53 protein-coding genes and 1 tRNA gene (2 of these 54 only partly in view) are annotated in these 56,701 nt (G+C 60.4%); 25 read left to right on the top strand and 29 right to left on the bottom strand.

The window, feature by feature from the left end:
• The 4 genes from DNK50_RS00700 to DNK50_RS00685 form a co-directional block, all read left to right on the top strand.
• A protein-coding gene (locus tag DNK50_RS00700; protein WP_112192585.1) for an aspartate aminotransferase family protein crosses the window boundary here: on the top strand, positions 1-562 show its final stretch. Its footprint begins 704 nt before the window's first position; 562 of the gene's 1,266 nt are visible here — the last part of the coding sequence; its start codon lies beyond the left edge, outside the window; the stop codon is at positions 560-562.
• Positions 563-798: 236 nt separating this feature from the next.
• Positions 799-1,164, top strand: a complete 366-nt coding sequence (locus tag DNK50_RS00695) for a type II toxin-antitoxin system RelE/ParE family toxin (RefSeq protein ID WP_099585693.1) — start codon at positions 799-801, stop codon at positions 1,162-1,164.
• Complete coding sequence (locus DNK50_RS00690) at positions 1,148-1,468, top strand: DNA-binding transcriptional regulator (RefSeq protein ID WP_099585692.1); 321 nt, start codon at positions 1,148-1,150, stop codon at positions 1,466-1,468. The genes DNK50_RS00695 and DNK50_RS00690 overlap by 17 nt, the downstream gene beginning before the upstream one ends.
• Positions 1,469-1,562: 94 nt before the next feature.
• Positions 1,563-1,721, top strand: a complete 159-nt coding sequence (locus DNK50_RS00685; protein ID WP_003194776.1) for a YqaE/Pmp3 family membrane protein — start codon at positions 1,563-1,565, stop codon at positions 1,719-1,721.
• Between the two features lie 5 nt (positions 1,722-1,726).
• Here DNK50_RS00685 and pqqE read toward each other — a convergent pair whose 3' ends face one another.
• The 10 genes from pqqE to DNK50_RS00635 all read right to left on the bottom strand — a co-directional run bounded on the left by pqqE (position 1,727) and on the right by DNK50_RS00635 (position 11,528).
• Entirely contained in the window at positions 1,727-2,857 is a 1,131-nt protein-coding gene (gene pqqE / locus DNK50_RS00680; protein ID WP_099585691.1) for a pyrroloquinoline quinone biosynthesis protein PqqE, read from the bottom strand.
• Positions 2,850-3,125, bottom strand: a complete 276-nt coding sequence (pqqD, locus tag DNK50_RS00675; RefSeq protein ID WP_099585690.1) for a pyrroloquinoline quinone biosynthesis peptide chaperone PqqD — start codon at positions 3,123-3,125, stop codon at positions 2,850-2,852. Before pqqD ends, pqqE begins: the two co-directional genes overlap by 8 nt.
• Complete coding sequence (gene pqqC, locus DNK50_RS00670) at positions 3,122-3,874, bottom strand: pyrroloquinoline-quinone synthase PqqC (protein ID WP_099585689.1); 753 nt, start codon at positions 3,872-3,874, stop codon at positions 3,122-3,124. The genes pqqD and pqqC overlap by 4 nt, the downstream gene beginning before the upstream one ends.
• 11 nt (positions 3,875-3,885) lie before the next feature.
• Positions 3,886-4,797, bottom strand: a complete 912-nt coding sequence (gene pqqB / locus DNK50_RS00665; protein WP_112192584.1) for a pyrroloquinoline quinone biosynthesis protein PqqB — start codon at positions 4,795-4,797, stop codon at positions 3,886-3,888.
• A gap of 71 nt (positions 4,798-4,868) precedes the next feature.
• Positions 4,869-4,943, bottom strand: a complete 75-nt coding sequence (pqqA, locus tag DNK50_RS00660) for a pyrroloquinoline quinone precursor peptide PqqA (protein WP_003194766.1) — start codon at positions 4,941-4,943, stop codon at positions 4,869-4,871.
• A 174-nt stretch (positions 4,944-5,117) separates the two neighbouring features.
• Positions 5,118-7,472 (bottom strand): pyrroloquinoline quinone biosynthesis protein PqqF, encoded by a 2,355-nt coding sequence (gene pqqF, locus DNK50_RS00655; RefSeq protein ID WP_112192583.1) that lies wholly within the window; start codon positions 7,470-7,472, stop codon positions 5,118-5,120.
• A gap of 48 nt (positions 7,473-7,520) precedes the next feature.
• The gene (locus DNK50_RS00650; protein WP_112192582.1) at positions 7,521-8,315 is read right to left on the bottom strand and encodes a carbon-nitrogen hydrolase family protein; all 795 of its coding nucleotides are present in this window, start codon (positions 8,313-8,315) and stop codon (positions 7,521-7,523) included.
• An 11-nt stretch (positions 8,316-8,326) separates the two neighbouring features.
• Entirely contained in the window at positions 8,327-10,030 is a 1,704-nt protein-coding gene (locus tag DNK50_RS00645; protein WP_112192581.1) for an NAD(P)/FAD-dependent oxidoreductase, read from the bottom strand.
• 145 nt (positions 10,031-10,175) lie between these two features.
• Complete coding sequence (locus tag DNK50_RS00640) at positions 10,176-10,622, bottom strand: Lrp/AsnC family transcriptional regulator (protein ID WP_032883895.1); 447 nt, start codon at positions 10,620-10,622, stop codon at positions 10,176-10,178.
• Between the two features lie 36 nt (positions 10,623-10,658).
• The gene (locus tag DNK50_RS00635) at positions 10,659-11,528 is read right to left on the bottom strand and encodes a LysR family transcriptional regulator (RefSeq protein ID WP_112192580.1); all 870 of its coding nucleotides are present in this window, start codon (positions 11,526-11,528) and stop codon (positions 10,659-10,661) included.
• Positions 11,529-11,639: 111 nt separating this feature from the next.
• Between DNK50_RS00635 and DNK50_RS00630 the strand changes: the two genes are divergently transcribed.
• On the top strand, positions 11,640-12,065 hold the full coding sequence (locus DNK50_RS00630; RefSeq protein ID WP_112192579.1) for a VOC family protein: 426 nt from the start codon (positions 11,640-11,642) through the stop codon (positions 12,063-12,065).
• A gap of 45 nt (positions 12,066-12,110) precedes the next feature.
• Here the strand turns inward: DNK50_RS00630 and DNK50_RS00625 are convergent.
• The 5 genes from DNK50_RS00625 to rpsU form a co-directional block, all read right to left on the bottom strand.
• A tRNA-Ile gene (locus tag DNK50_RS00625) sits at positions 12,111-12,187 on the bottom strand.
• A 16-nt stretch (positions 12,188-12,203) separates the two neighbouring features.
• Complete coding sequence (locus DNK50_RS00620) at positions 12,204-15,947, bottom strand: bifunctional diguanylate cyclase/phosphodiesterase (protein ID WP_112192578.1); 3,744 nt, start codon at positions 15,945-15,947, stop codon at positions 12,204-12,206.
• A gap of 123 nt (positions 15,948-16,070) precedes the next feature.
• Positions 16,071-17,921 carry an RNA polymerase sigma factor RpoD gene (gene rpoD / locus DNK50_RS00615; protein WP_099585681.1) on the bottom strand — a complete coding sequence of 617 codons (1,851 nt, stop codon included), beginning with the start codon at positions 17,919-17,921 and terminating at the stop codon, positions 16,071-16,073.
• A 67-nt stretch (positions 17,922-17,988) separates the two neighbouring features.
• Positions 17,989-19,956, bottom strand: a complete 1,968-nt coding sequence (gene dnaG / locus DNK50_RS00610; RefSeq protein WP_112192577.1) for a DNA primase — start codon at positions 19,954-19,956, stop codon at positions 17,989-17,991.
• Between the two features lie 443 nt (positions 19,957-20,399).
• Entirely contained in the window at positions 20,400-20,615 is a 216-nt protein-coding gene (rpsU, locus tag DNK50_RS00605; protein ID WP_002551877.1) for a 30S ribosomal protein S21, read from the bottom strand.
• 202 nt (positions 20,616-20,817) lie between these two features.
• On the opposite strand from rpsU, the gene tsaD reads away from it, so the two are divergent.
• Complete coding sequence (gene tsaD, locus DNK50_RS00600; protein ID WP_099585679.1) at positions 20,818-21,843, top strand: tRNA (adenosine(37)-N6)-threonylcarbamoyltransferase complex transferase subunit TsaD; 1,026 nt, start codon at positions 20,818-20,820, stop codon at positions 21,841-21,843.
• 43 nt (positions 21,844-21,886) lie between these two features.
• On the opposite strand, the gene plsY is transcribed toward tsaD, so the two are convergent.
• Positions 21,887-22,456 (bottom strand): glycerol-3-phosphate 1-O-acyltransferase PlsY, encoded by a 570-nt coding sequence (gene plsY / locus DNK50_RS00595; protein WP_112192576.1) that lies wholly within the window; start codon positions 22,454-22,456, stop codon positions 21,887-21,889.
• Between the two features lie 72 nt (positions 22,457-22,528).
• Between plsY and folB the strand changes: the two genes are divergently transcribed.
• Both folB and folK read left to right on the top strand, forming a co-directional pair.
• Positions 22,529-22,882: a dihydroneopterin aldolase gene (gene folB / locus DNK50_RS00590; RefSeq protein WP_112192575.1), complete on the top strand. Its 354-nt coding sequence runs from the start codon at positions 22,529-22,531 to the stop codon at positions 22,880-22,882.
• Positions 22,873-23,397, top strand: a complete 525-nt coding sequence (gene folK / locus DNK50_RS00585) for a 2-amino-4-hydroxy-6-hydroxymethyldihydropteridine diphosphokinase (protein WP_112192574.1) — start codon at positions 22,873-22,875, stop codon at positions 23,395-23,397. The genes folB and folK overlap by 10 nt, the downstream gene beginning before the upstream one ends.
• Here folK and DNK50_RS00580 read toward each other — a convergent pair.
• From DNK50_RS00580 to DNK50_RS00530, 11 genes are all read right to left on the bottom strand, one after another.
• Complete coding sequence (locus DNK50_RS00580) at positions 23,386-24,621, bottom strand: multifunctional CCA addition/repair protein (RefSeq protein WP_112192573.1); 1,236 nt, start codon at positions 24,619-24,621, stop codon at positions 23,386-23,388. The genes folK and DNK50_RS00580 overlap by 12 nt on opposite strands.
• Before the next feature lie 63 nt (positions 24,622-24,684).
• Positions 24,685-26,250, bottom strand: a complete 1,566-nt coding sequence (locus tag DNK50_RS00575) for a SpoVR family protein (RefSeq protein WP_099585674.1) — start codon at positions 26,248-26,250, stop codon at positions 24,685-24,687.
• The gene (locus DNK50_RS00570; protein WP_112192572.1) at positions 26,247-27,518 is read right to left on the bottom strand and encodes a YeaH/YhbH family protein; all 1,272 of its coding nucleotides are present in this window, start codon (positions 27,516-27,518) and stop codon (positions 26,247-26,249) included. The genes DNK50_RS00575 and DNK50_RS00570 overlap by 4 nt, the downstream gene beginning before the upstream one ends.
• 113 nt (positions 27,519-27,631) lie before the next feature.
• Positions 27,632-29,554 (bottom strand): PrkA family serine protein kinase, encoded by a 1,923-nt coding sequence (locus DNK50_RS00565; protein ID WP_017739508.1) that lies wholly within the window; start codon positions 29,552-29,554, stop codon positions 27,632-27,634.
• Positions 29,555-29,838: 284 nt separating this feature from the next.
• The gene (gene glpE / locus DNK50_RS00560; RefSeq protein ID WP_099585672.1) at positions 29,839-30,168 is read right to left on the bottom strand and encodes a thiosulfate sulfurtransferase GlpE; all 330 of its coding nucleotides are present in this window, start codon (positions 30,166-30,168) and stop codon (positions 29,839-29,841) included.
• A 9-nt stretch (positions 30,169-30,177) separates the two neighbouring features.
• The gene (locus DNK50_RS00555; protein ID WP_112192571.1) at positions 30,178-31,029 is read right to left on the bottom strand and encodes a symmetrical bis(5'-nucleosyl)-tetraphosphatase; all 852 of its coding nucleotides are present in this window, start codon (positions 31,027-31,029) and stop codon (positions 30,178-30,180) included.
• Positions 31,029-31,409 (bottom strand): Co2+/Mg2+ efflux protein ApaG, encoded by a 381-nt coding sequence (apaG, locus tag DNK50_RS00550; RefSeq protein ID WP_112192570.1) that lies wholly within the window; start codon positions 31,407-31,409, stop codon positions 31,029-31,031. The genes DNK50_RS00555 and apaG overlap by 1 nt, the downstream gene beginning before the upstream one ends.
• Positions 31,410-31,512: 103 nt before the next feature.
• Positions 31,513-32,325 carry a 16S rRNA (adenine(1518)-N(6)/adenine(1519)-N(6))-dimethyltransferase RsmA gene (gene rsmA / locus DNK50_RS00545; RefSeq protein WP_099585669.1) on the bottom strand — a complete coding sequence of 271 codons (813 nt, stop codon included), beginning with the start codon at positions 32,323-32,325 and terminating at the stop codon, positions 31,513-31,515.
• Positions 32,322-33,311 carry a 4-hydroxythreonine-4-phosphate dehydrogenase PdxA gene (pdxA, locus tag DNK50_RS00540; RefSeq protein ID WP_112192569.1) on the bottom strand — a complete coding sequence of 330 codons (990 nt, stop codon included), beginning with the start codon at positions 33,309-33,311 and terminating at the stop codon, positions 32,322-32,324. The genes rsmA and pdxA overlap by 4 nt, the downstream gene beginning before the upstream one ends.
• Entirely contained in the window at positions 33,308-34,648 is a 1,341-nt protein-coding gene (locus DNK50_RS00535; RefSeq protein WP_099585667.1) for a peptidylprolyl isomerase, read from the bottom strand. The genes pdxA and DNK50_RS00535 overlap by 4 nt, the downstream gene beginning before the upstream one ends.
• Positions 34,623-37,436, bottom strand: coding sequence for an LPS-assembly protein LptD (locus DNK50_RS00530; RefSeq protein ID WP_112192568.1), 2,814 nt, complete (start codon positions 37,434-37,436; stop codon positions 34,623-34,625). Before DNK50_RS00530 ends, DNK50_RS00535 begins: the two co-directional genes overlap by 26 nt.
• Before the next feature lie 130 nt (positions 37,437-37,566).
• Here DNK50_RS00530 and DNK50_RS00525 point away from each other — a divergent pair, with 130 nt between their 5' ends.
• The 3 genes from DNK50_RS00525 to DNK50_RS00515 are packed head-to-tail and all read left to right on the top strand — an operon-like array spanning position 37,567 to position 40,032.
• Positions 37,567-38,592 carry an aminoglycoside phosphotransferase family protein gene (locus DNK50_RS00525; protein WP_112192567.1) on the top strand — a complete coding sequence of 342 codons (1,026 nt, stop codon included), beginning with the start codon at positions 37,567-37,569 and terminating at the stop codon, positions 38,590-38,592.
• Positions 38,589-39,263 carry an N-acetylmuramate alpha-1-phosphate uridylyltransferase MurU gene (gene murU, locus DNK50_RS00520; RefSeq protein WP_112192566.1) on the top strand — a complete coding sequence of 225 codons (675 nt, stop codon included), beginning with the start codon at positions 38,589-38,591 and terminating at the stop codon, positions 39,261-39,263. Before DNK50_RS00525 ends, murU begins: the two co-directional genes overlap by 4 nt.
• A gap of 1 nt (position 39,264) precedes the next feature.
• Complete coding sequence (locus DNK50_RS00515) at positions 39,265-40,032, top strand: TerB family tellurite resistance protein (protein WP_099585663.1); 768 nt, start codon at positions 39,265-39,267, stop codon at positions 40,030-40,032.
• 70 nt (positions 40,033-40,102) lie between these two features.
• Here the strand turns inward: DNK50_RS00515 and DNK50_RS00510 are convergent, their stop codons facing one another.
• The gene (locus DNK50_RS00510) at positions 40,103-41,077 is read right to left on the bottom strand and encodes an alpha/beta hydrolase family protein (protein ID WP_112192565.1); all 975 of its coding nucleotides are present in this window, start codon (positions 41,075-41,077) and stop codon (positions 40,103-40,105) included.
• A gap of 77 nt (positions 41,078-41,154) precedes the next feature.
• On the opposite strand from DNK50_RS00510, the gene DNK50_RS00505 reads away from it, so the two are divergent.
• From DNK50_RS00505 to DNK50_RS00440, 14 genes are all read left to right on the top strand, one after another.
• Positions 41,155-43,149, top strand: coding sequence for a histidine kinase (locus DNK50_RS00505; RefSeq protein WP_099585661.1), 1,995 nt, complete (start codon positions 41,155-41,157; stop codon positions 43,147-43,149).
• A gap of 18 nt (positions 43,150-43,167) precedes the next feature.
• The gene (locus DNK50_RS00500) at positions 43,168-43,797 is read left to right on the top strand and encodes a response regulator transcription factor (protein ID WP_099585660.1); all 630 of its coding nucleotides are present in this window, start codon (positions 43,168-43,170) and stop codon (positions 43,795-43,797) included.
• A 214-nt stretch (positions 43,798-44,011) separates the two neighbouring features.
• Positions 44,012-45,124 (top strand): ABC transporter ATP-binding protein, encoded by a 1,113-nt coding sequence (locus tag DNK50_RS00495; protein ID WP_099585659.1) that lies wholly within the window; start codon positions 44,012-44,014, stop codon positions 45,122-45,124.
• A gap of 44 nt (positions 45,125-45,168) precedes the next feature.
• A complete protein-coding gene (locus tag DNK50_RS00490) occupies positions 45,169-46,209 on the top strand; it encodes an ABC transporter substrate-binding protein (RefSeq protein ID WP_099585658.1) in 1,041 nt (346 codons plus the stop codon).
• Positions 46,210-46,287: 78 nt separating this feature from the next.
• Positions 46,288-47,514 carry an ABC transporter permease gene (locus DNK50_RS00485; protein WP_099585657.1) on the top strand — a complete coding sequence of 409 codons (1,227 nt, stop codon included), beginning with the start codon at positions 46,288-46,290 and terminating at the stop codon, positions 47,512-47,514.
• Between the two features lie 12 nt (positions 47,515-47,526).
• Positions 47,527-48,351, top strand: a complete 825-nt coding sequence (locus DNK50_RS00480; RefSeq protein WP_017739612.1) for an ABC transporter permease — start codon at positions 47,527-47,529, stop codon at positions 48,349-48,351.
• A gap of 153 nt (positions 48,352-48,504) precedes the next feature.
• Positions 48,505-49,653: an iron-containing alcohol dehydrogenase gene (locus DNK50_RS00475; RefSeq protein ID WP_112192564.1), complete on the top strand. Its 1,149-nt coding sequence runs from the start codon at positions 48,505-48,507 to the stop codon at positions 49,651-49,653.
• Between the two features lie 84 nt (positions 49,654-49,737).
• Complete coding sequence (gene rpe / locus DNK50_RS00470; RefSeq protein WP_032883842.1) at positions 49,738-50,412, top strand: ribulose-phosphate 3-epimerase; 675 nt, start codon at positions 49,738-49,740, stop codon at positions 50,410-50,412.
• On the top strand, positions 50,409-51,227 hold the full coding sequence (locus DNK50_RS00465; protein WP_112192563.1) for a phosphoglycolate phosphatase: 819 nt from the start codon (positions 50,409-50,411) through the stop codon (positions 51,225-51,227). The genes rpe and DNK50_RS00465 overlap by 4 nt, the downstream gene beginning before the upstream one ends.
• 70 nt (positions 51,228-51,297) lie before the next feature.
• Positions 51,298-52,779: an anthranilate synthase component I gene (trpE, locus tag DNK50_RS00460; RefSeq protein ID WP_112192562.1), complete on the top strand. Its 1,482-nt coding sequence runs from the start codon at positions 51,298-51,300 to the stop codon at positions 52,777-52,779.
• A 10-nt stretch (positions 52,780-52,789) separates the two neighbouring features.
• The gene (locus DNK50_RS00455) at positions 52,790-53,383 is read left to right on the top strand and encodes an aminodeoxychorismate/anthranilate synthase component II (RefSeq protein ID WP_099585653.1); all 594 of its coding nucleotides are present in this window, start codon (positions 52,790-52,792) and stop codon (positions 53,381-53,383) included.
• Positions 53,384-53,392: 9 nt separating this feature from the next.
• Positions 53,393-54,442 carry an anthranilate phosphoribosyltransferase gene (gene trpD, locus DNK50_RS00450; RefSeq protein WP_112192561.1) on the top strand — a complete coding sequence of 350 codons (1,050 nt, stop codon included), beginning with the start codon at positions 53,393-53,395 and terminating at the stop codon, positions 54,440-54,442.
• Positions 54,439-55,275, top strand: a complete 837-nt coding sequence (trpC, locus tag DNK50_RS00445) for an indole-3-glycerol phosphate synthase TrpC (RefSeq protein WP_099585651.1) — start codon at positions 54,439-54,441, stop codon at positions 55,273-55,275. Before trpD ends, trpC begins: the two co-directional genes overlap by 4 nt.
• 143 nt (positions 55,276-55,418) lie before the next feature.
• Positions 55,419-56,114 (top strand): lipoate--protein ligase family protein, encoded by a 696-nt coding sequence (locus DNK50_RS00440; RefSeq protein WP_112192560.1) that lies wholly within the window; start codon positions 55,419-55,421, stop codon positions 56,112-56,114.
• On the opposite strand, the gene crp is transcribed toward DNK50_RS00440, so the two are convergent.
• A protein-coding gene (gene crp, locus DNK50_RS00435) for a cAMP-activated global transcriptional regulator CRP (RefSeq protein WP_099585649.1) crosses the window boundary here: on the bottom strand, positions 56,111-56,701 show its 3' portion. The gene runs 54 nt beyond the window's last position; only the last 591 of its 645 coding nucleotides appear in the window; the start codon falls outside the window, past its right edge; its stop codon occupies positions 56,111-56,113. The genes DNK50_RS00440 and crp overlap by 4 nt on opposite strands.

The raw sequence follows: 56,701 nt of genomic DNA, 5'->3' as shown, positions 1-56,701 counted from the left end.
CGACGAAGTGCAGACCGGCCTCGGTCGTTGTGGCACGTTGCTGGCCGAACAACAGTACGGCGTACGGGCCGACATCATCACCCTCGGCAAAGGCCTGGGCGGCGGCGTGCCTCTCGCGGCGCTACTGGCGCGTGGTAGCGCGTGTTGTTTCGAAGTGGGCGAACTGGAAGGTACCCATCACGGCAATGCATTGATGGCTACAGCCGGCGCGGCGGTACTCGACGCGGTGCTGGAACATGGTTTTCTTGAGCACGTGCGTGAATCCGGTCTTTATCTGGGCGAAGGCCTTGCCCGCCTGGCCTACCGCTACGAGCACGGCCAACTGCGCGGACAAGGTCTGATGTGGGGCCTGACGTTGTCGGATGATTCTGCCGATGCCGTGGTAAACGCCGCGCTGCAAGAAGGCCTGATCCTCAATGCCCCGCAACCTGACTGCCTGCGCTTCACCCCGGCGTTGACCGTGAGCAGAAGCAACATCGACGACATGCTCCTGCGCCTGGCCCGCGCCTTCTCCCGCGTGCGCACCGCACAACTGCAATGCCGCAAGGGCATCGCTGTTTAACCCCATTTTCCTGAACCGTCTCGCGGCATACGCGGCGCCTCCAGCCTGATTTTTTTGGCTGGGGGCGTTTTTTTGTGTGTGAAATTTTTGGATTGAAAGCGTTGATTGATCGATTTTGAAAATAGTGGCTTTTTAGCGGGCGTCGGCAAGGACTGCCGATGGGGCGTGACGCTTTTTCGCGTGCTCCATTTCTAATCTGTACCACTGGGTGGTATGTTTTATAGGAAGGGATATCCATGAGGCTCAGGCTGTTTAAAACACGCAATTTCGCTGATGCGGCCAGCAAGGCCTGGATTTGTGATTTGGAGTTGAGTGAGGCATTCGGCGAAATGCTAAGAGGGCAAGCAGACAACCTGGGAGGCGGGGTGTGGAAAAAACGCCTAAACCAGAACAGACATCGGTCTATTGTCTTGGCCAAGGGCAGACATTTTTGGGTTTATCAGCTTCTGTATGCCAAACAGGATCAAAGCAATATCAGCCAGAAGGATTTGGTCGGGTTGCGTGCGATGGCGAAGAAATATGAAGATTTAACTGAATCGGATGTCCAGCAGCTACTGGACTTCAAGGAGTTTGTGGAGATACATCATGACCAGAAAATATGAAAGTGAAGCATTGGAGTCGGTTCATCAATCGGCCAAGGCGTTGTATTCGATTGGTGCGATCAGCAAGACCACCCTTCGAGAGTTCGACGAGATGTGCTTTGCAACTGCCCCCGTGCAAATCCCGGCCGAACAGATCAAACAACTGCGCGAAACCAACCATGTCAGCCAACCCGTATTCGCCCGTTACCTGAACACCAGCGCCTCCACGGTAAAAAAATGGGAGTCGGGTGAGAAACAACCCAGCGGCATGGCGCTCAAGCTTCTGAGCATCGTGCAAAAGCATGGATTGGAAATCCTGGCCTGAGGGTGGCCCAGTGCCAGATTCCACTGAACCCTCACGAGCGCCCAAGGTCGATTAGCTACACGGCTCACACGAGCCGATTTTTTGGAGCTGACCCATGGACATCATTCGTATCATCATCGCCATTCTGCTGCCGCCATTGGGTGTGTTCCTGCAAGTAGGCTTCGGCGGCGCGTTCTGGTTGAACATTCTGCTGACCTTGTGCGGTTACTTCCCAGGCATCATCCACGCGGTGTACATCATCGCTAAGCGCTGAGGCCGTTAGCCTTTGGCGATGAGCCGTGAGTTGCGCTCATTGCGAAAGGCCAGTTGCTCGATGGTCTGGGTGGCGTGTTCGGCTTCTTCCCGTGCCTGAAGGATGATGCCGTGCTGCTCGGACTTGCTGCACACCGGGTCGGCATTGCTCGCATCCCCCGTGAGCATGAAGGCCTGGCAACGGCAGCCGCCGAAGTCCTTTTCCTTTTCATCACATGACTTGCACGGCTCGGGCATCCAGTCGTAGCCGCGAAAGCGGTTGAAGCCAAACGAGTCGTACCAGATGTGTTGCATGCTGTGGTCGCGCACATTCGGAAACTGCACCGGCATCTGTCGGGCGCCGTGGCAGGGCAGGGCGGTGCCGTCTGGCGTCACGGTAAGAAAGATACTGCCCCAGCCATTCATGCAGGCTTTCGGGCGCTCCTCGTAGTAATCCGGCGTCACGAAAATCAGCTTGCACGGGTGGCCTTCGGCTTCGAGCTTGGCGCGGTATTCGTTGGTGATGCGCTCGGCGCGCACCAACTGCTCCTTGGTGGGCAACAACCCCACACGATTGAGCTGCGCCCAGCCGTAGAACTGGCAGGTGGCGAGTTCGACAAAGTCGGCTTCCAGCGCAATGCACAGCTCGATGATGCGGTCGATCTTGTCGATATTGTGCCGATGGGTGACGAAGTTCAGCACCATCGGATAGCCGTGGGCTTTCACTGCCCGAGCCATTTCCAGTTTTTGCGCGAAGGCTTTTTTCGAGCCGGCCAGCAGGTTGTTCACCTGTTCGTCGCTGGCCTGGAAGCTGATCTGGATATGGTCCAGGCCGGCCTTCTTGAAGTCGCTGATTTTCTGCTCGGTGAGGCCGATGCCGGAGGTGATCAGGTTGGTGTAGAACCCCAACTTGCGCGCCTCGGCGATCAACTCCGCCAAGTCCTGGCGCACCAGCGGTTCACCGCCGGAAAAGCCCAACTGCGCGGCACCCATTTCCCGGGCCTCGCGAAACACCTTGATCCACTGTTCGGTGCTCAGCTCCTTGCCCTGCTCGGCGAAATCCAGCGGGTTGGAGCAGTACGGGCACTGCAACGGGCAGCGGTAGGTCAGTTCGGCCAACAGCCACAGCGGCAAACCGACAGCCGGTTTTTCAGGCAAGGGTGATCCAGTGCTCAGCACGGGCGACCTCCATGAATTGCTCAATGTCGTCACCCAGCTCAGGCACGCCGGGGAATTGCTGATCCAGCTCGGCGATGATCGCCGCCACGTCGCGCTCGCCGTCGATCAAACCGCCGATCAATGCGGCGCTGTCATTGAGCTTGATCATGCCCTCTGGGTAGAGCAGCACATGGCCCTTTTGCGCGGGCTCGTACTGGTAGCGATAGCCCTGGCGCCAGGTCGGTATTCTGCTGCGATCAAAGCTCATAAGGTGATCCCTTTATGCCAGACCCGCTGCTCGGTCACGCTGTGATACGGCGGGCGTTTGAGTTCGTAGGCCATGCTCATGGCGTCCAGCATGCTCCACAGGATGTCCAGTTTGAACTGCAGGATTTCCAGCATGCGCTCCTGGCCTTCTCGGGTGGTGTAGTGCTGCAGGGTGATCGCCAGGCCGTGCTCCACATCGCGGCGGGCCTGGCCCAGGCGGGTGCGGAAATATTCGTAACCGGCCGGGTCGATCCACGGGTAATGCTGCGGCCAGCTGTCCAGGCGCGACTGGTGGATCTGCGGCGCGAACAGCTCGGTCAGCGAACTGCTGGCGGCTTCCTGCCAACTGGCGCGGCGCGCGAAGTTGACGTAGGCGTCCACCGCAAAGCGTACGCCGGGCAGTACCAATTCCTGGGAACGCAATTGATCCGGGTCGAGGCCGACCGCCTGGCCCAGGCGCAGCCAAGCTTCGATGCCGCCGTCTTCACCGGGTGCACCATCGTGGTCGAGCAAGCGCTGGATCCATTCGCGACGAATCTCGCGGTCCGGGCAGTTGGCCAGGATCGCGGCGTCCTTCAGCGGAATATTGACTTGGTAGTAGAAGCGGTTGGCGACCCAGCCCTGGATTTGTTCGCGGCTGGCGCGGCCTTCGTACATCGCCACGTGGTACGGGTGATGGATATGGTAGAAGGCACCCTTGGCGCGCAAGGCGGCTTCGAATTCGGCGGTCGTCAACGGTGTGTCAGTCATATCGTCTGCTCCTACAATTCAATGCTCATGCCGTCGTAAGCCACTTCGACATTACGTCGCACCAACTCCGCGCGCTCGGGAGAGTCTTCATCGAGGATCGGATTGGTGTTGTTGATATGGATAAGCACCTTGCGCTGCTCGGGCAACTGCTCCAGCACTTCGAGCATGCCGCCGGGGCCGTTTTGCGCCAGGTGGCCCATCTCGCGCCCAGTTCGGGTGCCGACGCCACGGCGCTGCATTTCATCGTCATCCCACATCGTGCCGTCTACCAGCAGACAGTCGCTGCCGGCCATGATCTCCAGCAGCGGCGCGTCGACCTTGCCCAGGCCCGGGGCGTAGAACAGTTTGCCGCCGGTGCGCAGGTCTTCGACGATCAGGCCGATATTGTCGCCGGGGTGCGGGTCGAAGCGGTGCGGCGAGTACGGCGGCGCAGCGCTGCGCAGCGGCAGTGGAGTGAAGCGCAGGTTGGAGCAGGCCGGGATGGTGAAACTGGCGTCCAGCTCGATGCGGTTCCAGGCCAGGCCGCCGTTCCAGTGGGTGAGCATGGTGAACAGCGGGAAGCCGGTGCTCAGGTCTTCATGGACCATGTCGGTGCACCACACCTGGTGCGGGCAGCCTTCGCGCAGGCTCAACAGGCCCGTGGTGTGGTCGATCTGGCTGTCCATCAGGATGATCGCGCTGATGCCGGTGTCGCGCAGGGCGCGGCCGGGTTGCATCGGCGCAAAGCCTTGCAGCTGTGCGCGGATATCCGGCGAGGCGTTGCACAGTACCCAATTCACGCCATCGTCGGAAATCGCGATGGACGACTGGGTACGTGCGTGGGCCCGCAGGCTGCCATCACGAAAACCTGCGCAGTTCACGCAGTTGCAATTCCACTGCGGAAAACCACCGCCGGCGGCGGAACCTAGAATCTGGACAAACATGATTGCTCCATCACGCAAAGCTCAAAACAAAAACGCCCCGGGCGAACCGAGGCGTTGTATTACCCAGCGGATTAGCGGCTGGCGAAGTACATGGTGACTTCGAAGCCGATGCGCAGATCAGTGTAAGCAGGTTTGGACCAAGTCATATTCATACTCCTACGAAGGGATGGGACGTTTACTACCAAGTAATACATATAGTCCACCTCCAGTCGGAGATGTTCAGATGTGTGCGTAGGAATGTTACTCAATTCTTGGCAAGTTAGCGCTGTCTTGGTGGAAAAAGCCTGTTGCAGAGTTGGCAATGATCGACCTGCCGGCCTTCACACGTTCGAGGTGTGCGGGCCGTTGGCCACATAGCGCCAGCCCCCTTGGGCGTCGTTCAGTTGCTGGGCGGCCAGCTGCACGTCCTCACGGCTGCGGCCTTGGATCAACTGTTGAAGATGGGTGAGATAAGCCGACGGATGGCCGGCCAAGTGTGCGTGCCACAGCAGTTCGGCGGCTTGGGCGACCGGCAACGCTTGAGGTGAAAACTGTTGGGCAAGGGCAATATTGCCCAGGTCTTCGCTGGTGCCGACCAATGCCGGCAGTTGGCCCAGGAAGGTGTTCAAGTGTTCAACGATGCCTTCCAGGGACACGCTGGGAGACTGCACGCCAAATAACAGGCCGGTCTGTCCGTTTATCTGTCGGACACCGCTGAAGACCGCGTAGCCCAACTGCAACTCGACCCGCAGGCGTTGGTAGAACGGCCCTTGGAGCAGGTGTCCCAGCAGTCGCCACGACGCTTCGTCGGCCAGGGACGGGCTCGGTGTCGGGCAAAACAGCAGCAAGGCGGCTTCAGGGGAATCGGTTTTTATCGCATGCCACACGCGTTGACCGCTGAAGGTTTGCTGATGTGGTTCGGGGTGGGCAGGTTGGCCTGGCAGACGAGCGGCGGCGGCCTTGATCAGCGTTTCAGCCGCGGCGGGCAAACCCAGGCCCAGGCCATGCCAGCGTGCGGTGGCCCAGGATGCAGGCTGCTCACGTGTCTCGACATTGCCGTTGGCGCAGCACGAGGGCAGCGCCTTGAGCAACGCCCGGATTGGAATCATTGGCGCTGGGGCAATGACCGCCTCTTGCGGCAGGTTCAGGCTTTGCGCCAAGGCCTCCAGCACGGCTGGCATGGGCTCGTGCAGTCCGGTCATCGTCACCCGCCAGTCAGTGCCGGTGGTTTCGAAGGACACTTCAACGCCCGCCTGACGTGCACTCTCACGCAATGGCTGCAAGATGTTTTCCAGCGCGGCAGCAACTGGCGCGTCGAACCGCCATTGCAGGTACAGCGCGCCTTCGTCGCTGTCATCCGCCAAGGCCTGGCTGAAGGCCAGCGCCGATACCTCGCGGCGACCCCGCGAGCGGTCCTGGGCAAAGGTGCGCAGGCCCCGGTGGGCGCTGGTTTGGCCGCGGATCAGGCCAGCGCGCTCTTCCTTGGCCGGTGGGCGCAGGAACGGGTTGGGCGGGGGAAGTTGCCAAATGTGCTCGGCGGGCGGCAGGTGCAGTGATTCAAGCAGGGCCTTGAGCGCGGCGATGTCTTGTTCACACAGATCTTCGCTGTCGTTTCGGGCCAATGCCAATGCGCCCTGGATCTGTTGTCGGCGGGCGTTCAGCAGCGCGGACTCTTCGCGAAGTGGCGTCCAGTCGCTGCGTGAGAAAAAGCTCAGCCAGTCGTGCAACAGCGCCTCAATCTGTGTCGTCGGTTTATCTGCGGTACCGAGCGTGAAGTCGATATCCAGCACGGCTTGTCCGGCGAAGTGATACAGCACGGACGCCTGCAGTGCACTGGCCAGTTGTTGTGCTTTCAACTCGGCGAGCAGCCCGCCCGGCGCAGAGGCGTTGAGCCAGGTGCAAAGGAAGTCCAGTGCGGCGCGGGGCACGTCACAGGTGATGACGTGGTGCAGGTGGCCGTCTTCGGTGTGCTGATAACGCCGGGCCGCGCCTTGCATCAAGGCGGGTGGCGCAGCCTGTGGATGCTGCGGGCCAGAGATCAGATGCTCGCTGAATTGCTGCGCCATGGTTTCCAGCGTTTGCAACGATTGCGGGCCGGCGAGACTCAAGGTCATCTGCCCGCTCTGATAGAACTGCGCGTGGAATTCCCGCAAGGCTTGCTGAAACGCCTCACGCTCCACCGGCAGGCTGTCGCGGTTGCCTGCGTGAAAGCCACGCAACGGATGATCTGCCGCCAAACGTTCGAGCAGCGTCACCTGCTGTTGAGCCTTGGCGTCCTGGGTCCAGGCGACAAACTCGGCGTGTAGCACTTCGCGCTCGCGCAGTTGATCTTCCAGCGCAAGGCGCGGATGGGTGAGCATGTCTGCCAGCCGCTCCAGCCCATCCGTAAAGGTCGAAACCGGCAGCTCGAAGAAGAAGTCCGTGGTGCGTTCGCGGGTGCTCGCGTTCACCTGGCCACCATGGCGTTGTACGTAGGCCATCAACCCTTCGCCGGTGGGAAAACGCTCGGTGCCAAGAAACAACAAATGCTCAAGGAAATGCGCCAGTCCAGGCCAATCCAGCGGCACATCATGACTACCGGCAGCCACCCTTAATGCTGCGGCGCAACGTTTCAAACGTGGCGCATGGCGCAGGGAAACACGCAGGCCATTGGCCAGGGTTAAGTGAACGGGATAAGGGTGGGCCGGGGCAGGCATGGGCACTTCCAGAACGGGGCAAGTGCCTATGCTAACAAACCCGTTGGGTCAGGGCTTGTGCAGCGGGCCGTAAAGCTCGGGGCGACGGTCTTGCAGGTAGTGATTGGCGGCGCGGGCGTCGAGGATCGATTGGTGATCCAGCGTGCCAACAATCAAGGCTTCATCCAGCCCCGCCTGGGCGATTCGCTGGCCATCCGGCGCGGCGATGCTGCTTTGCCCGCAATACTGAATCTCGCCTTCGTGCCCGCAATAGTTGGCGTAGGCCACGTAGCACTGGTTTTCAAAGGCCCGCGCCCGCACGGTGACGTCGGCAACAAAATCGAACGGCACCATGTTGGCGGTGGGCACCAGGATCACCTCGGCCCCGGCCAGGGCCAGGCGTCGGGTGTTTTCCGGGAACTCCAGGTCGTAGCAGATCAGGAATCCCAGCTTCCACCCATTGAGCTCCACCAGTGGGAAGTCATCGTCGCCGGCGCTGAACATCGAATGGTCCAGATCCCCGAACAGATGGGTCTTGCGGTAGTTGCACAGGCGCTGGCCGTGGGCGTCGATCAATTGCACGGCGTTGTAGATCTGCCCATCGTCGGCCCGCTCCGGATAACCGTACAAAATGGCCAGCCCGGCAATTTTCGCGATGTCTGCGATGATCTCGGCAGACTCGCCATGCTGTGCTTCGGCCAAGGCCCCGACGGCTTCTGCGCCGATGTTGTAGCCGGTGAGGAACATCTCCGGCAGCACCAGCACATCGGCGTCGGTCGCTTCGTGTGCAAGCCGGCGCAGGCGCTTGAGGTTGCCCGCTACGTCCAACGGCAGCGGCGGGCATTGGTACAGGGCGACACGCATGGCGTAACTCCTTACTCGGCCAGGGCGATTGGCCCGATTTCATCGAACACATCACCGGGGCCGGGGTTCTCGGCGTGAGTGCTGCCGCCGAAGTGGGTCATGATGCCCCACACTGCGTTCAGCGAGGTTTGTACGGCGCCTTCCACCCACGCAGGGGTCCAGGAAACGTCGTCGCCCGCGATAAAAATCCCACGCTGTTCGGCGGGCATGTCCTTCTGCATAAAGTGCGCGTACATCCGCTGGTTGTAGCGGTAGTGGCCAGGCAATGCGCCTTTGAAGGCGCCGAGGAAATGCGGATCCGCCTCCCAGGACACGGTGATCGGATCACCAATGATGCGCGCCTTGATATCGACTTTCGGGTAGATCTTGTTCAAGGCATCCAGGGCCAGTTTTACCCGCTTGTCGATGGGCTGCGGAAGCATTTTCAGCGCGTCGCTCATCCACGAGTACGACAGGCAGATCACCCCTGGTTTGTCGTCGCCGTTGTCGAACAGGTAGGTGCCGCGAGTGAGGCGATCGGTGAGGGTCATGCTCATCAGGTCGCGGCCGGTTTCCGGATCTTTGTCTTTCCAGAAGGGGCGGTCGACCATCACGAAGGTTTTCGACGATTGCATGTAGCGCGTGCGGTCCAGGGCCATCCACATCTTTTGCGAGAACAGGGTTTCATCGCATTCGATCTGGGTGGTCAGCAGCCAGCTTTGGCAGGTGGTGAGCACGGCGGCGTATTCACGGGTGTCGCCATAGTTGTCGGTCACCGCGAAACGGCCATCGGCGGCGTGGGCAATGCGCTTGACCCCTGCGCGAGGTGCGCCGCAGTGCAGTGAGCTGAGGCTGGTACCGGCCGGCCAGTGGGCGCAGCGCTCTGGCACATGGCGCCAGATGCCCATGGGCACCTGGGCCACGCCGCCGACCACCAGGTGTTGGTGGTCGTCGCAGTTGGTCATCACCACCCGGAAGATTTCCAGCATCGAGTTGGGGAAATCCGAGTCCCAGCCGCCGGTGCCGAAACCGACTTGGCCAAACACTTCACGGTGATGGAACGACAGCTTGGCGAAGGCCTTGGAGGTGGCGACGAAGTCGTAGAAGGTGCGGTCGTCCCACAGCGGTACCAGCTTGTTCCACAGCGCTTTGAGGCGCGGCACGTCGCGGTCGCGAATGGCTTGCTGGATATCGCCGAACTGCGAGCCGGCTTCCAGCGCGTCGGCCCAGGCGTCGGCCACTTCCTGGAACAGGGCAGGCAAGTCAGACAGCGTTTGTGCGTAGTGGGTCTGGCCTTCGAGGTCGATCACGGTACTGCCGGAGGCCGGCGTCAGCGGGTTGGGGAACGGTTTGGTGTCCAGGCCCAGCTTATCCACATAGTGGTAGAAGGCGGTGGATGACACAGGAAAGCGCATGCCGCCCAGCTCGGCGATGATGCCTTCGGCGCCTTCGAAGGCCTGGGAGCGCAACCGGCCGCCCATCTTCGAGGCTTCGTACACCACGGGTTTGAGGCCCAGCTTCATCAGTTCGTAGGCGGCGACCAGACCGGCGATGCCGGCGCCGACGATTGCTACTTCGGCGCCATGGTTGGCGGCGGGGATACTGCCCAGGCCGGCGGGGTGCTCGATCCAGTCATCAAAGGCAAACGGAAAGTCCGGGCCAAAGATGGTGATGGGTTTTTTACCGTCTGCCGGATGGCGATTGGTCTTGCTGAGGGTGCTGGACGGAATGCTCATGGCTGACCTTACTGGCGACTAGGCGGAAGGAACCCGCTGAGTATAGGAAAAGATGGCAGCCAGTTTAGGGAGCGTTGCGCTCGTTAATAAGACGCAATGTGTCGTCAAAATGGACTGTTTTCAGTCGAAGTGACGAGTTTGACGGTCAGATTGGTTGGCCTCGATCCAATTTGTTACTTAGGATGATCGAGGTTGTGGTTTTTTCCACACCATCGACACTGCCGATCTGGTCCAGCAACTGATCAAGCTGCTCCGGCGAATCCGTGCGCAGCCAGGCCACGTAATCAAACTCGCCGCTCACCGCGCACAACTGCTGCACTTGAGCCATGGCACTCAGCCTGCGCAGCACTTCTTTGCCTGAGCGTGGTTGCACAGTGATGCCCACGTAGGCCTGCAAACCACCGTCTGCCACACGTTGCCCCAGGCGCACGCCGTAACCGGTGATCACCTGGGTTTTCTCCAGGCGTGCGAGGCGCGAAGTCACGGTGGTGCGTGCGATCCCCAACTGCCGGGCAAGCATGGCCACGCTTTCGCGGGCGTTGATCTGCAGCGCGGCGATCAACTGGCGGTCGATTTCATCTAGGACAGGCAAGAGAGGCTCCATTTCGGGCGGCAACAGCCACGCATGTTACAGGCTTGTATCGGCCAGCAGGCAGCGGGCGAACAGCTGCGGGACCGGCAGATGCCGTTGGCTGTAGCGACTGAGCAGGATGATCTCACGGTAAAACGTCAGGCTGCCCAGGGGGATTGTTCTTATTTCAGGCGAACGCTCCAGCCACAGGCCCGCCTGGGGGATCAGCGATACGCCAAGGCCACATTCCACCATCTTGACGATGGCCTCCAGCTCGTCCAGTTCCAGTGCGACCTGTACATCAATTTTCTGCTCGCGCAGGAACCGGCTCACCAACCGACCGCCAAACGATGCGCGGTCATAGCGTACATGGGGGTGGCTGCTGAGCAACTGCACAGGATCATCGCCAGTCATTGTGTGCGGCACGACCAGCACGAACGGTTCCTTGCGCAGCACCTGCACGTGCAATTCCTTGGGCAGATCGAACGGCGGGCGAATGATGATCGCCGAATCCAACTCGCCGGCATCTACCTGGCTCAACAACTCCAGGGACACGCCAGGGACCAACTTGCACTCGACCGTTGGCGCAGCCTGGCGCAAACGCACCAACGCCTGTGGCAGCAAGCCGGTCTGGGCGGTGGTGATGGCACCGACTTTCAACTCGCCCCGATATTCATTGGCGTCCACCGGCACCGCCATGCGGTTGAACGTTTCAATGATTTCCTTGGCCAATGGCAATGCGCGCAAACCCGCCGCATTCAGCGTGGCCTGACGCCCGGTGCGATCGAACAACTGCACCCCCAGCGTCTGCTCCAACTGCCGAATCTGCGCGCTGACCGCCGACTGTGTCAGGCCGCCATGCATGCCCGCCGCCGCGAACGTGCCATGGCGGGTTACGGCAATAAAGGTCTTCAATTCACGCAGCATAGGGCCTCGATTCATCGAAATAATTTGAGCTCGGCGCAAAAACTATCGTCTTTTCATCGGCTGAAGCAAGGCTAAACTCGGGGGACTTAATGCCCACAGAGGTTTGACCTGATGACACTCGCACCTTTTCACCTGGCAATTCCGGTATACGACCTCGCCGCTGCGCGGCATTTCTACGGTGAAGTCTTTGGCCTTGAAGAGGGGCGTTCCAGCGAACACTGGGTAGATTTCAACTTTTTCGGGCATCAGTTGGTCATTCACGAACACCCGAAAACCTCCTCCCAGGAATCAGCCCACACCAACGCGGTAGACGGCCACGACGTGCCCGTGCCGCATTTTGGCGTGGTGTTGGGCTGGGAAGACTGGCATGCCTTGGCGGACCGTCTGCAGGCCAGGAAAACTCGTTTTGTGCTGGAACCGCACATTCGCTTCAAAGGGCAGGTGGGGGAGCAGGCGACGTTGTTTCTGTTTGATCCGTGCGGGAACGCGCTGGAGTTCAAGGCATTCCGGGATATTGGGCAGTTGTTTGCGAAGTGAGACTGCCAGACACACAAAAGCCGCGCATTGCGCGGCTTTCTTGTTTGGTGGGCCCACACGGACTTGAACCGTGGACCAAAGGATTATGAGTCCTCTGCTCTGACCAACTGAGCTATAGGCCCTGTAACAGGTCGCGGATTATAACGATGGTTTCCCCGCTGTGCCATCCGAAAAATCCTCAATGTGCATGCGAAGGAAGGTCGCGGCAAAAAGCTCCGGCGGCAGCGGCAGGCTGACGATGTAGCCTTGCATCTGTTCGCAGCCTTCAGCGGCCAGGAAGGCTTGCTGGGCGGGGTTCTCCACGCCTTCGGCGATGATGGTGAATTGCATGCTATGCCCCAGGGCGATGATGGCGCGCACGATGGCGGCATCGTGGGGGTCATCGGGCAGGCCACGGACGAAGGATTGGTCGATCTTCAGGAAATCCAGCGGCAGGCGTTTAAGGTAGCTGAGGGATGAGTAGCCGGTGCCGAAGTCATCAATCGCCAGTTGCACGCCCAACTGTTTGAGTTGGTACAGCACCTCCAGCGCTTCCTCGGCTTGGCTCATGATGAAGTTTTCCGTGATCTCCAATTGCAGGTGGCCGGGGTCGAGGTGGTAGTCGCGCAAGAGTTGTTCGATGCGACTCAGCAAGCCGGGATGGCGCAACTGCGCGCCGGCGAGGTTGACCGACAGCGGGCCGAAGTCTTCGAAGGTGCCCTGCCAGGCGTGCAGTTGTTGGCAGGCCTGTTCCAATACCCAATCGCCAATTTGCAGGATCGTGCCGTTCTCTTCGGCCAGGGCAATGAAGTGTTCGGGAGGTACTTCGCCAAAGGTGGGGTGGTGCCAGCGAATCAGGGCTTCGGCGCCGATCAGTTCGTGTGTCACCAGGCTCAGTTTTGGCTGGTAATACAGGCTTAGCTCTTTACGTTCGATGGCTCGCCGCAGTTCGTGTTCCAGTGCCACACGTTCGTTGGCCTGGGCCGTGAGGTCGCGGGTGTAGCTTTCGACCCGGTTACGCCCCTTGGCTTTGGAGCGGTACATCGCGGCGTCGGCATTCTTGACCAGGGTGGCGACGTCCGTACCGTCCTGCGGATAGAGGCTTGTGCCGATGCTGGCGCTGATGAAGAACTCGTGCTCGCCAGCCTGGAAGGGCGGGGTGAAGCAGGCCAGTAGCTTATTGGCTAGGTGTTCGGCGTCGCTGGCGTGTTGCAGGCCGGGCAACAGGATGATGAACTCGTCGCCGCCCAGGCGCGCGACGGTGTCGATGTCTCGCAGTTGATCCTTGAGGCGTACGGCGATGTCTTTGAGCAGCAGGTCGCCGATCGGGTGGCCGAGGCTGTCGTTGATGTGTTTGAAGCGGTCCAGGTCGAGGAACAGCACGGCGCCCTGTTTACCGGTTTCCTGATGACCGTTGAGGGCGGCCTGCAACCGGTTTTCAAACAGCGTGCGGTTGGGCAGGCCGGTCAGTGGGTCGTGGTGCGCCTGATAGTCGAGGCGTGCCTGGGCCAGTTTGAGGCTGGAGATGTCGGCAAACACCGCCACAAAGTGGGTGATCAGTTGATCGCGGTTACGCACGGCGCTGATGGTCAGCCAACTGGGATACAACTCACCGTTCTTGCGGCGGTTGGAGATCTCGCCTTGCCAATGGCCATGGGCCGTCAACTGGTGCCACATGGCGGCGTAGAAGGCGCTGTCATGCTGGCCCGAGGCGAGCAGGCGCGGTGTCTGGCCGAGCGCTTCGGCTTCACTGTAGCCGGTGATTTCGCTGAAGGCGCGGTTGACGGCACTGATGTTCTGGCGGGTGTCGGTGATCAACACGCCTTCGGCAGTGCTTTCGAAGACGGTGGCAGCCTGTTGCAGTTTTTCCTGCATCTGCTGGCGTTCAGTGATGTCGCGGGCGATGGTGAGCATGCAGTCTTCATCGCCGATAGGCAGTGGGCGACTGGACAATTCACAGAGGCGTATCAGGCCATCGACGCGACGGATATGGCAGACAAAGTCGCGGACAAACCCATCACGCTGCATCAACTCCAGCATGTGTTTGCGCTCGTTAAGGTCGACCCAGATGCCAAGGTCCAGGCTCGATTGGTCAACCGATGTGGCGCTGGTGTGGCCGGTCAGGCGGCTGAAGCCTTCGTTGACCTCAATCAGCAGACCGTCGCGTTGGCGGCTCAGCAGCAAACCGTCGGGCGAGGCGTGGAAGGCTTTGGCGAACTTCTCTTCGGAGGTTTGCAGCAGTTGCTGGGTTTCCTTGAGTTGGGTGATATCGCGCACCACCATCACGATGGCTTCAGTCGTGTCCAACTGGAAGGGTTCTGCCGAGATAAGACCGGTAAAGGCTTGGCCGTTGCTGCGTAGGAACGTCATTTCAAGGTTGCGGATACTGGTGGTCTGGACACGTTGCAGCAGCTCGGGGCCGATGCCCGGGATGCCCCATATTTCCAGCTCTGTACCGGTTTTGCCGATCACCTCCTCAGCAGTCAGGCCGATTTGATCTTCGAAGGCTTTATTGACCTCCAGCAAGCAGCCATCGGATAGCCGTGCAATCACCAGAATGTCCGGGCATTGCTGGAACACCGAGGCAAATTTCTGTTCGGACAATTGCAGCGCTTCCTCGGTGCGCTTGGCCTCGCTGATATCAATCATCAGGCCGCGCAGCACAGGCTCATGACCGTGTTCGATCAGGCTGACAATGTCGCGTACCCACAGGCAGCGGCCGTCGGCGGTAATCACTCGGTAATCAACACTGTGGTCGCGGCTGGCACGGGTTTCGCGGTGGCAATAAGCTTCGGCACGTATGAGGTCGGCCGGGTGAATGATGTTGCGCCAGAAGCCCGGAATCAGCCAATGAGCGCGTGGGTAGCCGAGCAAGTTTTCCGCGTGGGGCGACACGTAGCTGTAGGTGAAATCGGTGACATTGGCTTCCCAGGCGATGGCGGACAAGCTCTCTACCAGGCCGCGATAGTGGTATTCGCTGCTGCGCAATTCTTGTTCGAGAGCGACGCGGCGGGAAATTTCCGAACTCAACCGACGATTGATCCGAATCACGATGGCCAATACGCTGCACAGCAGCAGTACGGCGGGCAGGCCGTACATCAGCAGGTCGTTCCAGAAGGTGCGGTTATCCGTGAACTTACCCACCCAATGCTGCTGGATCGCGTCGGTTTCCTCCGGGCTGAGGTCGGCCAGGACTTTGTCCAGGATGCCCACCAGCATTTTATCGTCCCGTGGTACGCCCATCGCCAATTGATAGCGGTAAGGGGTTTCGCCGCTGACGTAAAGGCCATCGAGTTTGAGTTCGCGCAGGCTCCAGACGCTGGACGCCAGGTCGCTGACCACGGCATCCACTTCGCCGGTCGCCAGGGCTTGCAGTGTGGAACTGACGTTGGGCAGTGCGACCAGGTTAAGGTCGGGATGGTGGGTACGCAGCAACTCGTGAGGGGCGTAGTTTTCCACCACCGCAACCTTCAGGCCGTAAAGATCCTTGAGGTTGCGCGGTCGTGCTCCGCCTTCGTGGGCAAGAATCACCATCGGGAAGTCGATGTAAGGCCGGGTAAAAGCCAGATAGCCCTGGCGTTCCGGGGTCGACATGATGCTGGCGATAAGATCGAGTTGGTTGTTTCGCGCCATCTCCAATACAGCGCCCCAGCTCGGCGGTTCGATTATCTTGACCCTGACGCCCAGGCGGTCCTGGATCAGGCGCACGTAATCTGCCGACAAGCCTTGGTATCGGCCACTGTCATCACGGTATTCGAAGGGTGGCCACGAGGCGTCCACGCCAAGTCTCAGCTCCTGATGGTCCGCCAGCCAGCCACGCTCATCATCAGTAAGAGTCAACGCGCCAGCCGTTGCGGTCCAGTTCAGCAGCGACAGCAGTATCACGGTCGGCAATCTGGGCATAACGGTCTCGTTATGGCACGGGGAATGTGTCGAGTGTAGACGGGCATTGCGGGGGGAGGAGGGGCAGTACAGGATTTTATCTATGCAAAACAAAACCCCCGGCCTGGGCCGGGGGTTCTGGTATCACTCGTCGAGGAAGGAGCGCAGATGCTCGCTTCGCGTCGGGTGGCGCAACTTGCGCAGCGCCTTGGCTTCGATCTGACGGATCCGCTCGCGGGTCACGTCAAACTGCTTACCGACTTCCTCAAGGGTGTGGTCGGTATTCATGTCGATGCCGAAACGCATGCGCAGTACCTTGGCTTCACGGGCAGTGAGGCCGGACAGTACGTCGCGAGTCGCTTCTTTCAAGCTCTCAACAGTGGCGACATCGATTGGCGACTGCATGGTCGAGTCTTCGATGAAGTCACCCAAATGGGAGTCTTCGTCATCACCAATCGGGGTTTCCATGGAGATCGGCTCTTTAGCGATCTTCAATACCTTGCGGATTTTATCCTCAGGCATTTCCATGCGTTCGCCCAGCTCTTCCGGGGTCGGTTCGCGACCCATTTCCTGCAACATCTGCCGGGAAATACGGTTGAGCTTGTTGATGGTCTCGATCATGTGCACCGGAATACGGATGGTGCGGGCCTGGTCGGCGATCGAGCGAGTGATCGCCTGACGGATCCACCAGGTGGCATAAGTCGAGAACTTGTAGCCGCGACGGTATTCGAACTTGTCCACAGCCTTCATCAAGCCGATGTTGCCTTCCTGGATCAGATCGAGGAATTGCAGGCCACGGTTGGTGTACTTCTTGGCGATGGAGATCACCAGACGCAAGTTCGCTTCTACCATCTCTTTCTTCGCGCGGCGGGCCTTGGCCTCACCGATCGACATGCGACGGTTGATGTCCTTGATCTCGGCAATCGTCAGACCGGTTTCGGTCTCAAGTGCAGTCAGCTTCTGCTGGCAACGGATGATATCCGGCTGCAGGCGGCCAATGGCTTCGGCGTACTTCGCCTTGCCTTTGGCCAGGGCGTCGCTCCAGCTTTCGTCAACTTCGTTGCCCGGGAACTGGCGCAGGAAGTCGGTACGCGGCATGCGCGCATCACGGACACAGAGCTGCATGATCGCACGCTCTTGTGCACGCAGACGCTCAAGGGCGCTACGAACGCGTTCAACCAGGCCTTCGAATTGCTTCGGTACCAGCTTGATCGGCATGAACAGCTCAGCCAGCGCCAGCAGCTCGGCAATTGCCAGCTTGTTGGAGCGACCGTGCTTTTTCAGGGCCTTGCGGGTGATTTCCATTTGATCGGAAACCGCACCGAAACGCTGGGCAGCGATGATCGGGTCTGGACCGCTTTCGACTTCTTCTTCGTCGTCGGTGCTGGCTTCAGCCTCGTCGTCTTCGGAATCGTCATCCGCTTTCGCGGCTTTCGGATCGACAGGCGGCGGTACTTCGGCAGCAGGCGGCGCAATGCCGTCGTCCGGGTCGATATAACCGCTCAGGACGTCGGACAGGCGGCCACCTTCGGTGGTGACGCGAGTGTACTCGGAGAGAATGTGGTCAACCGTGCCAGGGAAGTGCGCGATTGCGCCCATCACTTCACGGATGCCCTCTTCGATACGCTTGGCGATTTCGATCTCGCCTTCGCGTGTCAGCAACTCGACGGTACCCATTTCACGCATATACATGCGCACAGGGTCAGTCGTGCGACCGATGTCGGTCTCCACCGCGGCCAACGCAGCAGCGGCTTCTTCAGCGGCTGCCTCGTCGGTATCGGCGTCGGCCAACATAAGGGCGTCCGCATCCGGAGCACTCTCGTGTACGGGGATCCCCATGTCATTAATCATGCGGATGATGTCTTCCACCTGCTCAGGATCTGAAATATCCTCAGGCAGGTGGTCGTTGACCTCTGCGTAAGTCAGATACTTCTGCTCACGACCAAGGGTGATCAACTCTTTGATACGAGACTGCTGTTGCGCTTTTCCGGACATAACACCCTATCCACTGAAGGTCTTGGCGGGCAAAAAACAAGCCGAGGATTATACCCGAGCTATGACCTCACACGCCAGCTGAGGTCGGGTTTGATGCGGAAACATTCTGTTTTAAGAGGTCACGCATCTGTTTTGCTATCTGAATTTGCTCTTCAGCCGATAATCCCGGCTGTCTTGCTCTCATGATGAGTTCATCGAGGGTCTGCGTATGCTGACCCGCGGATAACCTAGTAATGGTGTCTAAAAACTGTTGTTCAAGGTTATCGCCGTCAATTAGCCACTCCTTTTCCGCAAGTGCTTTCAACAAGCGTCCCTGTTCTGTGCCGTGCCAGCGCGCCATCAACTGAATTGAGTTTAGCTTAGGATTTTTCTGCACAGCTTCGATCAGTGCGATCAGGACTTGAGCGTAGGTATTGCTCGCATTGGCAAAATGGTCGGCACTTTCGACCTTGCCCGCCAATTGCGGGTGGTGAATGAGCGTGCGCAGGGCGATCAGCGTGGGCGCTTCTACGGCAACTGGCGTGCGCGGGGCGTAGGCCTCGTCGCGATCGCCGCGCTTACCGTTCTTGCTCCAGGGCTTTTTGTCCCACTTCTTGCCGCTGGCACCGGGTTTCTTCGGGGCCCATTCCTGCTGGGGCGCGTAGGCATCCTGCGGTTGGAAGTCGGAATAGTCCGGCATGGCGTCGTAATCCATGCCCGGATCGTAGGCGGGCGGCGCGTCCTGCGGTGCGCTGTGCACCAGCTGGCTGACGGCTTCGCCACTCAATCCGGTAATTTCCAGCAGGCGCTGGCGCATCAGGGTGCGCAGGTTGGCGCCTGGCACCTTGTCGATCAGCGGCGCTGCGAGGGTGGCCATATGGGCCTTGCCTTCGAGGGAGCGCGGATCGGCTTCTTCGGTCAGTTGCTGGAAGAAATAGTCCGCCAGCGGCTGCGCATGTTGGTTGATGCGTGCGCGGAATGCGTCGGTGCCTTCGGAGCGCACCAGGGTATCCGGGTCTTCGCCTTCAGGCAGGAACAGGAAGCGTGCGCGGCGCCCGTCTTGCAGGCTCGGCAGCGTGGCTTCGAGTGCTCGCCAGGCGGCGTTGCGGCCGGCCTGGTCGCCGTCGAAGCAGAACAGCACGCTGGGCACCACACGAAACAGGCGTTTCAAGTGCTCTTCGCTGGTGGCGGTACCGAGGGTGGCTACGGCGTTGCGCAAGCCTTGCTGGGCCAGGGCAATCACGTCCATATAGCCTTCAACCACGATGATTTCATCGAGGTTGCGATTGTTTTTGCGCGCTTCGAACAGGCCGTAGAGTTCCTGGCCTTTGTGGAATACCGGGGTTTCCGGCGAGTTCAGATACTTGGGCTTGTCGTCCCCCAATACCCGGCCACCAAAGGCGATGATGCGGCCGCGGCTGTCGCGGATCTGGAACATCACGCGGTCGCGAAAACGGTCGTAGCGCTTGCCGGTCTCGGCGTTTTCCACCAGGAGACCGGCGTCGATCATGGCTTTTTGCTGCAGGGTGTCACTGCTCAGGTGCTTGTACAGGTTATCCCAGCCGGGCGGCGCGAAGCCGAGGCCGAAGTCGCGAGCGATTTCGCCGGTAAGGCCGCGGCCCTTGAGGTAGTCGACGGCGGCCTTGCGCTGCGGATGGCTCTTGAGTGCCTGTCGGTAAAAGTCGGCGGCGGCGGTGAGCAGTGGGTACAGCGGCGAATCGGTGGGTTGCCGCGGTTTGTGCGGGCGACCGCTTTCTTCGCGGGGGACTTCCATGCCGGCGGCTTTCGCCAGGTCCTCGATTGCCTGGGGGAAATCCAGGTTGTCGTGGTCCATCAGGAAGCCGAGGGCGTTGCCGCCTGCGCCGCAGCCGAAGCAGTAGTAGAACTGCTTGTCGGGGCTGACACTGAACGACGGGGTTTTTTCTTTGTGGAACGGGCAGCAGGCGGTGTAGTTCTTGCCGGCTTTCTTCAGTTGCACGCGCGAGCTGACAACATCGACGATGTCGGTGCGGTTCAGAAGGTCGTCAATAAAGCTCTGGGGAATTAGCCCGGCCATGGCGTTCTCGTCATCACTGCGTGTAAATGAGGGCCCGTGAAGTGCTCAAGCGCTTGGGTCGAGTGGCTCGACCATCAATCGTCTGCTTGGGCTGTATGGAAGTGTATCTGCCGAGCATTCACTGACGTTAATTTCCAATCAGTCTTCGGCGAAGAAATGTTGCCCCGGGCTCCGGTTTTGGCCAATGGTGGCCTCGGTAGCTCATCGATGGGCACAGTCGACCGTTGATCGCCTGTTTACAGAATAAGTGTGCTCGTCAGTAGCCTTGTTAGGCTCGTCAGAAGAGACGTGCACCGCTGGCAAAAGAGCCAGTCCTGACGTGTGAAGCAGTTGTCTCAGTCGCGTGTGCGGCGTCGACGGTAAAGCATCAAGCGATATCTGCAAATGCCAATAGCCCGGCTGAGGGCCGGGCTTGGCAGAAGCGTGCTACGAACGTCTGTGTATTAGTACAGACGAACGGCGCGGCGCTGCTCGCGCTGAACTTTCTTGGCGTGACGCTTAACAGCGGCTGCTGCTTTACGCTTACGCTCAGAAGTTGGCTTCTCGTAAAATTCGCGGCTACGAACTTCGGCCAGTACACCGGCTTTTTCGCAGGAGCGCTTGAAACGACGCAGAGCTACGTCGAAGGGTTCGTTCTCTTTAACTTTGACGGCTGGCATCCAGAGCTACCTTCTTTCATTACCGGGATCAACGTTCTCGTCGCAAAAAATTCGCGGCTGAGGTCGTCGGTTTTTAAGGGTTGCGGATGTTAACCCCTCATTGACCGGAATGCAAAGCCTCTGATCGAAAACCGCTAGTCGGGAGGGGGAGTGGCGACTATTATGCGCGCCTTCGAATTTAGCCTCTACAAGGCGCAAACCCATGCTAGTACTGGGACTTGAAACCTCCTGCGACGAAACCGGTGTCGCACTTTACGACAGTGAACGCGGGCTTTTGGCCGATGCACTGTTCAGTCAGATCGACCTGCATCGTGCCTATGGCGGCGTGGTGCCGGAGCTGGCCAGCCGTGATCACGTCAAGCGTATGTTGCCGTTGATTCGTCAGGTGTTGGACGAGGCCGGTTGCGTGCCGACCGAGATCGACGCGATTGCCTATACCGCAGGCCCTGGATTGGTCGGAGCCCTTCTGGTTGGGGCCTCTTGCGCCCAGGCGCTGGCGTTTGCCTGGGGCATTCCGGCCCTCGGTGTGCACCACATGGAAGGCCATTTACTGGCGCCAATGCTGGAAGAAAACCCGCCGCAGTTCCCGTTCGTCGCTTTGTTGGTTTCAGGGGGGCATACGCAGCTGGTTCAGGTCGACGCAATCGGTCAATACACGCTGTTGGGCGAGTCGCTGGATGACGCCGCCGGCGAAGCGTTCGACAAGACCGCGAAGATGATGGGCCTCAATTACCCCGGCGGACCGGAGATCGCCCGCCTCGCCGAAAAAGGCGTTGCTGGTCGTTATACCTTCCCGCGTCCGATGTGCGATCGCCCTGGTTTGATGTTCAGTTTCAGCGGCTTGAAAACCTCTGCGCTCAATACCTGGCAGCACAGTGTCAGCGCCGGGGACGACAGTCAGCAAGCCCGTTGCGACATCGCGCTGGCGTTCCAGCAGGCCGTGGTGGAGACTTTGACCATCAAGTGCAAGCGTGCCCTGAAACAGGCAGGCATGAAGCGACTGGTGATCGCTGGCGGCGTCAGCGCCAACAAGGCGCTGCGCAGTTCACTGGAAAAAATGCTCGGCGATATGAAGGGCGATGTGTTCTACGCCCGCCCTGAGTTCTGTACCGACAATGGCGCGATGATCGCCTATGCCGGTTGCCAGCGCTTGCAGGCGGGGCAGCACGAAAGTCTGGCGATCAGCGTGCAGGCGCGCTGGCCGATGGAGCAACTGCCGCCTTTGTAGGCTGTTGTAGGGCTGCAACGTGAGAAGTACTCATCGACGGTATTTAAAAATGCCGTTCGCGCCCGGCAAACAGGTCGCGTAGATTGCCCCGGTGACGCCAGACGATCAGCAGTGTCAGCACGCTCATCGGCAACAGCGCCGCGGGTTCCTGCCAGGCCAGCAAGGGCAGGGTGAGCGGCGTGGCGATCAGAGCCGCCAGTGAGCTGGTGCGGGTCAGGTAGAACGTCAGCAGCCAGGCGAGTACGGCCAGCAATGCTGCCGGTGGGTAGATCCCCAGCAGCATGCCGGCTGCCGTAGCGACACCTTTGCCGCCGCGAAAGCGGAAGTACAGTGGAAACAGATGGCCGAGGACGGCGCACACGCCCACCCAGGCCTGCTGTTGCAGGGTCAGGCCGACGAGGCTGGCGATCAGCACGGGCAGCAAACCCTTGCACAGATCGCCCAGCAGCGTCAGGACGGCGAGCTTCTTGCCGACCAGGCGCAACATATTGGTGGCGCCGGCATTGCCTGAGCCACTCATTCGCGGGTCGGGGTTTCCCGTCAGGCGGCTGAGCAAAATGGCGAAGGACAGCGAGCCGAGCAGGTAGGCGAGAATCGCCAGTGACCAAAACATGCTAACTATTCCGGGCGAGGACGCCCTGATTCTAACGGGGCATCGCGCCCTTGTCGTGCTGCGGAGAAGAGCTTGGACAGAGTGTTTATCGAAGGCCTGGAAGTCGACACCGTGATCGGGGCCTACGACTGGGAGCGCGGAATCCGCCAATGCCTGCGCCTGGACCTGAGCTTCGCATGGGATAACCGCCCGGCGGCTGCGGGTGACGACCTGAGCCTGGCGCTGGATTACGCCAGCGTGTCCGCGCGTATCCAGGCCTTTGCCGAGCAGTCCCAGTACCAACTGGTGGAAACCTTTGCCGAGCGCCTGGCTCAAGTGCTGATGAGTGAATTCCAGATTCCCTGGCTGCACCTCAAGTTGACCAAGCCCGGCGCCGTACCGGCCGCAACGGGCGTGGGCGTGGAGATCGAGCGCGGATGTCGCTAACGCAGATTTACCTTGGCCTCGGCAGCAATATCGAGCGCGAGCCCCATTTGTGCGCCGGACTCGATGCGCTGGCGAGCTTTCTGACCGACGTGCGCTGCTCGGCGGTGTTCGAAAGCCAACCAGTGGGCATCAAGAGTGGGCCGTTTTTCAATTTAGTAGTGTCGGCCTATACCGACCTGCCGTTGAGGGAGCTGGATCGTCGTCTCAAGCTCATCGAAGCCGACAATGGTCGTTATGCGCCAGGTCGCAAGGGCTTGCCGTTGGATATCGACGTGCTGCTGTACGGCGAAATGGTGGGTGATTTCGACGGTTTGATCCTGCCCCGCGCAGAGATCCTGAAAAACGCCTTCGTGTTGTGGCCGCTATCGATGATGGCGCCGGACCGGGTGCACCCTGAGGTGGGCAAAACCATGGCTGAGCTGTGGCGCGATGCGCACATCGACCAAGTGCTGGCGCCTGTTGCATTTCAGTGGCAGGGCCAGCAATTGACATCGAGCGCGCTCCTAATTCGATAGGGCGCGTTCTGCCTTGTAGGCTTGCAGCGCCTTGAGCCGTTCGCGCTTCAAGGCCTCGCCCAGCTCAGGGCCTTTGAAACCTCTCTCCAGCAGTGGCGCTACGGCCACTTCACGCGCTGTCGTTGCTGCGCCGCGCAAATAATCTGCCTGTGGATAACTGCGTTGCTCAAGGCCCTTGCGGCCCCGAGCATCCATTTCACAGCTCACCACAAACTCTTCATAGCGCTGCGGTCGGCGATAGACGTCAAAACTTTGCAGCAACTCCAGCAGTGTCGAAGCTTTCAGCTCCAGCGCTCGATGGCCGTGGGTGTGATATTGACCCACCAACAGCGCCAGTTCCTGGCAATCTCTTGGCACTTTGAAGCGCTCGTTGACCGCCTTGATCAGCTTCAAACCCCGATGCTCGTGGGCGATGTGCTGCGGCAACTTATCCACAGGCGTCAGGCCTTTGCCCAGGTCATGCAGCAGGCAGGCCCAGCGCACGGTGAGTGGCTGCTTGTGCAGTGCGGACTGCTCCAGCACGCTCAACGTGTGCACGCCGGTGTCGATTTCGGGGTGATGGGCTTCGGGCTGCGGTACTCCAAAAAGGGCATCCACTTCCGGCATCAGGGTTTTCAGTGCGTCACAGTCGCGCAGTATCTGAATAAACACCTGCGGCTGATCTTCCATCAGCGCCCGGGAGATTTCTTTCCAGCTGCGCTCCGGCGTCAGGGCTTCCAACTCTCCTGACTCGCTGAGTTGACGCATCAGTTCCAGGGTCTGCGGTGCCACCGTAAAACCCAGGTGTGCATATCGCGCAGCAAGACGTGCAACGCGCAGAACTCGCAGGGGATCTTCGGCAAACGCGGGTGAAACGTGGCGAAGAATGCGCGCTTCAAGATCGCGCTGGCCGTGATAAGGGTCGGTCAGGTTGCCGTCATCGTCTTCTGCCATTGCATTGATGGTCAGGTCGCGACGGATCAGGTCTTCTTCCAGCGTAACCTCGGGGCTGGCGTGAAACACAAAGCCACCGTAACCCCGGCCGCTCTTGCGCTCGGTACGGGCCAGGGCGTATTCGTCGCCGTTTTTGGGGTCGAGAAAGACCGGGAAGTCGGAGCCCACCGGCTTGAAGCCCTTGGCCAGCATCTCTTCGGTGGTGGCGCCGACGACCACACGGTCGATATCGGTAACCTTGATGCCCAGTAAGCGGTCACGCACGGCGCCGCCGACTTTGTAGATTTTCATGAAAAAGCCTCCATTAGCGGCACAGGATACCGCCTGTGCCGGACCAATGGAGGCTTTGCCGTTTCAGAGATGCACGACGGCCAGGTCCAGGCGGCCGTAGTCGTTGTCGTTGTGATCGCTGCGCGGTGGCACATGGTGAGTCTTCATCACCTGATCGCCCTGCAGGGTTTCCAGATGGATGTCGAAGCCCCACAGCCGGTGCAGATGCTTGAGTACTTCCTCGGTGGATTCGCCCAGCGGCTTGCGGTCATGTTGCTGGTGACGCAAGGTCAGCGAGCGGTCGCCACGCACATCGATGCTGTAGATCTGCACGTTGGGCTCGCGGTTGCCCAGGTTGTACTGCGCGGCCAAGGTTTCACGGATGATGCGGTAGCCAGGCTCATCGTGGATGGCCGGGACGACCAAGTCATCCTTGAGGTCGTCATCAAGGATGCTGAACAGCTTGAGGTCCCGGATCACTTGGGGTGACAGGTACTGCAGGATGAAGCTCTCGTCCTTGAAGCTGCTCATGGCGAACTTGATGGTAGACAGCCAGTCAGTGCCGGCGATTTCCGGGAACCAGCGGCGGTCTTCTTCGGTGGGGTGTTCGCACATGCGTCGGATGTCGCGGTACATGGCAAAGCCCAAGGCATAAGGATTGATGCCGCTGTAATAGGGGCTGTCGAAGCCAGGTTGGAACACCACGCTGGTATGAGACGTGAGGAACTCCATCATGAAGCCATCGGTGACCAGGCCTTCGTCGTACAGGTCGTTCATCAGCGTGTAGTGCCAGAACGTCGCCCAGCCTTCGTTCATCACCTGGGTTTGGCGTTGTGGATAAAAGTACTGGGCGATCTTGCGCACGATGCGCACGATTTCCCGTTGCCATGGCTCCAGCAGCGGCGCGTGTTTTTCCAGGAAATACAGGATGTTTTCCTGAGGTTCGGCGGGGAAGCGTGCGTTGTCCTTGTCGCTGTTCTTCCCGGCTTTTTTAGGAATGGTGCGCCACAGGTCGTTGATCTGCTTTTGCAGATGCTCCTCGCGCTCCTTCTGGCGCAGGCGTTCTTCCTCGGCGGAAATCGGGTAGGGGCGTTTGTAGCGGTCGACCCCGTAGTTCATCAGGGCATGACAGGAGTCGAGCAAGTCTTCTACCGCATCGATGCCGTGGCGCTCCTCGCACTGCATGATGTACTGCTTGGCGAACACCAGGTAGTCGATGATCGAGCTGGCATCGGTCCAGGTGCGGAACAGGTAGTTGCCCTTGAAAAAGCTGTTATGCCCATAGCAGGCGTGAGCCACTACCAAAGCCTGCATGCAGATGGTGTTTTCTTCCATCAGGTAGGCAATGCACGGGTCGGAGTTGATCACGATCTCGTAGGCCAGGCCCATCTGGCCTCGGGTGTAGGATTTCTCGGTGCTGAGGAAATGTTTGCCGTAGGACCAATGGTGATAACCCAGCGGCATGCCGACGGACGCGTAGGCATCCATCATCTGCTCGGCGGTAATCACTTCGATCTGGTTGGGGTATGTGTCCAGGGCATAACCCGCCGCGATCCGGCTGATTTCCCGGTCATAGGCCTGGATCAGTTCAAAGGTCCACTCGGAGCCGGTGGAAATGGGTTGGCGCTTAGTCTCTTTTTTGGCGGTCATGTCACTAACCTGCGCTGGAAGAGTTCACGGAAGACCGGGTAGATATCGCCGGCCGAGACCAGTTGCTGCTGGGCGAACGTGTCGGCAAAGGCTTCGCCGATGCGCTCGTATTCGAACCACAGGGCCTGGTGCTCACGGGGGGTGATTTCGACGTAGGTGTAATACTGCACGAACGGCATGATCTGGTTGATCAGGATGTCGCGGCAAATGGGGGAATCATCGTTCCAGTTGTCGCCGTCCGAGGCTTGGGCGGCGTAGATGTTCCACTCGTTGGCCGGATAGCGCTCGGCCATGATCTCCTGCATCAGCTTCAGGGCACTGGACACGATGGTGCCGCCGGTTTCCCGCGAGTAGAAGAACTCTTCTTCGTCGACTTCCCGGGCGCTGGTGTGATGGCGGATGAACACGACGTCGATCTTGTCGTAATTGCGCTTGAGGAACAGGTACAGCAGGATAAAGAACCGCTTGGCGATGTCCTTGGTGGCCTGGGTCATGGAGCCGGAGACGTCCATGAGACAAAACATCACCGCCTTGGAACTGGGGTTGGGTTGTTTGACCAGCAGGTTGTATTTCAAGTCGAAGGTGTCGAGGAAGGGCACGCGGTGAATACGCGCGCTGAGTTTCTCGATTTCCCCCTCGATTTCCTGGATATCGCCGAAGTTGTCCGGTTCTTCGCGCTTCAAACGCGCCAATTCTTCCTTGGCTTCCTTCAGTTTGGCGCGGCTGCTCCCCGACAGGGCGATGCGCCGCGCATGGGCCGAGCGCAGGGTACGGATGATATTGATCCGTGACGGGTTGCCCTCGTTGCTGATACCCGCTCGCACGGTCTTGAAGGTGTCGGTACCCGTCAGGTTGCGTTTGACCAGGTTGGGCAGTTCCAGGTCCTCGAACATGAATTCGAGGAATTCTTCCTGGGTGATCTGGAACACGAACTCATCCATGCCTTCGCCGGAGTTGCCGGCCTTGCCCGGACCTTTGCCGCCCGCACCGCCTTGGGGCCGCTGGATATGTTCGCCGGTGGTGAATTCCTTGTTGCCTGGGTGCACGACGGTCTGTTTGCCGCCGCGACCGTGGTGCAGCACCGGTTCGTCGATGTCCCGTCCGGGGATGCTGATTTGCTCGCCATGTTCCATATCGGTAATGGAACGGCGGCTGACGGCCTCTTCAACGGCCTTTTTGATGTGGTCACGGTAACGTCGCAGGAAACGCTGGCGGTTTACCGTGCTCTTGTTCTTGCCATTGAGGCGTCGGTCGATCACATAGCTCATGGGGAGCCCTCCGGGCAGCTTCACGTTACAAGCTTCAAGCCGCGAGCTGGAAGCTTAGAGACAAGCGGTCAGCTGCCAGGCCAACTGCCTGGCAGTGAACGCTTGCCGCTGCCTTACTGTGATTTACGAACCCGCAGGTACCACTCGGAGAGCAGCCGTACCTGTTTGTCGGTGTAGCCACGCTCGACCATTCGTGTGACGAAGTCGTTGTGTTTTTGCTGATCCTCCTTGCTGGCCTTGGCGTTGAAGCTGATGACCGGCAGCAGGTCTTCGGTGTTGGAGAACATTTTCTTCTCGATGACCACCCGCAGCTTCTCGTAGCTGAGCCAGGTTGGGTTCTTGCCGTTGTTGTTGGCGCGGGCGCGCAGGACGAAGTTGACGATTTCGTTGCGGAAATCCTTCGGATTGCTGATGCCGGCCGGTTTCTCGATTTTCTCCAGTTCCTCGTTGAGGGCGACGCGGTTGAGAATCTCGCCGGTTTCCGGGTCGCGGTATTCCTGGTCCTGGATCCAGAAGTCGGCGTACAGCACGTAGCGGTCGAAGATGTTCTGGCCGTACTCGCTGTAGGACTCCAGGTACGCAGTCTGGATTTCCTTGCCGATAAACTCGATGTAGCGCGGTGCCAGGTATTCCTTGAGGAAGCGCAGGTAGCGTTCGCGGGTTTCCGCCTGGAACTGTTCCTGTTCGATCTGCTGTTCCAGTACATAGAGCAGGTGCACCGGGTTGGCGGCGATCTCGTGCGGGTCGAAGTTGAAGACTTTGGACAGGATCTTGAACGCAAAGCGTGTCGACAGGCCGTTCATGCCCTCATCCACGCCCGCCGTGTCGCGGTATTCCTGGATCGACTTGGCTTTAGGATCGGTGTCCTTGAGGTTCTCACCGTCGTACACGCGCATCTTCGAGTAAATGTTCGAGTTCTCCGGCTCCTTGAGGCGCGACAGCACGGTGAACTGGGCGAGCATCTTCAGGGTGTCGGGTGCGCAATGGGCCTTGGCCAGGGAGCTGTTGAACAGCAGTTTGTCGTAGATCTTGATCTCATCGCTGACCCGCAGGCAGTACGGCACCTTGACGATATAAATCCGGTCGATGAAGGCTTCGTTGTTCTTGTTGTTGCGAAAGGTGTGCCATTCCGATTCGTTGGAGTGGGCCAGCAGAATCCCGGTGAACGGAATCGCGCCCAGGCCTTCGGTGCTGTTGTAGTTACCTTCCTGGGTCGCGGTCAGCAGTGGGTGCAGCACCTTGATCGGTGCCTTGAACATTTCCACGAACTCCATCAGGCCCTGGTTGGCCCGGCACAGTGCGCCAGAGTAGCTATAAGCGTCGGCGTCGTTCTGCGGGAATTCTTCGAGTTTGCGGATATCGACCTTGCCCACCAGCGCGGAAATATCCTGGTTGTTTTCGTCACCCGGCTCGGTCTTGGCCACGCCGATCTGGTTGAGGATCGACGGGTAGAGTTTCACCACACGGAACTGGCTGATGTCGCCGCCAAATTCAGCCAGGCGCTTGGTGGCCCAAGGCGACATGATGGTGTTGAGGTAGCGTCGTGGGATGCCGAAGTCTTCTTCGAGGATCGCGCCATCTTCCGTGGCGTTGAACAGGCCCAGTGGCGACTCGAAGACCGGCGAGCCCTTGATCGCGTAAAAGGGCACTTTCTCGATCAGCTGTTTGAGCTTTTCGGCCAGGGACGACTTGCCACCGCCGACGGGACCGAGCAGGTAAAGGATCTGTTTCTTCTCTTCCAGGCCTTGGGCGGCATGGCGGAAATAGGAGACGATCTGGTCAATGCATTCTTCCATTCCGTGGAAGTCTTCAAAGGCCGGGTAGCGGCGGATCACCTTGTTGGAAAATATTCGCGACAGTCGCGAATTGTTCGAGGTGTCCACCAGCTCCGGCTCGCCAATTGCCAGCAGCAGGCGTTCGGCGGCAGACGCGTAGGTGCTGCGGTCCTTTTTGCACAGCTCTAGATACTCTTGAAGCGTGAGTTCTTCTTGCTGTGTGGACTCGAAGCGTTGTTGGAAGTGGCTAAAAATACTCATGACGTCGTCACCTCGCTCGATACGTGGAGCCGACGCCGGATCAATCAGTCGATGCTGGCAGCCATTGGCAATCGCCAACGGCTGTTTTCCCCCCAGAACACCCTAAACCCTACCGATGACCCGCACGCCGGTGTACCGGCTCTCCCCTGATTCGGATGGCCTGCGCTTAAGGATAGTTCGGAATCCGGGAGGTCAAGGCGCGATACGCAATTAGTTTGCCTGCGCCGTTCGTCAGAAACGGCGCGAGCCCAAGCGTCACGCGGGGTAGCGGGGTTTGAAAAAAATTATTGCGAATCGCCCGAGGAAATTTCCTTAGGATAGGTCGTACGCCACAGCTCAAAACCACCGTCCAGGCTGTAGACGTCGGAGAAACCCTGGCTGATCAGGTAGGCGGCGGCGCTCTGGCTGGAGTTGCCGTGGTAGCAGGCCACGATCAGCGGCGCGTCGAGGTCGGCCGCACGGATGAAGTCGGCGATGTTGACGTTGTCCAGGTGCTGGGCGCCGGTGATGTGGGCGGCGGCGTAGGTCGGCTGGTCACGAATGTCGACGACTACCGCACCTTGCTCGCGCAAGGCCTGGGCTTGTTCGGGAGGGATACGTTTGAATTCGCTCATGGCGGGCTCCTATGGCTTTATGGCGGCCGGCTGTGTAGTGGGAGGGGAGGATTGGCATTGGCAGCTGTGGCGCTCGCCCGTGTCGATGTTCATCAGGGTCATGGCGCCACCCCACACGCAACCGGTGTCGAGGGCGAACACGCCGGGTTCATTGCACTTGCCTTCCAGGGCGGCCCAGTGCCCGAAGATGATCTTGGTGTCACGGGTCTTGCGTTCCTTGTGGGCGAACCAGGGCTTGTAGCCGGGCAGGGCGGTGTCGGCGCCTTCCTTGCTCTTGAGGTCCAGCTTGCCCTCGGCGGTGCAGAAACGCATGCGCGTGAAGTAGTTGGTGATCACCCGCAGGCGGGCGACGCCGGTCAGGTCGTTGTCCCATTTCACCGGTTCGTTGCCGTACATGCCGTCGAGGTAGGCGGTGTACAGGCTGTCGTCGGCCAGGGCGCTTTCAACTTCAGCGGCGCACTTGAGGGCCTTCTTCAGTGTCCACTGCGGCGGGATACCCGCATGCACCAGGGCCATGTTGCGGCCTTCGTCGTAATGCATGATCTTTTGCCGGCGCAGCCAGTCGAGTAACTCGGCCCGGTCGGGAGCTTCGAGGATTTCCCGTAGCGTGTCGCCCTTTTTCAGGCGCTCGATATTGTTGCCGGCCGCCAGTAGATGCAGGTCGTGGTTGCCGAGTACGCATACCAGGGAATCACGCAGGCTATATAAGTAGCGCAGGGTATCCAGTGACTCGGGGCCGCGATTGACCAGGTCACCGACCAACCAAAGCCGATCGTTGGCCGGATCGAAGGCCACGCGCTCAAGCAGGCACTTGAGCGGTTCCAGGCAGCCCTGCAGGTCACCGACCGCGTAGGTCGCCATCAGTGCAGGGCTCCCGGTACGGCAAGGCGAAACGGCTTGATGATGGCGTCGAACAGTTGGCCGTCAGTGGCTTTCATCTGATACGAGCCTTGCATGGTGCCGACCTTGGAGGTCATCACCGTGCCGCTGCTGTAGGTGTGGCTGGCGCCAATGTCGATCAACGGCTGCTGGCCAACCACGCCTGCGCCGCGTACTTCTTCGACCTGGCCGTCACCGTCGGTGATCAGCCAGTGGCGTGACAGCAACTTGGCCGGCACGAGCCCGTTGTTCTTCACCGTGATGGTGTAGGCAAAGGCAAAGCGGTTGTGTTCAGGTTGCGATTGGTCCGCCAGGAAGCGGGTGACGACGCTGACGTCGATCTGGTAGCGAGGATCGGACATGCAAGAGGCCTTAAAAGCAAAAGCGGAGGACAGCAGATGCGGATCAGTCTAGGCCAAGAGGTGGGCACTAGGCCAGACATGTGTCTGGCCATGCCTGGGTGCTTCAGTCGGCGGCTGGCGCAGGCTGGATGGCAAGCTGGTCGGCCAGGCGCACAAACGCGGCGAGGTCCAGTTGCTCGGGGCGCAGGCTGCCGTCGACGCCGGCGGCTTCGATTTCGGCGTTGCTCAGCAGGGCTTTGAGCGTGTTGCGCAGGGTTTTGCGGCGCTGGTTGAACGCCTCGCGCACCACGCGCTCCAGCAACTTGTGATCCTTGGCCGGGTGCGGCAGTACGGCGTGTGGCACCAGGCGGACGATGGCCGAGTCGACCTTAGGTGGCGGATTGAATGCACCTGGACCTACGTTAAACAGGTGTTCAACACGGCAGTGGTACTGAACCATGATCGACAGACGGCCCCAGTCACCACCGCCAGGGCCAGCGGCCAGGCGCTCCACCACTTCTTTCTGCAGCATGAAGTGCATGTCGCGGATGATCCCGGCGTTGTTCAGCAGGTGGAAAATCAGTGGCGTAGAGATGTTGTACGGCAGGTTACCGACCACGCGCAGGCTGTTGGGCGCGGCGTTGAGGGAGTTGAAGTCGAACTTCAGTGCATCGCCCTGGTGCAGGTTGAAGTTGGATTTGCCGGCGAACTGCTGGTTGAGGATCGGGATCAGATCCTTGTCCAGTTCAACCACGTCCAATTGGCCACCGCTGGCCAGCAGGCCTTGGGTCAATGCGCCCTGGCCTGGGCCGATTTCCAGCAGGCGGTCTTCGGGCTTGGCATGGATGGAGCGCAGGATGCGGTCGATCACGCCGGCGTCGTGCAGGAAGTTTTGCCCGAAACGCTTGCGCGCCCGGTGTTGGTAATGCTCAGTCATATACGGGTCTCGGCCATCTGATAGGCGGTTTCCAGGGCTACGTGCAGGCTGCCGGTATCGATTTTGCCACTGCCCGCCAGGTCCAGGGCAGTGCCATGGTCGACGGACGTGCGGATGATCGGCAGGCCCAGTGTCACGTTGACGGCGGCGCCGAAGCCTTTGTATTTCAGCACCGGCAGCCCCTGGTCATGGTACATCGCCAGCACTGCGTCGCAGTGCTCCAGATATTTGGGGGTAAACAGAGTGTCCGCTGGCAGTGGGCCACGCAGGTCCATGCCTTCTTGGCGCAGACGCTCCAGGGTTGGTTCGATGATGTCGATTTCTTCATGGCCCAGATGACCGCCTTCACCGGCATGGGGGTTGAGCCCGCAGACCAGGATGCGCGGTTGGGCGATGCCGAATTTTTGCTGCAGATCGGCGTGCAGGATGCGCGTGACGCGCTCCACGCGTTCAGCGGTGATGGCGTCGGCAATCTCACGCAGCGGCAGGTGTGTGGTCACCAGTGCGACCCGCAGGCCGTGCGTTGCCAGCATCATCACGACTTGTTCGGTGTGGGTCAGTTCAGCGAGGAATTCGGTGTGGCCGGAAAAGGCGATGCCGGATTCGTTGATCACACCCTTGTGTACCGGGCCGGTAATCATGCCTGCGAAGTCGCCGTCGATGCAGCCTTGCCCGGCTCGGGTCAGGGTTTGCAGCACAAATGCCGCATTGGCTTTGTCCAGTTGCCCGGCAATCACCTCGGCTGCAAGTGGGGTATCCCACACATACAGGCTACCGGCTGGCGCCGGCAGGTCGGGCCAGTTGCCCGGTGCCACGTCCAGCAAGTTGACGGCCACACCCAGTTGCGCGGCCCGCTCAATGAGCAGGTCGCGGCTGGTGATGGCAATCAGGGGGTGTGGCTGGGGCTGCGAGGCGAGCAGCAGGCACAGGTCTGGACCTATACCGGCCGGCTCGCCGGGTGTTACCGCGAAACGCTGGGGTTTCACTGTACTGCCTGGTCGGTGCCTGTTTGCTCGGCGCCTGGCAGCTTGTTTTCCACGTAGGCTTCGTCACGGATCTGACGCAACCACGTTTGCAGCTCTTCGTCGTATTTGCGGTTACGCAGTACGTTCAGTGCTTGTTGCTCGCGGGCCTGGCTGGTGTTGTCGGTGGCGCGACGGCCAAGGACTTCCAGTACATGCCAGCCATATTGGGTCTTGAACGGCTTGGACAGCACGCCCTGTGGCGTATCGGCCATCACCTGCTGGAACTCCGGCACCAGGGCTTTCGGGTCGATCCAGTTCAGGTCGCCGCCGTTGAGGGCCGAACCAGGGTCTTCCGAAAAACTCTTAGCCAGGGTGGCGAAGTCTTCACCGCCTTCGATGCGGTCATAGATCTTCTGGGCCAGTTCCTTGGTTTGTGCTTCGGTGCGGATCTCGCTTGGTTTGACCAGGATATGACGAACATGCACTTCGTCTTTCAGCGAGGTCTCGCCACCGCGACGTTCCAGCAACTTCAGGATGATGAAACCGCCTGGGGTACGCGCTGGCTGGGTGATACCACCCACTTCCATGGCGCTCAGCTCGCGGTCAAACGGAGGTGGCAACTGAGCAGCTTTACGCCAGCCCATGTCGCCGCCTTCAAGAGCGTTGTCGCTGCCGGACTGGGCAATTGCCATCTGGGCAAAATCTGCACCCGCCTTCAGGCGCTCATAAATGGCCTGGGTCTTGGCGGCGGCGGCATTGAGCTGCTCGGAGTTGGCACTGTCCGGGGTCGGGATCAGGATATTGGCCAGGTGCAGTTCTTCGGAAAGCTGCATCTTGCCCAGGTCCGACGCCAGGAAGTTCTTCACTTCCTGTTCGGACACCTGAACCCGCTCGGCCACCCGGCGCTGACGCACACGGCTGATGATCATCTCGCGGCGGATCTGGTCACGGGCGTCTTCATAGGAGAGACCGTCGTGAGCCAGGGCGGCGCGGAACTGATCGATGCTCATGTTGTTGCGTTGCGCAATGGTGCCAACGGCCTGGTTCAGCTCTTCGTCCGAAATGCGGATGCCGGAGCGATCGCCGATCTGCAGTTGCAGGTTTTCAACGATCAGACGTTCCAATACCTGTTGGTCCAAGACGCTGGTAGGCGGCACACCACCGCCACGCTTGGCGATGGTTTGCTGAACTTCCTTGACGCGTTGGTCCAGTTGGCTCTGCATGATCACGTCGTTATCGACGATGGCCACAACCTTGTCCAGCTGTTGAACCGCAGCGTGTGCCGATGCGGTCCCCAGGAACAGTGCGCCCAGCACTAGCGGGCGCAGACAATCAGAAAGCTTGGTCTTCACGTTCACGATAACCTTCAATGCCTTTGTCGAGGAAGCTCTCTACCTTGGCGCCGGTCAGGCCGCCGAGTCCTTTGAGGACGATTTGCAGGAAGAGCCCGTGGTCACCCTTTTCGTTCAGCGGGGCGATCTGGCTGTATTCGTCGTTGGAAACCCAGTAACGGTTGATGACGCGCAGTTTCCAGCAGCAGTTGTCGTACTCGAAACCACCGAAGGCTTCCAGGGTACGGTTGCGTGCGTAGTCATACTGCCAGCGGGTGATCAGGTTCCACTGAGGAATGATCGGCCACATCATCGAGAAATCGTGTTGTTGGATTTTGTAGTAATCCTTCACGTAGTTCGCCGAGCCTGGTGTGCCGTAGTCGCCACCGAACTGCCATTTACCGGTCAGCTGGTTGTAGACGACCTGGTCGTTACGATAGCGATAACCGACGTTGATGATCTTGTTCGGGTTGTCTTCCGGCTGGTAATGAAGCATCGCGCTGCCGGAGCGAGGGCTGTGCTCCTCGGTGTCCCAGTTGTAGTCGGCAGTGGCGCGCCAGTCACGGTTGAAGCGGAACTCGTAGTCCAGGGCAACCGGCGATACGTCAGACTGTGCATCGGCACGGTCGGCAGCCAGGACACCTGGCAGTTGCACTTCACGGTCCTTGAAATACAGCGCCTGGCCCACGGCCACACGTTGACGCTCGAAGCCGTTTTCTTCGATCCAGCGGCTGGTCACGCCAAGGGACAGCTTGTTTTCGTCGCCGATACGGTCGGAGCCGCTGAAGCGGTTGTCGCGGAACAGCGACGCGTAGCTGAAGGAGGTTTCGCTGGTGTCGAACACCGGAATATCGCTTTGGTCCTTGTTCGGTACGTACAGGTAGAACGCACGCGGCTCAAGGGTCTGGCGATAGTCTTTGCCGAACCAGTTGGTATTGCGGTCGAAATACAGACCGCTGTCTACGCTGGCTACAGGAATTGCACGGTCCTGGGAGCTTTTGAACGTGCCACCGTTATATTGGGTGCCAGCTGTCGCCGCTGCAGCTTGTGCAGCGATGATGTCGTTCTTGCCTTTGTTGTCCAGGTCAAGATCGTACTTGGTGTAGACGTACTTGAGCTTCGGCGTCACAAAGCCGTAGGTCCAGTTCATCGGGTAGGAGACGGCTGGCGCCACGTTCAGGCGAGTACCGTTTGCACGGGTCAGGCCGTTGACGTAAGTGTCCAGGCGGCGCTCGGAATCACCATTTTCGTTGATGAAGTTGCCGCTTTCCAGGCTGCGTTCAAACCGAACTGCTTCGGTCTCGTAGCTGAAGTTCAAACCACCTGGGTGGTAGGGCAACTGACCATTGAAGGTGATCTGAGGCAGTCGGTCGTAAGGCGTGATCTGGGAGATCGTGGCCAGCTGATAAGCCTGGACATTCAAGCGCGCCTTGAAGGAGTCGCCGCGATAACTCACGGAACCCTGCTGGTTGACGAAGGATTGGCTCTCGACACCTTCCTGGTAGGACTTGAGGTCCTGGAAGTAATAGGGGTCGCTGATCTTTGTGTAGTCGACCTGGGTCAGTACACGCGAATCCAGCCCACCTTTATGCTGCCAATTGAGCATATAGCGGGTTTTTTCGTAATCGGTCTGCAGCTTGCGTTCGTCGTTGTCGTCGTTGAGGTACGCGCCGCCGAACTGGCCTTCGCTGGACTTGGTGAGGTAGCGGAATTCGCCTTCCATCATCATGCCGCGCTTGGTCATGTATTGCGGGTACAACGTGGCGTCGTAGTTCGGCGCCAGGTTGAAGTAGTACGGCGTGACCAGGGTGAAGCCGGTTTCGCTGCCGGTGCTGAAGCTCGGCGGCAGGAAGCCGGACTGACGACGGTCGTCGATCGGGAAATAGATATACGGGGTATACAGAATCGGGATGTTCTTGATCCGCAACGTCGCGTTGGTGGCGGTACCGAAACCGGTGGCCGGGTTCAACGTGATGTTGTTGCCCCTGAGTTGCCAGGCGTTGCTGTCCGGCTCGCAGGTGGTGTACGTACCGTCCTTGAGACGGATGATCGCGTTTTCGGCACGCTTGGCGTACAGCGCGTTACCGCGGATACGTGACTTGTGCATTACGTATTCGGCGTTGTCGATCTGCGCCGCACCCGTGTCCAGCTGAACCTGGGCGTGGTCGCCGACGATCAGTGCACCGTTGTCGCGCAGTCGTACGTTGCCGTTCAGCTCGCCGCGGCTTTCCGCCTGGTACAGGCTGGCTTCTTCGGCTTCAAGCTGCATGCTGCCCTGGCGCATGACAACGTCACCGGCCAGGGTTGCGACTTGTTGTTCCTGCTCGTAACGAGAGGCCTTGGCACCGATGAAGGTGGGCGCATCGCTCTTGTTCGTCTTGTCGTTCATGCCAGGACGATTCGGCTCGATGTACGCACCGCCGCAATAAGGACCGGTTTCGGCCAACTGGGCTGCGGTCAACTTTTCGCGAGGTACCCAGTCCAAGTGGCTGTAATCGGCGCTGCGCGAGCGCAGGCCACGGCCCTTGGATTCGGTGACCAGTGCAGTCTTGGGTTCGGCCGCGGCACTGCCACCAGCATCGGCCTGCGCCGTGCTGTTGGCCGAGCTGACGGCAGCGCCGTCATGCACCGGGCGCGGTGGCAACGGGGCAGCGGCGGTTTTCGGCGCGCAATCCCAGGCACCCGAAGCAGAGACTGAGCAGTCATACTGTTCCGCGGCGACCACGAATGAGGTGGCGAAGGGTTGCATGGCCAGCAGACTGCCGGTTACCAGCAACGGAAATTTTCTACGAAACGCGGGGGATTTCAATGCCATCTTATTAGTCCGGGCTTCCTGCGTGCCATCTGCCCGCGGTTTGGGCCGCACGCCTCTCGATGGTCTGAAAAAGATGCGTGATAATAAAGCATGCCCCGCTTGACGGCTAGCGCCGTCGGAGACCCTTGTAATGCCCGAGCAAGATCTACGTTTACTACAGCTGGAAGTCTGGCTGGATGAGCAGTTGCCGATCCTTTTCAACGCTCAGGACTGGAGCCCCGTACCCCCGGCCACATTGACTGCGGCCAGCAGCGACGCGAGTTTCAGGCGTTACTTCCGTTGGGAAGGCGGCGGCCGGACTTTCGTGGTAATGGACGCGCCGCCCCCCCAGGAAAACTGCAAACCCTTCGTCGATATCGCCCATTTACTGGCGAAGTCGGGCGTAAATGTTCCAAAAATTTATGCAGAAGATCTGCCGCGCGGCTTTCTTTTGCTCAATGACCTGGGCAGAAAAACCTACCTGGACGTGATTGACGAGCAAAACGCCGATCAACTCTTTGCCGACGCCATCGATGCCTTGCTGGCGTTCCAACAGTTGCCGATGGACGCGCCGCTGCCCAGTTATGACGTCGCCTTGTTGCGCCGCGAGCTGGAACTCTTCCCCGAGTGGTACATACGCCGCCATCTGGGCGTCGAGTTGGATGCACAACAACAAGACCTTTGGCAGCGTGTCAGCGACCGCCTGATCGAGAGCGCCCTGGCGCAGCCCAAAGTGCTGGTGCACCGCGACTACATGCCGCGCAACCTGATGATCAGCGAGCCGAACCCCGGCGTGCTGGATTTCCAGGACGCGGTCTACGGCCCAGTCACCTACGACATTACCTGCCTGTTCAAGGACGCCTTCCTCAGCTGGCCCCAGGGGCGCGTGCGTGAATGGCAGCGCGGCTATTGGGAGCGTGCAGGCCAGGCTGGCATCCCGGTGCACCGGGATTTCGATGACTTCCTGCGTGCCAGCGACCTGATGGGCGTGCAGCGCCACCTCAAGGTCATCGGCATCTTCGCGCGCATTTGCCATCGCGACGGCAAGCCGCGCTACCTGGCCGACGTGCCGCGTTTCTTTGCTTATATAGAAGCAGTGATCGCGGATCGTCCGGAGTTGAGCGAATTGGCTGAGTTGCTCACCAGCCTGCGCCAACCCGCTGAGGCAATGGTATGAAGGCCATGATCCTGGCCGCCGGCAAAGGCGAGCGGATGCGTCCGCTCACCTTGCACACGCCCAAGCCGCTGGTGCAGGCCGGCGGCAAGCGGCTGATCGAATATCACCTGGAGGCGCTGGCCAAGGCTGGTTTCACCGATATCGTGATCAACCACGCCTGGCTTGGTCAGCAGATCGAGAGCTATCTGGGGGATGGCGCACAGTTTGGCTTGCGCATCCGCTACTCCCCCGAGGGCGAACCGCTGGAAACCGGCGGCGGGATTTTCCAGGCGTTGCCGTTGCTGGGGGATGAGCCTTTCCTGGTGGTCAATGGCGATATCTGGACCGATTACGACTTCACCCCACTCAAGCGGCCGCTCAAGGGCCTGGCCCACTTGGTGATGGTCGACAACCCGGCGCATCACCCTTCGGGCGGTGATTTCTACCTGGATCAGGGTCTGCTTCATGATGCGGCGCCCGGTGCCGATAACATGACCTTCAGTGGCATTTCAGTGCTCGACCCTCAGTTGTTCGCGGGTTGCAGCGCCGGTGCCTTCAAGCTGGCGCCTCTATTGCGCGAGGCCATGGCTAAAGGTTTGGTAACGGGGGAGCACATGGCGGGACGCTGGATTGATGTCGGCACGCTGGAGCGCCTGGCGCAAGTCGAAACCCTGCTGACAGCGGGGCAGTAGCATGTTGTGGCCAGGGACGCTGATCGGCGCCGGGGCTGGCTTCGCCATTGCCAGTATTCCGGGGGCCTTGTTGGGTGCATTGCTGGGCCAGGCCCTGGACCGTCGAATGCAACTGCACAGCTGGGCTCAGCTGCGCGAGCGCATGGGTGGTCGTCCGGTGCTGCGCAATGATGAGTTGTTGTTTGTATTGCTCGGGCGCCTGGCCAAAAGCAACGGGCGCGTGGTGGACGGGCATATTCAGCAGGCGCGACAGGAGATGCGTTCGCTGGACATGACCGAGTCCGCGCAGCGCCGCGCGATTGCCGCGTTCAATCGGGGTAAGTCCGGCTCAGACCGTGTGCGCAGTTATCTGCGTGTGCTCAAGGCCCAGCCCCATGCAGCGGAAGGTGTGTTGCGCGCCTGTTGGCGGATGGTCTGGGCGGACGGCAGGGCGGATGACGCCGAGCGCGACCTGATCGACTTGTGGGGCAAGTGGTTGGGCTGGACACCGCAGCAGCTCAAGGCCTTGGCGGCGGACTACACACCCGAGCGCAAGACGCTGGTCAATCGCGGCGGCAGTTATCAGGACGCGCTGCGCTTGCTCGGTGTAACCGCCACCACCGAACCATCGGTCATCAAGCGTGCCTACCGTCGGCTGCTCAGCCGCCACCACCCGGATAAAGTCGCCGGCGGTGGCGCCACCCCTACGCAAGTGCATGAGGCCACCGAGCGCACTCGCGAGCTGCACAACGCCTATGCGCTGATTCGTGAGCGCCGGGATTTTCGTTAGATTCACGGATAACCATAAACCGATGTGGGAGGGGGGCAAGTCCCTTCCCTCATTGGGTATGTACTGTTCCTCAGTCGGTGCTGGCCTGCGGGCTCAACCATCCGCGAATCCTGCGATACAACTGCTCCTGTTCCGCAGCGCTGTTGCCGGGCAAGGTCTTCAGTGACACCTGCTTGTAGCCATCGTTCTTCAATCGCTTGGCTGCCTGGGCACGGGCCTGGGCGTTTTTGCGTGCCTGTGCGTTGTCCTGATAGTAGACATCGGCAGTCGGCAGTTTCAGTCCGGGCGCCAGTTGCTGCACGTCCGGATGACGCCCGTTAGGCGTCTGCGCCGCGATCATCACAAACTTTTGCACTTGGGACGGTTGTTTCTCGCTCAAGTAACGTGCTGCCCACCAGGCGCCGGTGCCATGGCCCACCAGCACCACACTGCGCGCGCTCTGGGTCTGGGCAAAGGCCACGGCCGCGTCAATGCGGTCAAAGATGCGCGAGGCGTCGGTCTTGTCTTGCTCGTCGACACCCGGCACCACTGACGGATCGGTGCCTTCGGCTTCGGCGCTGGCGGCTTGTTCGATCGGTTTGTCGGCGGTGCTCGCGTCCTTGCTGCTGGTGTCGACGGTGGCCTTGGGCGCTTCCATCACGCGCGGCGGCAGGGTGTCGACGCTCACATCCGGCAACGACAGGCTGAGACTGCCCCAATTGGCGTCCGGCAATTTGCGTCGCAACGGGCCGATTGCTTGCGGCCAGTCAGCACTTTCACCGCTGCCGGGTACGATAATCACCACGCCTTCGGGTTCGGCGCTGTTGGCCGGTTTCCACAGGGCGAGGAATGAGTCGCTGCCGGCCTGCAGCTGTTGCTGTTCCTGCTGCGGTATCGTGCGCTCCAGCGCGCTGGCGTCTTCCTGGCTGCGCTCAAGCAGGGGTTGGCGCTCGACAGGTTTTTCGGCAGCCGGCGCGGGGGCGTCAGCAGCCTGTACAGAAAAGGCACTGGTAAACAGCAGTGACAGGCACAATGCTGGCAGTGCCGAACGGTTTCGATAGGGCATCGTTGATTTCCGGCCAGAAGAGATTCCAGCAGCCTAAAGGGTTGGTCAGTTTTTGTCAGTGATGTGAGACGTGGATCATGGGTTTTCGCTGTCTGCTGGTTATCGGCTGTTTGTGCGTCGCCTTGATCGCAAACGCCTCCCCCGCGCCTGCCGCCCCGCAGGCGCAGCTCACTGCGCAGCAGCGCGAATGGCTGGCCCGGCACCCGGAGTTGCGGGTGGGCGTGGTGCTGCAAGTGCCCTACGCGCAGTACGACCGGCGCCTGCAGCGCTTGTCCGGGGCCAATGTGGAGTTGATGCAGGCGCTGGCCAAGGCGCTGAATATCGAGCTGACCTGGCGCAACTTCCCTAACCAGGAGCAACTGGAAGCCGCCGTCCGCGATGACGAAGTGGACATCGCCCCCGGCCTGCAACAAACCCCGGCTGGTTTGCGCCTGTGGTTATTCAGCGACCCCTATATGCGCGTGCCCCAGCATATCGTCGGCGTCCGCGAGGGCGGCGGTGCGGTGGAGCTGGAAAAACTCGACGATCAGTCCCGCGTTGCCGTGCGCATGCCCAGCGCGGTGGCCGATTACCTGCGCAGTACTTATCCGAGCCTCAACCTGCAAGGCGTGCCCATCGAGCGCCAGGCCTTGCAGTTGTTGGTCAGCCAGCAGGCACGTTATGCCGTGGTGGATGAAGCGCAATTGAGCCGACTGTCTGGCGAGGCCGAGTTCGCCGGCCTGGCGGTGGTGGGGGACATCGGTCTGCCGCAATTGCTGCGGGTGGCCACGCGCAGGGATTGGCCCGAACTGGCGGGCATCATGGAAAGTGCCCTGGCCGCTATCCCCGCCCGCGACCTGGATCAACTGCACAGCCGTTGGCTGCAACCCAAATACCCACGCTTATCGGAGTCGCCTGGGCTGTGGCAGAACCTCAGCCTGTTGCTGAGCCTGCTGCTGCTCGCCAGTCTGGCGACCGTGTTCTGGCAGCGCCGCCAGCAACGCGTGCTCGAACATGGACTGCTGGCCGCGCGGGAAGAAAGCGCCGCCCGCGCCGCGGGTGCGCAAGCGCTGCGGTTGACGCAGTTTTCCATCGACCAAAGCACCGTCGGCATCCTATGGGTCAATTGGGACAGCCATGTGCGCTACGCCAACCACGCCGCCGAAAGCATGCTCGGTTACGCCCCGGGTGCGCTGATCGAGCGCCCGCTCGTCGACCTCGACCCGACCCTGGACATGGACCGTTGGCTCAACCTGTGGAAGCGCGCACGGGCCAGCGAAGAGGGGCCGCAGAACTTCGCCACCGATTGTTTACGCGCCGACGGCAGCATCCTGCCGGCCAACGTGTCCTTGAGCTTTCTGCGGTTTGCCGAGGCCGAGTACTTGGTGGTCTACCTGAACGATGTCACCGAGTTGCGCCGCACGCTGGCCGCGTTGATGCAAAGTGAAGCGCAACTGCGCGAACTCTCGGCCCACCTGGAAACCGTGCGCGAAGAAGAAAAAGCCCGCATCGCCCGGGAAGTTCACGATGAGCTCGGGCAGATGCTCACCGTGCTCAAGCTGGAAACCTCCATGTGCGAGTTGGCCTATGCGCAACTGGACCCCGGCCTGCACGAGCGCTTGAACAGCATGAAGCGCCTGATCGCTCAACTGTTCCAGCTGGTGCGGGACGTCGCGACGGCGCTGCGCCCACCGATTCTCGACGCCGGCATCGCCTCCGCGATTGAATGGCAGGCCCGACGCTTCGAAGCGCGCACGCAGATTCCCTGCCTGGTTCAGGTGCCGGATAACCTGCCGGCCCTGAGCGACGCCAAGGCCATCGGCCTGTTTCGTATCCTGCAGGAAGCGCTGACCAACGTGATGCGCCATGCCCAGGCGCATACTGTGGAGCTGACCCTGGCCATAGAAGGCACGGATTTGCGGCTGACCATCAGCGACGACGGGGTTGGTTTCGTCCAGCCTGAAGGCCGTGCGGTATCGTTTGGCCTGGTCGGTATGCGCGAGCGCGTGCTGATCATGGGCGGGCAATTGAGCCTGCACAGCGAGTTGGGGGAGGGCACTACCCTGAGTGTGACGGTGCCGCTGGATGCATAACACCAAGAGGGAATTCCTGTGATCCGTGTACTGGTAGCCGAAGACCACACCATCGTTCGCGAAGGCATCAAGCAACTGATCGGCCTGGCCAAAGACCTGCTGGTGGTGGGGGAGGCGAGCAATGGCGAGCAGTTGCTGGAGACCTTACGCCACGTGCCGTGCGAGGTGGTGTTGCTGGATATCTCGATGCCCGGCGTCAACGGCCTGGAAGCCATTGCCCGGATCCGTGCATTGAGTAACCCGCCGGCGATCCTGGTGCTGTCGATGCACGATGAAGCGCAAATGGCTGCCCGCGCCCTGAAGGTCGGCGCCGCTGGTTACGCGACCAAGGACAGCGACCCGGCGCTGTTGCTCACGGCGATTCGCAAGGTCGCGGCGGGCGGGCGCTACATCGATCCGGATTTGGCCGACCGTATGGTCTTCGAAGTCGGCCTCACCGATGCCCGGCCGTTGCACTCGCTGCTCTCGGAACGTGAGTTTTCGGTGTTCGAGCGTCTGGCTCAAGGCGCCAACGTCAATGACATCGCCCAGCAGCTGGCGCTGAGCAGCAAGACCATCAGCACCCACAAGGCGCGCTTGATGCAAAAGCTCAATATCACTTCCCTGGCTGATCTGGTGAAGTACGCCATGGAACACAAGCTGTTGTGACGACATGCCTGTTTGCGACCTGCTTTAAACCGCGCTGACGCGATGCCCGGCGCTTCGCACCACAGCACTGTTCCATTCCCGCCATCCGTGTAGGGCAATCCCTACCCCCAACCTTCCATCCGGCTGATGCAATTCTCTCCTGGCCCCCGATTTCCGGGGCCTCGCGCCTGGACTACGCTTGTGCCACAGCAGTCCAAAACACAAAGGTGCGGGTATGAGCGAGGTGGATTCAAATGATGTGCTGGTCAGCTTTCGTGGCGTGCAGAAGAGCTACGACGGCGAGAACCTGATCGTCAAAGACCTCAACCTGGAAATTCGCAAGGGCGAGTTCCTCACCTTGCTCGGGCCTTCCGGTTCGGGCAAGACCACCAGCCTGATGATGCTCGCGGGCTTTGAAACGCCGACCGCCGGTGAAATCCAGCTGGCCGGGCGTTCCATCAACAACGTGCCGCCGCACAAGCGTGACATCGGCATGGTGTTCCAGAACTACGCGCTGTTCCCACACATGACCGTGGCCGAGAACCTGGCGTTTCCCTTGTCTGTACGCGGCTTGAGCAAGACCGACGTCAGCGAGCGGGTCAAGCGTGTGTTGAGCATGGTCCAGCTCGACGCCTTCGCCCAGCGCTACCCGGCACAACTGTCTGGGGGCCAGCAACAGCGTGTGGCCCTGGCCCGTGCGCTGGTGTTCGAACCGCAATTGGTGCTGATGGATGAACCCCTCGGCGCTCTCGACAAACAACTGCGCGAACACATGCAGATGGAGATCAAGCACCTGCACCAACGCCTCGGCGTGACCGTGGTGTACGTGACCCACGACCAGGGTGAAGCCCTCACCATGTCCGACCGAGTGGCGGTGTTCCACCAGGGCGAGATCCAGCAGATCGCCCCGCCGCGCACCCTGTATGAAGAACCGAAGAACACTTTTGTCGCCAATTTCATCGGCGAGAACAACCGCCTCAATGGTCGTCTGCACAGCCATACCGGTGACCGCTGCGTGGTCGAGTTGGCGCGGGGCGAGAAGGTCGAAGCGCTGGCGATCAACGTCGGCCAGATCGGCGGCCCGGTCACGCTGTCGGTACGTCCGGAACGGGTCAGTCTCAACGGCTCCAGCGAAAGCTGCGTCAACCGCTTCTCCGGGCGGGTGGCGGAATTCATCTACCTGGGCGACCACGTGCGTGTGCGCCTGGAAGTCTGCGGCAAGGCCGATTTTTTTGTGAAACAACCGATTGCCGAGCTGGACCCAGCCCTGGCGGTCGGCGACGTGGTACCGATTGGCTGGCAAGTCGAGCACGTTCGCGCACTCGACCCACTTCTAGAGGCGAATTGATCGCCCCCATGGCTTCACCAACCCTGCACGTGGAGAGAACAACAATGTTGAGTTCCTTGAAGTATTCCGTTCTGGCATTGAGCTTGATGGGCGCGACACAGGCCATGGCGGGCCCGGACCTGACGGTCGTGTCCTTCGGCGGCGCGAATAAGGCGGCTCAGGTCAAGGCCTTCTACGCACCGTGGGAAAGCGCGGGCAACGGCAAGATCGTCGCCGGTGAGTACAACGGTGAAATGGCCAAGGTCAAAGCCATGGTCGACACCAAGAGCGTGTCCTGGGACCTGGTCGAAGTGGAATCGCCGGAACTGTCCCGCGGTTGCGACGAAGACATGTTCGAGCCGCTCGACCCGAAACTGTTCGGCGACAGCGCCAACTACGTGAAGGGCGCGATCCAGCCGTGCGGCGTGGGTTTCTTCGTGTGGTCGACGGTGCTGGCGTACAACGCCGACAAACTGGCTTCTGCGCCAACCAGCTGGGCGGATTTCTGGGACACCAAGAAATTCCCGGGCAAGCGCGGCCTGCGTAAAGGCGCCAAGTACACCCTGGAATTTGCGTTGATGGCCGATGGCGTAGCGCCGAAGGATGTGTACAAAGTGCTGGCCGGCAAAGATGGTCAGGACCGTGCCTTCAAGAAACTCGACGAACTCAAGCCGTCGATCCAGTGGTGGGAAGCCGGCGCACAACCGCCGCAGTACCTCGCCTCGGGTGACGTAGTGATGAGCTCGGCCTACAACGGCCGCATCGCCGCCGTGCAGAAAGAAAGCAACCTGAAAGTGGTGTGGAACGGCGGTATCTACGACTTCGACGCGTGGGCCATTCCAAAAGGCCTGGCCAAGGATCGTGCCGAAGCGGCGAAGAAATTCATCGCCTTCTCGGTCGCGCCGCAGCAGCAGAAGACCTACTCGGAAAACATCGCCTACGGCCCGGCCAACACCCAAGCCGTACCGTTGCTGGCCAAGGACATCCTCAAGGACATGCCGACCACGCCAGAGAACATCGCCAACCAGGTGCAGATCGACGTGAGCTTCTGGGCGGATAACGGCGAGCAACTGGAGCAGCGCTTCAATTCCTGGGCTGCTAAATAACACCGCCTAACCTCTGTGGGGGGGGCAAGCCCCCTCCCACAGGAGATCTGCATTTATCTTCAAGATCCGGAGTTTGCCATGGCCATCGCCATCCCCACCCTCAAGCAGCGCCTGGCGCGTGCCGAGCGGCTCAATCGCTGGAAGGCCCAGGCCTTGATTGCGCCGCTGGTGCTGTTTTTGCTGCTGGTGTTCCTGGTGCCGATCGTCGCGCTGTTGTTTAAAAGCGTCGGCAACCCGGAAGTGGTGGGCGGTTTGCCGCGTACCGTGGTGGCGGTGACTGCCTGGGACGGCCGTGGCCTGCCCGGCGAGCCGGTGTACCAGGCCCTCAGTGAGGACTTGGGCGAGGCGCGTAAAAACCAGACCCTGGGCGATCTGTCCAAACGCTTGAACATGGAACTGGCCGGCTATCGCAGCCTGCTGACCAAAACCGCGCGGGCGCTGCCGTTTACCGAAGCGCCGGCCTCTTATAAAGAAGCGCTGGAAACCCTCGACGAACGCTGGGGCGACCCGGCGTACTGGCAGGCGATCCGGCGCAATACCAGCAGCCTGACGCCGTTCTATCTGCTGGCGGCCGTGGATCACCGTATCGACGACCTCGGCGAAGTGGCTCCGGCCACACCGGACCAAGCGATCTACCTGGACATCTTCGCCCGCACCTTCTGGATGGGCCTGGTGATCACCGTGATCTGCCTGTTGCTGGCCTATCCTCTGGCGTATCTGCTGGCCAACCTGCCGGCGCGTAAAAGCAACCTGCTGATGATCCTGGTGTTGCTGCCGTTCTGGACCTCGATCCTGGTGCGAGTGGCGGCGTGGATCGTGCTGTTGCAGTCCGGCGGCCTGATCAACAGCGCGCTGATGGGCATGGGATTGATCGATAAGCCCCTGGAGTTGGTGTTCAACCGCACCGGGGTCTACATCTCCATGGTGCACATTCTGTTGCCGTTCATGATCCTGCCGATTTACAGCGTGATGAAAGGCATCTCGCCGACCTACATGCGTGCCGCTATTTCCCTGGGCTGCCACCCGTTTGCCAGTTTCTGGCGGGTGTACTTCCCGCAGACCTACGCCGGTGTGGGCGCCGGTTGCCTGTTGGTGTTCATCCTGGCGATTGGTTACTACATCACCCCGGCCTTGCTGGGCAGCCCGAACGACCAGATGGTCAGCTACTTCGTGGCCTTCTACACCAACACCAGCATCAACTGGGGCATGGCGACGGCGTTGGGCGGCTTGCTGCTGCTGGCGACCGTGGTGCTGTACCTGATCTACAACCGTCTGGTCGGCGCCAGCCGCCTGCGCCTGAGCTGAGGAGACCTTGCGATGCTGAGCCCTTACATGTCGCCCGTTGAGCGGGTTTGGTTCTACAGCTTGCGGATCCTCTGCGGCTTGATCCTGCTGTTCCTGATCCTACCGGTGCTGGTCATCATCCCGCTGTCGTTCAACAGCGGCAGTTTCCTGGTGTACCCGTTGCAGGGCTTCTCGCTGCACTGGTACCAGGATTTCTTCGCCTCGGCCGAGTGGATGCGTGCGCTGAAGAACAGCATCATCGTCGCCCCGGCAGCCACAGTGCTGGCCATGGTGTTCGGTACCCTGGCGGCAATTGGCCTGACCCGTGGCAATTTCCCTGGCAAGGCGCTGGTGATGGCTTTGGTGATTTCGCCGATGGTGGTGCCGGTGGTGATCATCGGCGTGGCCAGCTACCTGTTCTTTGCGCCGCTGGGCTTGGGTAACAGTTTCTTCTCGCTGATCGTGGTGCACGCGGTGTTGGGCGTGCCGTTTGTGATCATCACGGTGTCGGCGACATTGCAGGGGTTCAACCACAATCTGGTGCGTGCGGCGGCCAGTCTGGGGGCTTCGCCACTCACCGCATTTCGTCGGGTGACCTTGCCGTTGATTGCACCGGGGGTGATATCCGGGGCGCTGTTTGCGTTCGCGACCTCGTTCGACGAGGTGGTGGTGACGCTGTTCCTTGCCGGCCCGGAGCAAGCGACCCTGCCACGGCAGATGTTCAGCGGTATCCGCGAAAACCTCAGCCCCACCATTGCCGCAGCGGCGACCTTGTTGATTGCGTTCTCGGTGTTGCTGTTGCTGACTCTGGAATGGCTGCGCGGCCGTAGCGAGAAACTGCGTACTGCCCAGGTCTAAAGCGCAGCGCAGATCACAATGTGGGAGCGGGTTTGCCCCTCCCACAAGGGTTGTGTGTTGAACCACAAAGACCATTCAGCTGCTGAATGGAAGACAACCTGTTTCGGTCAGCTACTCTTGTGCCAGCCCATTTCCGAATAAGAGGCCGCGCATATGAGTATTTCCTCATTCAAGATCGCCCACAAACTCCTGACCGGCGCTGGCGCCATCGAACAACTGGCCTTTGAACTCACGCGCCTGGACGTGGATAACCCGCTGATCGTGACCGACGCCGTGCTGGTCAAATCCGGCACCGTGGCGTTGGCGCTCGAACATTTGGGCGACCGCCCCTATGATATTTTCGACCGCGTGCTGCCCGACCCGGAAATCTCCATTGTCGAAGACTGCATGCAGGCCTACCGCGAAGGCGGCCACGATGGCTTGATCGGGTTGGGTGGCGGCAGCGCCATCGACATCGCCAAAAGCGTGGCCGCCTACGCCGGTTACCACGGCGCCCTGGCTGACTTGTTTGGTGTCGACCAGGTGCCGCGCAAGGGCCCGCCGCTGATCGCCATCCCGACCACGGCCGGCACCGGCTCGGAGGTGACCAATGTAGCGATCCTCTCCGACAAGGCCGCGCAGCTCAAAAAGGGCATCGTCAGCGACTACTTGTTGCCGGACGTGGCGCTGATCAGCCCGCAAATGACCCTGACCTGCCCGCGTAGCGTCACCGCTGCCAGTGGTGTGGATGCGCTGGTGCATGCAGTCGAGTCCTATCTGTCGCTGAATGCTTCGCCGATCACCGACGCCTTGGCCATCGGCGCCATCAAGCTGATCGCCAAGGCGCTGCCCAAGGCCTACGCCAACCCGGCCAACTTGCAGGCCCGCGACGACATGGCCACTGCCAGCCTGATGGCCGGCATGGCTTTCGGCAACGCCGGGGTGGGCGCGGTACATGCGTTGGCGTATCCGCTGGGTGGGCGCTTCAACATTGCCCATGGCGTAAGTAACGCGCTGTTGCTGCCCTATGTGATGCACTGGAACAAGCTCGCGTGTGTCGAGCGTATGCAGGACATTGCCCAGGCCATGGGCGTGAACATCACGGGGTTGAGTGCCAATGACGCTGCCGACCAGGCGGTCGAGGCGATGACGCGACTGTGTGCTGCGGTCGAGATCCCGGCCGGGCTTCACAGTTTCGGGATTCCCGAAAGCGCAATTGCGACCATGGCGGCGGAAGCCGCCGGGATCGAACGGCTGATGCGCAACAACCCGCGCAAGCTCAGCGTGGCGGATATCGAGAAAATCTACCGGGCCGCGTACTAGCCATTGAGCTAGGTCACGGTGCGCGCAGCAAAGCATGAGGTATACAATGCGCGCCATCGTGATTTAGCTCAGAAAAGGTGCGTCATGCAGCCCTTCGTTATTGCCCCATCGATTCTCTCCGCCGATTTCGCCCGACTGGGTGAGGAAGTGGACAACGTGTTGGCCGCCGGTGCCGACTTCGTGCACTTCGATGTCATGGACAACCATTACGTGCCCAACCTGACCATCGGCCCGATGGTCTGCGCGGCGTTGCGCAAATACGGCGTCACCGCGCCGATCGATGCGCACCTGATGGTCAGCCCGGTGGATCGCATCATCGGCGACTTCATTGAGGCCGGCGCGACCTACATCACCTTTCATCCGGAAGCCTCGCTGCACGTCGACCGCACCCTGCAATTGATCCGCGAAGGTGGCTGCAAGGCGGGCCTGGTGTTCAACCCGGCGACCCCGCTGGATGTACTCAAGTACGTGATGGACAAGGTCGACATGGTGCTGCTGATGAGCGTCAACCCAGGCTTTGGCGGGCAGAAGTTCATTCCCGGTACCCTCGACAAACTGCGCGAAGCCCGCGCGCTGATCGATGCCTCGGGCCGTGATATCCGCCTGGAAATCGACGGTGGGGTCAACGTCAACAATATCCGTGAAATCGCAGCGGCCGGTGCCGACACGTTCGTGGCCGGTTCGGCGATCTTCAACGCGCCGAACTACCAGGAAGTGATCGACAAGATGCGTGCAGAACTGGCGCTGGCACGTCCATGAGCGGCTTTGAGCAGCTGTTCCCCGGCAAACTGCCACGGTTGGTGATGTTCGATCTGGACGGTACGTTGATCGATTCGGTGCCTGACTTGGCGGCGGCGGTGGACCAGATGCTGCTCAAACTCGGACGCCCGCCCGCGGGTCTGGGATCCGTGCGTAACTGGGTAGGTAACGGCGTGCATATGCTGGTACGCCGGGCCCTGGCCAACAACATCGACCCCGAAGGCGTCGATGAGGTGGAGGCCGAGCATGCCCTGGAACTGTTCAATGCTGCCTATGAAGACGGCCATGAACTGACCGTGGTTTATCCCGGCGTGCGCGACACCCTCAAATGGCTGCACAAGCAGGGCGTGGAAATGGCCCTGATCACCAACAAGCCGGAGCGTTTCGTTGCGCCGCTGTTGGACCAGATGAAAATCGGCCGGTATTTCCGCTGGATCATCGGTGGCGATACCTTGCCGCAGAAGAAACCTGACCCGGCGGCGCTGTTTTTCGTGATGAAAATGGCCAATATCCCGGCGTCCCAGTCGTTGTTTGTCGGCGATTCGCGCACGGATGTGCAGGCGGCAAAAGCTGCGGGCGTGCAGTGTGTCGCCCTGAGCTACGGCTATAACCATGGCCGGCCGATTGCCGAAGAGTCGCCGGCGCTGGTGATTGATGACCTGCGACTGCTAATCCCCGGTTGCTTGGGAGCGGGCGCTGAGATAACGTTGCCCGATACCGATCCGTCCCCTTCTGGAAATCCCATCGTGGTGGTCACTCGCAAACTCTGGATGAAAGTCATCAAGGCCCTGGCCCGCTGGCGTTGGCGCGCCTGACTGATCCTGGCCGCGCCCTGCGGCACGTTTGCATACCTGACTGTTAGACCCTCACACCACGAGGCACCTCATGAATCGCGAAGAATTCCTGCGTTTGGCCGCTGCCGGCTATAACCGTATTCCCCTGGCCTGCGAAACCCTGGCCGACTTCGACACGCCGCTGTCGATCTACCTGAAACTGGCCGACGAGCCCAATTCCTATCTGTTGGAATCGGTACAGGGCGGTGAGAAATGGGGCCGTTATTCGATCATCGGCCTGCCGTGCCGCACCGTGATGCGGGTACACGATCATCATGTGAGCATCACCCATGACGGCGTCGAGATCGAAAGCCATGACGTGGAAGACCCGCTGGCCTTTGTCGAAACCTTCAAGGCGCGCTACAACGTGCCGACCATTGCTGGCCTGCCGCGCTTCAATGGCGGGTTGGTCGGGTATTTCGGCTACGACTGCGTGCGCTATGTGGAAAAACGCCTGGGCAAATGCCCGAACCCGGATCCGCTGGGCGTGCCGGATATTCTGCTGATGGTGTCTGACGCGGTGGTGGTGTTCGACAACCTCGCCGGCAAGATGCACGCCATCGTACTGGCCGATCCGTCCCGCGAAGATGCGTTCGAACAAGGCCAGGCCAGCCTGCAAGCCCTGCTGGAAAAACTGCGCCAGCCGATCACCCCGCGTCGCGGCCTGGACCTCAGCTGCCCGCCGGCGAGCGATCCGTTGTTCCGCTCAAGTTTTACCCAGGATGACTACGAGCGTGCCGTCGACACCATCAAGGAATACATCCTCGCCGGTGACTGCATGCAGGTGGTGCCGTCGCAGCGCATGTCCATCGACTTCAAGGCTGCACCCATCGACCTGTACCGTGCGCTGCGCTGCTTCAACCCGACGCCATACATGTACTTCTTCAACTTTGGCGACTTCCACGTTGTAGGCAGTTCGCCGGAAGTGCTGGTGCGCGTCGAAGACAACCTGATCACCGTGCGCCCGATTGCCGGTACGCGCCCACGTGGCGCGACCGAAGAAGCCGATCTGGCGCTGGAAGAAGACCTGCTCAGCGACGACAAGGAAATCGCCGAGCATTTGATGCTGATCGACCTGGGCCGCAACGACACCGGGCGCGTCTCGGAAATCGGCTCGGTGAAGCTCACCGAGAAGATGGTCATCGAGCGTTACTCCAATGTTATGCACATCGTGTCCAACGTCACGGGCGAGCTGAAGGCTGGCTTGACTGCAATGGATGCGTTGCGAGCGATTCTGCCGGCGGGCACCTTGTCGGGCGCGCCGAAGATTCGCGCGATGGAAATCATCGACGAACTGGAACCGGTCAAGCGGGGTGTCTACGGCGGCGCCGTGGGGTATTTCGCCTGGAACGGCAACATGGACACTGCCATTGCGATCCGCACGGCAGTGATCAAGGACGGGGAGCTGCATGTGCAGGCCGGTGGCGGGATTGTCGCCGACTCGGTGCCGGCCCTCGAATGGGAAGAAACCCTGAACAAGCGCCGTGCGATGTTCCGCGCTGTTGCGCTGGCTGAACAGACCCCCAATTCCTGAGGTTTGCCCCATGTTGCTGATGATTGATAACTACGATTCCTTTACTTACAACGTTGTGCAGTACCTGGGCGAGTTGGGTGCCGAGGTCAAGGTGGTGCGCAACGACGAACTGACCGTGGCCGAGATCGCGGCGCTGAACCCCGAGCGCATCGTGGTTTCGCCAGGCCCGTGCACGCCGACGGAGGCGGGCATCTCCCTTGAAGCCATCCAATATTTCGCCGGCAAACTGCCGATCCTGGGCGTATGCCTGGGCCACCAATCCATCGGCCAGGCTTTTGGCGGTGATGTGGTGCGTGCGCGCCAGGTGATGCACGGCAAGACCAGCCCGGTGTTCCACAAAGAGCTGGGCGTATTCCAGGCCCTGAACAATCCCTTGACGGTGACCCGCTACCACTCGCTGGTGGTCAAGCGTGAAACCCTGCCCGAATGCCTGGAACTGACCGCCTGGACCCAGCTGGAAGACGGCTCGGTCGATGAGATCATGGGCCTGCGTCACAAGACACTGAACATCGAAGGGGTGCAATTTCACCCTGAATCGATCCTGACCGAGCAGGGCCACGAGCTGTTCGCCAACTTTCTCAAGCAGAGCGGCGGCACGCGCTAAGGACTTTCCATGGATATCAAGACTGCCCTGAGCCGTATCGTCGGCCATCTGGACCTGAGCACCGCTGAAATGAGCGATGTGATGCGCGAGATCATGACCGGCCAATGCACCGACGCGCAGATCGGCGCGTTCATGATGGCGATGCGCATGAAGAGCGAAAGCATCGACGAGATCGTCGGCGCCGTCTCGGTGATGCGCGAGCTGGCGGACAAGGTTGAGCTCAAGACCCTCGATGGCGTGGTCGACGTGGTCGGCACCGGGGGCGATGGTGCAAATATTTTCAACGTGTCGACCGCGTCCTCCTTTGTGGTGGCGGCGGCCGGTTGCACCGTGGCCAAACACGGTAACCGCGCGGTGTCCGGCAAGAGCGGCAGTGCCGACCTGCTGGAAGCGGCCGGGATCTACCTGAACCTGACGCCGGTGCAAGTGGCGCGTTGCATCGACAACGTCGGCATCGGCTTTATGTTTGCCCAGTCCCACCACGGCGCGATGAAACACGCCGCCGGCCCGCGTAAAGACCTGGGCCTGCGCACCCTGTTCAACATGCTCGGCCCGCTTACGAATCCGGCCGGTGTGAAGCACCAGGTGGTGGGCGTGTTCAGCCAGGCGCTGTGCAAACCATTGGCTGAAGTACTGCAACGCATGGGCAGCAAACATGTGCTGGTGGTGCATTCCAAAGATGGCCTGGATGAATTCAGCCTCGCCGCGCCGACCTTTGTGGCGGAACTGAAGAATGACCAGATCACCGAATACTGGGTCGAGCCTGAAGACCTGGGCATGAAGAGTCAGAGCCTGCATGGCCTGGCGGTGGAAAGCCCGGCGGCGTCGCTGGAGCTGATCCGTGATGCCCTGGGGCGGCGCAAGACTGAGAACGGTCAAAAGGCTGCGGAAATGATTGTTCTGAATGCTGGCGCGGCACTTTACGCAGCCGACCAAGCCTATAGTCTTAAGGAAGGTGTCGAATTGGCCCACGATGCGCTGCACACCGGTCTGGCTCGCGAGAAGCTCGAAGAACTGGGAGCATTCACCGCCGTATTCAAGATGGAGAATGAAGGATGAGTGTTCCGACCGTTCTGGAAAAAATCCTCGCCCGCAAGGCCGAAGAAGTCGCCGAGCGCCGTGCCCGCGTGAGCCTGGCTGAGCTGGAAGCCCAAGCGAAAGCCGCTGACGCACCACGTGGATTTGCCGATGCGCTGATCGCCCAGGCCAAGCTCAAGCACCCGGCGGTGATCGCCGAGATCAAGAAGGCTTCGCCGAGCAAAGGCGTGATTCGCGAGCACTTCGTGCCAGCGGAAATCGCGGTCAGCTATGAAAAGGGCGGGGCGACATGCCTGTCCGTACTGACCGACATTGATTATTTCCAGGGTTCCGATTTGTTCCTGCAACAGGCCCGGGCGGCGTGCAAGTTGCCGGTGATCCGCAAGGACTTCATGGTCGACCCGTACCAGATCGTCGAAGCCCGTGCCTTGGGCGCCGACTGCGTGCTGCTGATCGTTTCCGCACTGGATGACGTGAAGATGGCCGAACTCGCGGCTGTAGCCAAAAGCGTCGGCCTGGATGTGCTGGTGGAAGTGCACGACGGCGACGAGCTGGAGCGGGCGTTGAAAACCCTCGATACGCCGCTGGTCGGGGTCAACAACCGTAACCTGCATACCTTCGAAGTCAGCCTGGAAAACACCCTCGACCTGCTGCCGCGTATCCCGCGTGACCGCCTGGTGATTACCGAGAGTGGCATCGTCAACCGCGCCGATGTGGAGCTGATGGAAATCAGCGGCGTGTACTCGTTCCTGGTGGGCGAAACCTTTATGCGTGCCGAGAACCCGGGGGCGGAACTGCAGCGTCTGTTCTTCCCGGAGCGTGGCGTGGCGGTCAGCGGTTCCACGCTCGATTGATGTGAAATGCGATCACAATGTGGGAGGGGGCTTGCCCCCGATGGCATTCTGTCAGTTGATGAACCAGTCGGCTGACACTCCGCTATCGGGGCAAGCCCCCTCCCACATTGGGTTTTGTGTTTATCCAGAGAGGTAGGTGTTTGATGACTCAGCCCGTGATGATGACCGTCGAAGCAGGCCTTGCTGCTGAGCAAGATTTGTTGGGTGCGGTTTGCGCCGGTGAGTTGGAGTACGGGCTGCTGTTTTGGCAACCCAGCGATCAGGCATTGGTGATGCCACGTCGCTTGAGTCGATTGCCCGCTTTCGAAGTCGCCAGTCGCGTGTCCGCCGATGCCGGTTGGCCCGTGTTACTGCGCGAAACCGGCGGTGAGCCGGTGCCGCAGTCGAGTGCTACGGTCAATATTGCGCTGGTGTACGCGCCGCCACGCAGCGAAGGTGATCAAGGCCGCATCGAAACCGGTTATCAGCGTCTGTGCCAGCCGATCTGTGATGTGCTGACCGAGCTGGGCGGCAAGGCTTCCGTGGGTGAGATCGACGGGGCATTCTGCGACGGTCGCTACAACGTCAATCTCGATGGCCGCAAAATGGTCGGCACTGCCCAGCGCTGGCGGCAAAGCGGTGGCCGCCCGGTGGGGTTGGTACACGGCGCTTTGCTGCTGGATAACCATCGCGAAGCGTTGATCGCGGCGGTCAACCGCTTCAACCAAGCGTGCGGCCTCGACCAGCGGGTTCGTGCCGACAGCCATATCGCCTTGCACGAAGCGTTCCCCGCGCCGGATGCCATCAGCCGGTTGGATACCTTGTACCGTCAGATGCTGGCCAGCTTCCTGCCGGTTTAGCGGGTACCGAACACCACCATTGTCTTGCCTTTGACGTGCACCAGGTTGCGCTCTTCCAGATCCTTGAGCACGCGGCCGACCATCTCCCGTGAACAGCCGACAATGCGCCCGATTTCCTGGCGTGTAACTTTGATCTGCATACCGTCCGGGTGTGTCATTGCATCGGGCTGTTTGCACAGCTCCAGCAGGCAACGGGCCACGCGACCGGTGACGTCGAAGAATGCCAAGTCGCCGACTTTGCGCGTCGTGTCGCGCAGGCGTTGGGCGATCTGGCCGCTGAGGGCGTAGAGAATGTCGGGATCGTGTTGGGCCAGCTCGCGAAATTTTGTGTAACTGATCTCGGCCACTTCGCACTCGACCTTGGCCCGCACCCAGGCGCTGCGCTCCTGTTCCTTGCCCGCTTGTTCAAACAGCCCCAGCTCCCCGAAGAAATCCCCGGTGTTCAGGTAGGCGATGATCATCTCGCGGCCGTCTTCATCCTCGATCAGGATGGTGACGGAGCCTTTGATAATGAAGAACAGCGTTTCGGAGCGCTCGCCGGCGCAGATGATGTTGTGCTTGGCCGGGTAACGTCGGCGCTGGCAGTG

Source organism: Pseudomonas sp. LG1E9, from assembly GCF_003290225.1.
Taxonomy (GTDB): domain Bacteria; phylum Pseudomonadota; class Gammaproteobacteria; order Pseudomonadales; family Pseudomonadaceae; genus Aquipseudomonas; species Aquipseudomonas cyclaminis.
The sequence above is the reverse complement of the archived record's forward strand: the minus strand, read 5'-3'. Positions and strand labels throughout refer to the sequence as shown.

Excerpts from the sequence above, each read along its gene's own strand:
- DNK50_RS00630 (WP_112192579.1), top strand. The coding sequence starts at position 11,640 with ATGACACTCGCACCTTTTCACCTGGCAATTCCGGTATACGACCTCGCC.
- pqqD (WP_099585690.1), bottom strand. The coding sequence starts at position 3,125 with ATGAGCTTTGATCGCAGCAGAATACCGACCTGGCGCCAGGGCTATCGC.
- DNK50_RS00490 (WP_099585658.1), top strand. The coding sequence starts at position 45,169 with ATGTTGAGTTCCTTGAAGTATTCCGTTCTGGCATTGAGCTTGATGGGC.
- DNK50_RS00495 (WP_099585659.1), top strand. The coding sequence starts at position 44,012 with ATGAGCGAGGTGGATTCAAATGATGTGCTGGTCAGCTTTCGTGGCGTG.
- DNK50_RS00510 (WP_112192565.1), bottom strand. The coding sequence starts at position 41,077 with ATGCCCTATCGAAACCGTTCGGCACTGCCAGCATTGTGCCTGTCACTG.
- DNK50_RS00475 (WP_112192564.1), top strand. The coding sequence starts at position 48,505 with ATGAGTATTTCCTCATTCAAGATCGCCCACAAACTCCTGACCGGCGCT.
- DNK50_RS00690 (WP_099585692.1), top strand. The coding sequence starts at position 1,148 with ATGACCAGAAAATATGAAAGTGAAGCATTGGAGTCGGTTCATCAATCG.
- DNK50_RS00530 (WP_112192568.1), bottom strand. The coding sequence starts at position 37,436 with ATGGCATTGAAATCCCCCGCGTTTCGTAGAAAATTTCCGTTGCTGGTA.
- pqqC (WP_099585689.1), bottom strand. The coding sequence starts at position 3,874 with ATGACTGACACACCGTTGACGACCGCCGAATTCGAAGCCGCCTTGCGC.
- DNK50_RS00555 (WP_112192571.1), bottom strand. The coding sequence starts at position 31,029 with ATGGCGACCTACGCGGTCGGTGACCTGCAGGGCTGCCTGGAACCGCTC.
- DNK50_RS00440 (WP_112192560.1), top strand. The coding sequence starts at position 55,419 with ATGACTCAGCCCGTGATGATGACCGTCGAAGCAGGCCTTGCTGCTGAG.
- DNK50_RS00635 (WP_112192580.1), bottom strand. The coding sequence starts at position 11,528 with ATGCTGCGTGAATTGAAGACCTTTATTGCCGTAACCCGCCATGGCACG.
- DNK50_RS00465 (WP_112192563.1), top strand. The coding sequence starts at position 50,409 with ATGAGCGGCTTTGAGCAGCTGTTCCCCGGCAAACTGCCACGGTTGGTG.
- DNK50_RS00505 (WP_099585661.1), top strand. The coding sequence starts at position 41,155 with ATGGGTTTTCGCTGTCTGCTGGTTATCGGCTGTTTGTGCGTCGCCTTG.
- trpD (WP_112192561.1), top strand. The coding sequence starts at position 53,393 with ATGGATATCAAGACTGCCCTGAGCCGTATCGTCGGCCATCTGGACCTG.
- DNK50_RS00685 (WP_003194776.1), top strand. The coding sequence starts at position 1,563 with ATGGACATCATTCGTATCATCATCGCCATTCTGCTGCCGCCATTGGGT.
- folK (WP_112192574.1), top strand. The coding sequence starts at position 22,873 with ATGTCGCTAACGCAGATTTACCTTGGCCTCGGCAGCAATATCGAGCGC.
- pqqB (WP_112192584.1), bottom strand. The coding sequence starts at position 4,797 with ATGTTTGTCCAGATTCTAGGTTCCGCCGCCGGCGGTGGTTTTCCGCAG.
- rpoD (WP_099585681.1), bottom strand. The coding sequence starts at position 17,921 with ATGTCCGGAAAAGCGCAACAGCAGTCTCGTATCAAAGAGTTGATCACC.
- rpsU (WP_002551877.1), bottom strand. The coding sequence starts at position 20,615 with ATGCCAGCCGTCAAAGTTAAAGAGAACGAACCCTTCGACGTAGCTCTG.
- glpE (WP_099585672.1), bottom strand. The coding sequence starts at position 30,168 with ATGAGCGAATTCAAACGTATCCCTCCCGAACAAGCCCAGGCCTTGCGC.
- DNK50_RS00485 (WP_099585657.1), top strand. The coding sequence starts at position 46,288 with ATGGCCATCGCCATCCCCACCCTCAAGCAGCGCCTGGCGCGTGCCGAG.
- apaG (WP_112192570.1), bottom strand. The coding sequence starts at position 31,409 with ATGTCCGATCCTCGCTACCAGATCGACGTCAGCGTCGTCACCCGCTTC.
- DNK50_RS00650 (WP_112192582.1), bottom strand. The coding sequence starts at position 8,315 with ATGCGTGTCGCCCTGTACCAATGCCCGCCGCTGCCGTTGGACGTAGCG.
- rsmA (WP_099585669.1), bottom strand. The coding sequence starts at position 32,325 with ATGACTGAGCATTACCAACACCGGGCGCGCAAGCGTTTCGGGCAAAAC.
- DNK50_RS00645 (WP_112192581.1), bottom strand. The coding sequence starts at position 10,030 with ATGAGCATTCCGTCCAGCACCCTCAGCAAGACCAATCGCCATCCGGCA.
- trpC (WP_099585651.1), top strand. The coding sequence starts at position 54,439 with ATGAGTGTTCCGACCGTTCTGGAAAAAATCCTCGCCCGCAAGGCCGAA.
- DNK50_RS00695 (WP_099585693.1), top strand. The coding sequence starts at position 799 with ATGAGGCTCAGGCTGTTTAAAACACGCAATTTCGCTGATGCGGCCAGC.
- dnaG (WP_112192577.1), bottom strand. The coding sequence starts at position 19,956 with ATGGCCGGGCTAATTCCCCAGAGCTTTATTGACGACCTTCTGAACCGC.
- DNK50_RS00525 (WP_112192567.1), top strand. The coding sequence starts at position 37,567 with ATGCCCGAGCAAGATCTACGTTTACTACAGCTGGAAGTCTGGCTGGAT.
- DNK50_RS00480 (WP_017739612.1), top strand. The coding sequence starts at position 47,527 with ATGCTGAGCCCTTACATGTCGCCCGTTGAGCGGGTTTGGTTCTACAGC.
- tsaD (WP_099585679.1), top strand. The coding sequence starts at position 20,818 with ATGCTAGTACTGGGACTTGAAACCTCCTGCGACGAAACCGGTGTCGCA.
- DNK50_RS00455 (WP_099585653.1), top strand. The coding sequence starts at position 52,790 with ATGTTGCTGATGATTGATAACTACGATTCCTTTACTTACAACGTTGTG.
- DNK50_RS00565 (WP_017739508.1), bottom strand. The coding sequence starts at position 29,554 with ATGAGTATTTTTAGCCACTTCCAACAACGCTTCGAGTCCACACAGCAA.
- rpe (WP_032883842.1), top strand. The coding sequence starts at position 49,738 with ATGCAGCCCTTCGTTATTGCCCCATCGATTCTCTCCGCCGATTTCGCC.
- plsY (WP_112192576.1), bottom strand. The coding sequence starts at position 22,456 with ATGTTTTGGTCACTGGCGATTCTCGCCTACCTGCTCGGCTCGCTGTCC.
- murU (WP_112192566.1), top strand. The coding sequence starts at position 38,589 with ATGAAGGCCATGATCCTGGCCGCCGGCAAAGGCGAGCGGATGCGTCCG.
- pqqF (WP_112192583.1), bottom strand. The coding sequence starts at position 7,472 with ATGCCTGCCCCGGCCCACCCTTATCCCGTTCACTTAACCCTGGCCAAT.
- DNK50_RS00620 (WP_112192578.1), bottom strand. The coding sequence starts at position 15,947 with ATGCCCAGATTGCCGACCGTGATACTGCTGTCGCTGCTGAACTGGACC.
- DNK50_RS00515 (WP_099585663.1), top strand. The coding sequence starts at position 39,265 with ATGTTGTGGCCAGGGACGCTGATCGGCGCCGGGGCTGGCTTCGCCATT.
- trpE (WP_112192562.1), top strand. The coding sequence starts at position 51,298 with ATGAATCGCGAAGAATTCCTGCGTTTGGCCGCTGCCGGCTATAACCGT.
- DNK50_RS00575 (WP_099585674.1), bottom strand. The coding sequence starts at position 26,250 with ATGACCGCCAAAAAAGAGACTAAGCGCCAACCCATTTCCACCGGCTCC.
- DNK50_RS00570 (WP_112192572.1), bottom strand. The coding sequence starts at position 27,518 with ATGAGCTATGTGATCGACCGACGCCTCAATGGCAAGAACAAGAGCACG.
- DNK50_RS00580 (WP_112192573.1), bottom strand. The coding sequence starts at position 24,621 with ATGAAAATCTACAAAGTCGGCGGCGCCGTGCGTGACCGCTTACTGGGC.